The 57,671-nt window shown below is 58.3% G+C and carries 49 protein-coding genes (2 of these 49 cut by a window edge); 18 read left to right on the top strand and 31 right to left on the bottom strand.

The features are described 5' to 3' along the window. Nucleotides 1-197, bottom strand: partial view of a hypothetical protein gene (locus A1355_RS07245; protein WP_231883592.1) — the 5' portion only. The gene continues 40 nt to the left of window position 1, outside the view; the window shows 197 of its 237 coding nt (coding positions 1-197); its start codon is at nt 195-197; its stop codon lies beyond the left edge, outside the window. Between the two features lie 427 nt (nt 198-624). On the opposite strand from A1355_RS07245, the gene rdgC reads away from it, so the two are divergent. Then, nucleotides 625-1,536 (top strand): recombination-associated protein RdgC, encoded by a 912-nt coding sequence (gene rdgC / locus A1355_RS07240; RefSeq protein WP_064026460.1) that lies wholly within the window; start codon nt 625-627, stop codon nt 1,534-1,536. Beyond that, a complete protein-coding gene (locus A1355_RS07235; RefSeq protein ID WP_064026458.1) occupies nt 1,533-2,495 on the top strand; it encodes a L,D-transpeptidase family protein in 963 nt (320 codons plus the stop codon). Before rdgC ends, A1355_RS07235 begins: the two co-directional genes overlap by 4 nt. 81 nt (nt 2,496-2,576) lie before the next feature. Here the strand turns inward: A1355_RS07235 and A1355_RS24435 are convergent, their stop codons facing one another. Continuing rightward, on the bottom strand, nt 2,577-2,855 hold the full coding sequence (locus A1355_RS24435; protein ID WP_082885413.1) for an Lpp/OprI family alanine-zipper lipoprotein: 279 nt from the start codon (nt 2,853-2,855) through the stop codon (nt 2,577-2,579). A gap of 85 nt (nt 2,856-2,940) precedes the next feature. Continuing rightward, on the bottom strand, nt 2,941-3,492 hold the full coding sequence (locus A1355_RS07230; RefSeq protein WP_064026526.1) for a L,D-transpeptidase family protein: 552 nt from the start codon (nt 3,490-3,492) through the stop codon (nt 2,941-2,943). Between the two features lie 72 nt (nt 3,493-3,564). Between A1355_RS07230 and A1355_RS07225 the strand changes: the two genes are divergently transcribed. After that, nucleotides 3,565-5,199 carry an alpha-D-glucose phosphate-specific phosphoglucomutase gene (locus tag A1355_RS07225; RefSeq protein ID WP_064026456.1) on the top strand — a complete coding sequence of 545 codons (1,635 nt, stop codon included), beginning with the start codon at nt 3,565-3,567 and terminating at the stop codon, nt 5,197-5,199. A 381-nt stretch (nt 5,200-5,580) separates the two neighbouring features. Further along, entirely contained in the window at nt 5,581-10,413 is a 4,833-nt protein-coding gene (locus tag A1355_RS07215; protein ID WP_231883591.1) for an MG2 domain-containing protein, read from the top strand. A gap of 133 nt (nt 10,414-10,546) precedes the next feature. On the opposite strand, the gene A1355_RS07210 is transcribed toward A1355_RS07215, so the two are convergent. The 5 genes from A1355_RS07210 to aceE form a co-directional block, all read right to left on the bottom strand. Next, nucleotides 10,547-11,134 (bottom strand): hypothetical protein, encoded by a 588-nt coding sequence (locus A1355_RS07210; protein ID WP_064026452.1) that lies wholly within the window; start codon nt 11,132-11,134, stop codon nt 10,547-10,549. A gap of 144 nt (nt 11,135-11,278) precedes the next feature. Next, complete coding sequence (locus A1355_RS07205; protein ID WP_064026449.1) at nt 11,279-12,025, bottom strand: hypothetical protein; 747 nt, start codon at nt 12,023-12,025, stop codon at nt 11,279-11,281. Further along, entirely contained in the window at nt 12,022-13,272 is a 1,251-nt protein-coding gene (locus tag A1355_RS24430; RefSeq protein WP_082885410.1) for an AAA family ATPase, read from the bottom strand. Before A1355_RS24430 ends, A1355_RS07205 begins: the two co-directional genes overlap by 4 nt. Nucleotides 13,273-13,336: 64 nt before the next feature. Then, nucleotides 13,337-14,638, bottom strand: a complete 1,302-nt coding sequence (gene aceF / locus A1355_RS07195) for a dihydrolipoyllysine-residue acetyltransferase (RefSeq protein ID WP_064026445.1) — start codon at nt 14,636-14,638, stop codon at nt 13,337-13,339. 25 nt (nt 14,639-14,663) lie between these two features. Then, nucleotides 14,664-17,336 (bottom strand): pyruvate dehydrogenase (acetyl-transferring), homodimeric type, encoded by a 2,673-nt coding sequence (gene aceE, locus A1355_RS07190; RefSeq protein ID WP_064026522.1) that lies wholly within the window; start codon nt 17,334-17,336, stop codon nt 14,664-14,666. Between the two features lie 262 nt (nt 17,337-17,598). Here aceE and A1355_RS25650 point away from each other — a divergent pair, with 262 nt between their 5' ends. Next, nucleotides 17,599-18,240, top strand: coding sequence for a hypothetical protein (locus A1355_RS25650; protein ID WP_064026442.1), 642 nt, complete (start codon nt 17,599-17,601; stop codon nt 18,238-18,240). A 65-nt stretch (nt 18,241-18,305) separates the two neighbouring features. Here A1355_RS25650 and A1355_RS07180 read toward each other — a convergent pair whose 3' ends face one another. Then, entirely contained in the window at nt 18,306-20,756 is a 2,451-nt protein-coding gene (locus A1355_RS07180) for a retention module-containing protein (RefSeq protein WP_064026440.1), read from the bottom strand. An 86-nt stretch (nt 20,757-20,842) separates the two neighbouring features. Beyond that, nucleotides 20,843-22,456: a protein adenylyltransferase SelO gene (locus A1355_RS07175; protein WP_064026438.1), complete on the bottom strand. Its 1,614-nt coding sequence runs from the start codon at nt 22,454-22,456 to the stop codon at nt 20,843-20,845. A gap of 105 nt (nt 22,457-22,561) precedes the next feature. On the opposite strand from A1355_RS07175, the gene bamE reads away from it, so the two are divergent. Next, the gene (gene bamE, locus A1355_RS07170; RefSeq protein ID WP_064026436.1) at nt 22,562-22,906 is read left to right on the top strand and encodes an outer membrane protein assembly factor BamE domain-containing protein; all 345 of its coding nucleotides are present in this window, start codon (nt 22,562-22,564) and stop codon (nt 22,904-22,906) included. An 8-nt stretch (nt 22,907-22,914) separates the two neighbouring features. Further along, a complete protein-coding gene (locus A1355_RS07165) occupies nt 22,915-23,871 on the top strand; it encodes a peptidoglycan DD-metalloendopeptidase family protein (RefSeq protein ID WP_082885409.1) in 957 nt (318 codons plus the stop codon). Here the strand turns inward: A1355_RS07165 and A1355_RS07160 are convergent. Continuing rightward, nucleotides 23,832-26,087, bottom strand: coding sequence for a PAS domain S-box protein (locus A1355_RS07160; RefSeq protein ID WP_064026434.1), 2,256 nt, complete (start codon nt 26,085-26,087; stop codon nt 23,832-23,834). The genes A1355_RS07165 and A1355_RS07160 overlap by 40 nt on opposite strands. 130 nt (nt 26,088-26,217) lie before the next feature. Further along, nucleotides 26,218-27,411, bottom strand: coding sequence for an MFS transporter (locus A1355_RS07155; RefSeq protein ID WP_064026515.1), 1,194 nt, complete (start codon nt 27,409-27,411; stop codon nt 26,218-26,220). A gap of 111 nt (nt 27,412-27,522) precedes the next feature. Between A1355_RS07155 and A1355_RS07150 the strand changes: the two genes are divergently transcribed. Then, nucleotides 27,523-28,305, top strand: coding sequence for a dienelactone hydrolase family protein (locus A1355_RS07150; protein ID WP_064026432.1), 783 nt, complete (start codon nt 27,523-27,525; stop codon nt 28,303-28,305). Nucleotides 28,306-28,359: 54 nt separating this feature from the next. On the opposite strand, the gene crp is transcribed toward A1355_RS07150, so the two are convergent. Further along, entirely contained in the window at nt 28,360-29,013 is a 654-nt protein-coding gene (gene crp / locus A1355_RS07145) for a cAMP-activated global transcriptional regulator CRP (RefSeq protein WP_064026430.1), read from the bottom strand. 129 nt (nt 29,014-29,142) lie between these two features. Here crp and A1355_RS07140 point away from each other — a divergent pair, with 129 nt between their 5' ends. The 4 genes from A1355_RS07140 (at nt 29,143) to A1355_RS07125 (ending at nt 33,055) form a co-directional block, all read left to right on the top strand. Next, nucleotides 29,143-29,562 (top strand): OsmC family protein, encoded by a 420-nt coding sequence (locus tag A1355_RS07140; protein ID WP_064026428.1) that lies wholly within the window; start codon nt 29,143-29,145, stop codon nt 29,560-29,562. Continuing rightward, a complete protein-coding gene (gene speD, locus A1355_RS07135) occupies nt 29,540-30,346 on the top strand; it encodes an adenosylmethionine decarboxylase (RefSeq protein ID WP_217631711.1) in 807 nt (268 codons plus the stop codon). The genes A1355_RS07140 and speD overlap by 23 nt, the downstream gene beginning before the upstream one ends. Before the next feature lie 283 nt (nt 30,347-30,629). Continuing rightward, complete coding sequence (locus A1355_RS07130; protein ID WP_064026424.1) at nt 30,630-31,196, top strand: hypothetical protein; 567 nt, start codon at nt 30,630-30,632, stop codon at nt 31,194-31,196. Between the two features lie 14 nt (nt 31,197-31,210). After that, nucleotides 31,211-33,055, top strand: a complete 1,845-nt coding sequence (locus tag A1355_RS07125; RefSeq protein WP_064026422.1) for a bifunctional metallophosphatase/5'-nucleotidase — start codon at nt 31,211-31,213, stop codon at nt 33,053-33,055. A 39-nt stretch (nt 33,056-33,094) separates the two neighbouring features. Here the strand turns inward: A1355_RS07125 and A1355_RS07120 are convergent, their stop codons facing one another. The 14 genes from A1355_RS07120 to A1355_RS07065 form a co-directional block, all read right to left on the bottom strand. Next, the gene (locus tag A1355_RS07120; RefSeq protein ID WP_064026420.1) at nt 33,095-33,421 is read right to left on the bottom strand and encodes a P-II family nitrogen regulator; all 327 of its coding nucleotides are present in this window, start codon (nt 33,419-33,421) and stop codon (nt 33,095-33,097) included. Between the two features lie 8 nt (nt 33,422-33,429). Continuing rightward, a complete protein-coding gene (locus A1355_RS07115) occupies nt 33,430-36,498 on the bottom strand; it encodes an efflux RND transporter permease subunit (RefSeq protein ID WP_064026418.1) in 3,069 nt (1,022 codons plus the stop codon). Between the two features lie 12 nt (nt 36,499-36,510). Next, on the bottom strand, nt 36,511-37,668 hold the full coding sequence (locus tag A1355_RS07110) for an efflux RND transporter periplasmic adaptor subunit (RefSeq protein WP_064026417.1): 1,158 nt from the start codon (nt 37,666-37,668) through the stop codon (nt 36,511-36,513). Further along, nucleotides 37,668-39,002, bottom strand: coding sequence for a TolC family protein (locus A1355_RS07105; protein ID WP_064026416.1), 1,335 nt, complete (start codon nt 39,000-39,002; stop codon nt 37,668-37,670). The genes A1355_RS07110 and A1355_RS07105 overlap by 1 nt, the downstream gene beginning before the upstream one ends. A gap of 217 nt (nt 39,003-39,219) precedes the next feature. Beyond that, nucleotides 39,220-40,659, bottom strand: coding sequence for a carbohydrate porin (locus A1355_RS07100; protein ID WP_231883590.1), 1,440 nt, complete (start codon nt 40,657-40,659; stop codon nt 39,220-39,222). 142 nt (nt 40,660-40,801) lie between these two features. Then, entirely contained in the window at nt 40,802-41,602 is an 801-nt protein-coding gene (gene trpC / locus A1355_RS07095) for an indole-3-glycerol phosphate synthase TrpC (RefSeq protein WP_064026415.1), read from the bottom strand. A 420-nt stretch (nt 41,603-42,022) separates the two neighbouring features. After that, nucleotides 42,023-42,553, bottom strand: coding sequence for an REP-associated tyrosine transposase (locus A1355_RS07090; RefSeq protein ID WP_064026414.1), 531 nt, complete (start codon nt 42,551-42,553; stop codon nt 42,023-42,025). Between the two features lie 121 nt (nt 42,554-42,674). Beyond that, nucleotides 42,675-42,833 carry a hypothetical protein gene (locus A1355_RS25085; protein WP_157197781.1) on the bottom strand — a complete coding sequence of 53 codons (159 nt, stop codon included), beginning with the start codon at nt 42,831-42,833 and terminating at the stop codon, nt 42,675-42,677. Beyond that, nucleotides 42,820-43,386 carry a DUF429 domain-containing protein gene (locus A1355_RS24425; protein WP_082885408.1) on the bottom strand — a complete coding sequence of 189 codons (567 nt, stop codon included), beginning with the start codon at nt 43,384-43,386 and terminating at the stop codon, nt 42,820-42,822. Before A1355_RS24425 ends, A1355_RS25085 begins: the two co-directional genes overlap by 14 nt. Before the next feature lie 104 nt (nt 43,387-43,490). Further along, nucleotides 43,491-45,077 (bottom strand): glutamine-hydrolyzing GMP synthase, encoded by a 1,587-nt coding sequence (gene guaA / locus A1355_RS07085; protein ID WP_064026413.1) that lies wholly within the window; start codon nt 45,075-45,077, stop codon nt 43,491-43,493. An 81-nt stretch (nt 45,078-45,158) separates the two neighbouring features. Next, nucleotides 45,159-46,127, bottom strand: coding sequence for a class I SAM-dependent methyltransferase (locus A1355_RS07080; RefSeq protein WP_064026412.1), 969 nt, complete (start codon nt 46,125-46,127; stop codon nt 45,159-45,161). Between the two features lie 67 nt (nt 46,128-46,194). Then, entirely contained in the window at nt 46,195-47,661 is a 1,467-nt protein-coding gene (guaB, locus tag A1355_RS07075; protein WP_064026411.1) for an IMP dehydrogenase, read from the bottom strand. Nucleotides 47,662-47,755: 94 nt separating this feature from the next. Further along, nucleotides 47,756-48,226: a hypothetical protein gene (locus A1355_RS07070; protein WP_064026409.1), complete on the bottom strand. Its 471-nt coding sequence runs from the start codon at nt 48,224-48,226 to the stop codon at nt 47,756-47,758. Further along, entirely contained in the window at nt 48,226-48,825 is a 600-nt protein-coding gene (locus tag A1355_RS07065; protein WP_064026407.1) for a CPBP family intramembrane glutamic endopeptidase, read from the bottom strand. The genes A1355_RS07070 and A1355_RS07065 overlap by 1 nt, the downstream gene beginning before the upstream one ends. Before the next feature lie 86 nt (nt 48,826-48,911). Between A1355_RS07065 and A1355_RS07060 the strand changes: the two genes are divergently transcribed. From A1355_RS07060 to dinB, 4 genes are all read left to right on the top strand, one after another. Beyond that, entirely contained in the window at nt 48,912-49,184 is a 273-nt protein-coding gene (locus tag A1355_RS07060; protein ID WP_064026405.1) for a YcgL domain-containing protein, read from the top strand. Nucleotides 49,185-49,287: 103 nt separating this feature from the next. Next, entirely contained in the window at nt 49,288-50,307 is a 1,020-nt protein-coding gene (locus A1355_RS07055; RefSeq protein WP_064026403.1) for a DUF2333 family protein, read from the top strand. Between the two features lie 7 nt (nt 50,308-50,314). Continuing rightward, the gene (locus tag A1355_RS07050; protein ID WP_064026401.1) at nt 50,315-50,617 is read left to right on the top strand and encodes a DUF4389 domain-containing protein; all 303 of its coding nucleotides are present in this window, start codon (nt 50,315-50,317) and stop codon (nt 50,615-50,617) included. Nucleotides 50,618-50,623: 6 nt separating this feature from the next. Beyond that, nucleotides 50,624-51,700, top strand: coding sequence for a DNA polymerase IV (dinB, locus tag A1355_RS07045; protein WP_064026399.1), 1,077 nt, complete (start codon nt 50,624-50,626; stop codon nt 51,698-51,700). A gap of 13 nt (nt 51,701-51,713) precedes the next feature. On the opposite strand, the gene A1355_RS07040 is transcribed toward dinB, so the two are convergent. The 4 genes from A1355_RS07040 to A1355_RS07025 form a co-directional block, all read right to left on the bottom strand. Next, on the bottom strand, nt 51,714-54,047 hold the full coding sequence (locus tag A1355_RS07040) for a xanthine dehydrogenase family protein molybdopterin-binding subunit (protein WP_064026397.1): 2,334 nt from the start codon (nt 54,045-54,047) through the stop codon (nt 51,714-51,716). Continuing rightward, entirely contained in the window at nt 54,044-54,511 is a 468-nt protein-coding gene (locus tag A1355_RS07035) for a (2Fe-2S)-binding protein (protein ID WP_064026395.1), read from the bottom strand. The genes A1355_RS07040 and A1355_RS07035 overlap by 4 nt, the downstream gene beginning before the upstream one ends. Before the next feature lie 90 nt (nt 54,512-54,601). Continuing rightward, entirely contained in the window at nt 54,602-55,405 is an 804-nt protein-coding gene (locus A1355_RS07030) for an XdhC family protein (RefSeq protein ID WP_064026393.1), read from the bottom strand. Next, nucleotides 55,384-55,977: a nucleotidyltransferase family protein gene (locus A1355_RS07025; RefSeq protein ID WP_064026390.1), complete on the bottom strand. Its 594-nt coding sequence runs from the start codon at nt 55,975-55,977 to the stop codon at nt 55,384-55,386. Before A1355_RS07025 ends, A1355_RS07030 begins: the two co-directional genes overlap by 22 nt. 491 nt (nt 55,978-56,468) lie before the next feature. On the opposite strand from A1355_RS07025, the gene A1355_RS07020 reads away from it, so the two are divergent. Both A1355_RS07020 and A1355_RS07015 read left to right on the top strand, forming a co-directional pair. Next, nucleotides 56,469-56,999, top strand: coding sequence for a C40 family peptidase (locus A1355_RS07020; RefSeq protein WP_064026388.1), 531 nt, complete (start codon nt 56,469-56,471; stop codon nt 56,997-56,999). 119 nt (nt 57,000-57,118) lie between these two features. After that, nucleotides 57,119-57,671, top strand: partial view of a DUF1624 domain-containing protein gene (locus A1355_RS07015; RefSeq protein WP_064026386.1) — the 5' portion only. It continues 599 nt past the right edge of the window; the window shows 553 of its 1,152 coding nt (coding positions 1-553); it begins with the start codon at nt 57,119-57,121; the stop codon falls past the right edge of the window.

The following is a 57,671-nucleotide window of genomic DNA, read 5'->3' as shown; positions in this document are numbered from 1 at the left end:
ATGACGAGCGGCACGATCAAGCCGCCCCAGTCGGATGGTGCTTGCCGGCTGCGGGCCAACGCGGCTTTGATGCCGGGTTGCATCCAGAATAAAATCAAAAGCGCCAAGGCGCCAATTAGCAGATTTTCCCAAGTGGAAAGCATGGTGTCGTCCCAGTTGCGGCCGACAGACGGCGGCCGGAGTGCCGTGTTCGGCATATCTTAACAAACCTGATGGAAAGCCACGGTCAGGTTTTGTCCGGCGCTTTAGGATAGTCAGGGAGTTGTCGCCGATAAATGATTGCCCCGGCAGGGAAAAGTCCGGATAGTCACAGAAGCTGTGGATAAGTCTGTGAGTTGAGCGGCGATTTCCGGTCGAATTCCCCGGTTTTCCTGAAGCGAGCTTAAATTGTACAGAAATTGGCCAATAAAAATACATTATTTATCAATGGTTTGTCTTTACTCTTTTGAATTCAACGAGTTATTTTGTCAAGCTTTTTTACAGTCTCGTCTTTAATGGCTAAATGTGAATAACTGATAATGAAGCGATCCGTCCGACTTGGACGATTCGGCGGTTTCCCCAATTGGCCAGTTCTAAGGATTCAACAAATTTGCGATAATGGCCGGTTTTTGACAGAGTCTTTTCATGTGGTTTAAGAATCTTGCCGTCTATCGGTTTTCCGAGCCGTTCGAGTTGTCCGCCGACGCCGTGCAACAAAAACTGGCTGAGTCTCCTTTCAAGCCATGTGGTAGCCACGACACCTTCAGTTTCGGCTGGACTTCGCCGTTGGGGCGGGCGTCCGACGACCTCGCGCATGTCAACAATGGCTTTTTGATGGTTTGCGCCAAGAAAGAGGAAAAGGTGGTTCCCGGTTCGGTCGTTAACGAGATGCTACAGGATCGGATTACTGAAATCGAAGAGCGCGAAGCTCGCAAACTGCCGGCCAAGGAACGCAGTCGGCTGAAGGACGAATTAATTTTTGATTTATTGCCGAGAGCCTTTTCCTTTTCCAAAAAGACCTATGCCTACATCGACAGTCGAGGTGGTTGGCTGGTTGTTGACGCTGCCTCGGCGAAGAAAGCCGAGGACTTATTGAGCCTGTTACGCAAATGCCTGGGCTCGTTGCCGGTGACGCCGATTGCCGGCAACGGCATGGCCTCCAGCGTGATGACCCGGTGGCTGCTATCAAACCAAGCCCCTGGTGACATTGTCATCGAAGACGAATGCGAATTGCGATCACCCGAGGAAGAGGGCGCAATTATTCGCTGCAAGCGCCACGACCTGGGTTTGCCGGAGATCAAAAATCATTTGGATACCGGAAAACAAGTCATTAAATTAGCGATGAATTGGACGGATAGGCTATCGTTTGTGCTCGACGAGAATTTGGCGATTAAGCGCCTGAAATTCCTGGATTTAGTGCAGGAACAAGCCGCGAGTATCGAGGCGTTCGACGAAGTCGAGCAATTCGATGCCGATTTTTCGATTATGACAGCGGAACTTGCCCAGTTCCTGCCGCGTCTGCTCGAATTATTTAACGTTGAAGGTAAGGTTCAATGAAAACCCGATTATTGATAAGCCTGTTGATAGGTGTGGTCGCGGCCGTCCCGTCGGCCTCGGCCTTGACCTTGCCGCCGCCGGACCGGCCAGGCGATAGCCTGATCGGCAATCCGCCGCACGAGGTCAAATATGTTGCGGCCAAACAAGAAGACACGTTGATCGATATCGCCGTCAATTTCAGGCTGGGGCAGGATCAAATTGTGTTGGCCAACCCTTATGTCGACCGCTGGTTGCCGGGCGCCGGCGCTCAGGTGCGTATTCCCAGCAGTTTTTTACTGCCTAACGCGCCCCGCGAAGGGATTGTGATCAATTTGCCGGAAATGCGAATTTACTACTTTCCGGACGCTACCAAGGTAGTGACGTATGCGATCGGCATAGGCAGGGAGGACGACTGGAAAACGCCGCTTGGCAAAACCCGGATTCTCGGTAAAACCGAGCGGCCATCGTGGACGCCGCCTAAGTCCATCATTGCCGAACATTTGGCCGATGGCGACGTTCTGGAGCCGTATTACCCGCCCGGTCCCGACAACCCGTTGGGGTTGTACGCGTTTCGCCTGGGCATTCCCGGTTATTTGATCCATAGCACCAACAAAACCAATGGCGTCGGCATGCGCGTCAGCCATGGCTGCATCAGGATGTATCCCGCCGATATCGAGCAGTTCTTCCCGATGGTGAAAACCGGTACCACGGTCAATATTGTCAATCAGCCGATCAAGGTTGGCTGGTATCACGATACCTTGTATCTGGAAACCTATCCGCAAATGGAAGAGACGCCCGCGACTTTCGAGCAGCGCTTGCATGTGGCATTGGATTTAATCGAACAAGCCAATGGCGGCAAGATGCCGGTCATCAAGGGGGCGATTTTGAAAGCCGCTCTCGAAAAAGCCAGCGGCATTCCGATTGCGATTTACGAGAGACCCGTGCAAACGCCGGCTATCGTACAAAGTCAGGCGCACTGACCGCTAACTCGGGACAACAAAAAAAGCCCGTGAACCTTTCGGTTCACGGGCTTTTTTAATCGGCAACTCAAATAATAAAGCTTATTTGTGTTGTGATTTTTTGAACATGCGGTCCAATTTGCTGTTGGTATCTTGAGCATATTGAGCGGCACGGTTAGCAGCGGCTTCGGCAGCGGCAGCTTTAGCAGCAGCTTCGGCAGCGGCAGCTTTGGCGGAAGCGGCGTCAGCAGAGGCAGCGGAAACTTGTGGTTTCAGGCTGTCGATTTGACCTTGCAGGTTTTCGATATCTGAAGTGCTGGCGCAACCAGTAGCCAGAGCTGCAACGGCAACAACTGCTGATAATTTAATGGCTTTCATCATGGTGTTTTCCCCTTGATTGTGGTTTCAAAAAATAAAATGAAAAAACGGTGGCAATTGTCCAACATTTTTTTGGTTTTTACCAACATTATTTCACGGTGACAAGCGTCCCTTTTTCCACCCATTGACTCAACAAGTCTATTTGTTCGTTAGTCAATGCGATACATCCGTGTGTCCAGTTTGTGGTTTTATGAATGGCGAGATTGGCACTACCCAAGCCATGGATACCAATCTGACCTCCCAATTCGGTGTTTTGCGGCGGAATTTGGCCGGCAGTATGCGCCCGGGCGATGGCTTCGTAGGTGCCCAAATCGATTTTGCCTTGTTTCAAGGCTTCGTCGGCGTGGTCGACATCCGGATAGGTCAAGCCGAAAAACTTACGAAACGAGCTTTTCTGATTGATCCAGCCGATACGGTAGTTGCCGAGCGGTGTCACATCGTCGCCGCGATGGCTTTTCTTGCCCGCGCCGCTACGGCCGATGGCGATGTTTTCCAGCACGGCAAGCGTTTTTTCACCTTTCTTGACCTCCATGTTCAGCTTTTCGGTATCGACCAGCAGCCAGACGTCCGATGCCAGACTTACCGAGGACCCTAGACAGCCAATTAGGACAAAAACTTTCGATAATTTTTTCTTCAGCATGGCAATCTGTAAATAACCGGGGTTTTGGTGTAATTTAACCCTTTCGAAACGCGGTAAAACAAAGGGTAGCATATGACAATAACAATCACCAAAACCACTCCCTATGACGATCAAAAGCCCGGCACATCGGGGCTACGGAAAAAAGTAAGCGTTTTCCAACAACCGAATTATCTGCAAAACTTCGTCCAATCCATATTCAATAGCTTGGACGGCTTCCAAGGCGACACCCTGGTCATCGGCGGAGACGGTCGCTATTTCAATCGACAAGCCATTCAGATCATCATCAAAATGGCGATCGCCAACGGTTTCGGTAAGCTCATTATAGGCCAAGGTGGCTTATTGTCCACCCCTGCCGCGTCGAATATTATCAGGAAATACAAAGCCTTCGGTGGCATAGTTCTATCGGCTAGTCACAATCCCGGCGGACCTGACGAAGATTTCGGCATCAAGTACAACGTCGGCAACGGCGGCCCGGCCCCGGAGAAGTTCACCGATGCACTCTACGCTAATACCAAAGTTATTGCCGAATATCGGAGCGCGGAGGTTGCGGACATCGATCTGGATACGCTTGGCGAGCAACAAATCGCCGGTGTGAAGGTTAGCATCATCGATCCGGTGGCCGATTACGCCGCGTTGATGGCCGACATTTTCGATTTCGAATTGATTAAACAAAGCATTGCCGCCGGTTTGATCACGCTAAAGTTCGATGCCATGCATGCCATCACCGGTCCCTACGCCAAAAAAATATTGGAAGAGGAGCTTGGCGCTACGCCGGGCTCGGTGTTCAATGCCGTACCGCTGGAAGATTTCGGCGGCGGTCACCCTGACCCGAATCTCGCGCATGCCCATGAGCTGGCCGAAATCATGTTCGGCGCGGACGCCCCGGTGTTCGGCGCGGCATCCGACGGTGATGGCGACCGCAACATGATCATGGGCGCCAATATTTTCGTCACGCCCAGCGACAGTTTGGCGATCATGGCCGCCAACGCCAAACTGATTCCGGCCTATGCCAAGGGTATCAGCGGCGTGGCTCGGTCGATGCCGACCAGCCAGGCTGTCGATCGAGTCGCCGATAAACTCAGCCTACCCTGCTACGAAACCCCAACCGGCTGGAAGTTTTTCGGCAATTTGCTCGACGCCGACAAAATCACGATCTGCGGCGAAGAAAGCTTCGGTTCGGGTTCCAATCACGTGCGCGAGAAGGATGGCTTGTGGGCGGTCTTGTTTTGGTTGAACCTGATCGCCCGCAAACGCCAACCGGTCGCCGATATCGTCCGCGAACATTGGCAAACGTATGGCCGCGACATCTATTGCCGGCACGACTATGAGGCTGTCGATAGCGATATCGCCAACGGCATACTCGATCACTTGCGCGGCCTGCTGAACGGCTTGCCCGGCAAAACTTGGGGCGATTACACGGTCAAATGTGCCGACGAATTCAGCTACACCGATCCGGTGGACGGCAGCGTCAGCAGCGCGCAAGGCATACGCATCGGCTTCGCCAACGGCTCGCGTATCGTGTTCCGTTTGTCGGGCACCGGTACGGTGGGCGCCACGTTGCGAATCTATCTGGAGCGTTACGAACGCGACGTCGCCAAACACGATCAGGATGCTCAAGAAGCCTTGGCCGATTTGATCGCGCTCGCCGAGCAGTTTTGCGAAGTCAAACGGCGTACCGGCCGTAACGCACCTGACGTGATCACCTGATTCGGCGTTTTCAGGCGCCCCGGAATTTGGGTCGGTGCCGAGCGGCGCGGTTTTCTCCTCGGGTCGAACGCGGCAAGCCGCGCTTCGGCCTGCTAACATTAACGGCCAAAAGCCGGCCGACGCAGTTGGCGGGTTAGGTATCGCCGTCGCGATTGGCGCCGGCGGCTTTGCTGTTAACGCAGCGTCGAATGCGGCGCATTCGAAGTTCGGGCGATAGAACGGGGAGGAAGGGACATGTTGGATATTTTCGGTCCAGGTAGACGGGCGGACTCGTCGATTCGAGCTTTCGCTCGATGGGTATTTTCAACTTGTCCGGCCGCGGTCCCCGATAATCCGCGCGTCGCAGCGCTCTCAATCGGGCTATGCTGGACCCTCGCCGGGTTGCTGACGCTGGCTTGCGCCGGACCAGCCTGGGCCGGGAGTCCCTTTTACCTGACCGCCGAGCGCAGCTTTTCCAATACCGAGTCGCCGGCCGTACGCCTCGATTACACCGTCACCGACCAGCCCATGTTGCTTCGGGTATTGAAGGCCGACAACCTGGAAAATTTTTTGGATGGTCAATTCAATGTCAGTCGCAGTTACGAACAACCCGTTAACGAACTCAATCCGGGCCACTATTTCGCCAAGGGTCTGAATAACGCCCAATCGCCGTTGAAGCTGTTGCGCGGCCTGTTGGATGTGGAGTTCCGCAAGGCGTTGAAAGAAAGCAACTTTAGCGGCTCGGTATTGACCGTCACCGAAAAACCGCTGGTCTCGGTGCCGCAACAGATTTTGGTCGCGGCGCCTAAAGGTTTTAGCGTCGTCAGGGAAAGCTATCTGGATTTGCAACGCAACGGCCGGCAAACCCATGACTTGGGCTGGTGGTTTAACGAAGACGCCTGGAGTGAAAACCGTTACAAGGTTAGGCAAGTCGCGCTCGAGCCCTTGCCGGACGGCCTTTATTTATTGCAGGCCGTGCAAGGCAAAACCGAGGCGCAATGCTTGATTCAGGTCAGCAGTCTGGCGGTACAGGTCAAGCAATCCAGCGAGCAATTGCTGGTGCGGACGATGAACCGCGATCTGCAACCGGTGGCCGGCGCCAAGGTCAGCGTTCGCGACGGCCGTGGGCGTTGGCGGGCGATCCCGGGTGCTTCCGATGCCGTCGGCGAATTGCGTTTCGACAACCCCGACGGAATTCTAGACGGCAAATTGCTGGTCAGGGTCGATGCGCCGGCCGGCAAGCCGGGCGAAGCACCGCGCACCGCGCTGACCGCGACGGACTTTCTACCGACTCAGGCCAAGGACGACGCGGTGTTTGTCATGACCGACCGGCCGATCTTCAAGCCCGGCGAAACCTTTTTCTACAAGGGTATCGTCCGCAACATGCAGGATGGACGGTTGCAAATACCGGCGTTTCAATCCAGGCAAACCGACGTTTCGTTGCTGCGCGCCGACGGCAACGCCACCGGTTTGCAAGGCCAAACCCTGTTGACCGATTTCGGTTCGTTTTCCGGCAGCTTCGATTTGGACCCCGCACAGACGCCCGGCTTGTACCGCTTGCTGGCCCAGATCGACCAAAAAGCCTACGGCGGCGAATTCAGGGTGCGCGATTACATCAAGCCGACTTTTTATCTGGAATGGCTGGATCGCAGTTCCAGCGTGCAACCCGGTCAACCTTTCAACTTGAAATTCCGCGCCAAGCGCTATAGCGGCGGCGTACCGCAAAACGTCAAGTTCGAGGTGTTTCTGTACCGTAAGAAATTCGAGGTGCCGCAATTCGTCAGCGAGGCCGGCGCCGGTTTGACGGCCGGCAACGATTATTTTGGTCAGATCAAATCCGCGGCACCGCTGAGCCAGCCGCAGCGATTGTTCAGTTCGATCGAAGCGCGTCAAGCCGTCGATGCCAGCAACCCGTGGGAAACCGCCGCCAAACTGGCCGAAAACGGCGACGGCAGCTTCGAATTCACGGTGCCGGTCGAGGCTCAAGCCGATGCCAAACAGCCCAAACCCGAACAGGAATGGATTTATACCCTGATGGTGCGCGCCCAGGATACGGCCGGCGGCAGTGCGATTTTGACCGACAACCTGTACGCGACCCTGTCGGAAGCCCAGCCGGCGTTACGCTTCAATAAAACCGTCGCGGCGGTTGGCGACAACGATCTGCAACTGTTGCTGCAAACCAGCTATCCGGACGGCAAACCCGCCGCCGGGGTCGGTGGCGTGGTCGATGTATTGCTAGAACAACCCGGTTCGGCCAAGCGCGGTCTGGTCAAACTGGAATTCCAAACCGACGAACGCGGCCAGCAAGTATTGACGATCCCGGCCCTGCAACAATACGGTCGCTTGTCGGCGGTCGCCCGCTTGGAAACCTTGGCCGGCAGAGTGATGAACCATGCCGCGGAGTCGCAAGCGGCAACCTTGATTGTCGCCGGCAGCGGTGGCGAAGCGGTGGCGGACAATCCGGAACTGGAGTTGTACACGCCGACCACTATTCTCAGCCCCGGCGAGCAAGCCAGGATCTTCGCGCTGCTGCCCAAGGCCTGGGGAAATAACGAGCGCGGGGCAATCTGGGAAACCGTGGCGGGTGCCAAGTTGTTCGATAGCCGTAGCGCTCAGGTGCAAGGCCGCAGTCGATGGTTCGACGTGACCGCCAAACCCGAATTTGGCACCGGCTTTTACCATACCGTGACCGTGCCGGTGGCTGGCGGCAAATTTAAGGAACAGACGCTGGGTTTCAGAATCGTGCCGTGGGACAAGCGTTTGCAAATCGCCATCGAACCGGCCCAAGCCGAAGCCGAGCCGCTGAAGCCGACCCAAATCAAACTTCAAGTCAAGCGCGCCGATGGCACGCCGGCCGCCGACACCGAATTGGCGGTGTCCATCGTCGATCACGCCGTTTACGCGGTGCAAGCTGAATTTCGGCCCGGCATTTTCGACTTTTTCTACCCGCTGCAACGCAGCAATTTATCCACTTTTTACTCCGATGACCTGCAAGGCTACGGTTACGCCGATTTGTTACGCAAACCCAATTTCGCGCTGAGTGCCTTGAAAAGTCAAAGCAAGCTGGCGAAGAAAGCGATGCGCGATACCGCCGGCTGGTTTCCGCATGTCGTTACCGATGCCAACGGGGTTGCCGCTATCGATGTCGATATGCCCGCCAACGTCACCGAATGGCTGGTCACCGCGGTCGCCAGCGACAAGGACGGCAGGCTCGGCGAAACGACCGGCCAATTTCGCACCAAGACCGACATCGCCGTCGATACCGTCGGCCCGCAATTTTTGCGCGGCGGCGACGAAGTCGAATTGGCCGTGAAGTTGATCAACCACTTGGCCGATCCGGTTAAGCTGACCGGCGATCTGAGTCTTTCGGAATCGCTGCAGCGACAAAGCGGTGAGCTTGCCTGGGCTGCCGAATTGGCCGGCAAGGCCGAACAACTGTGGCCGCTGCGTTTACGGGCGGCCGTCGAATCCGGCAACGCGTCCCTGAGGGTGGGCTTGACCGCGCCGGCGCCGGTCAAGGTCGGTGGTACCGAGACCTTCGATCTGCCTATTCAGCCGGCCGCGCTACCGCAAGTCTATGCAGCCGAACGCCGCGATGGCGGTTTGCATTTCGATATTCCGGAACCAGCCCAAGCCAAGCAACTGACGGTGCGGGTCAATTCCGGCTTGCTCGGCGCGGCCTTGCAAGCAGCGGCCATGCTGGCGCAATACCCTTACGGCTGTACCGAACAATTGGCGCATAGCACGGTGCCGAATCTGGTGCTGCTGGACTTGATCGAGCGGGCCGGTTTGAAAGCCGAGCAACTCGGACCGCTCGAAAAGCCCTTGCAGCGTGCCAAGCAAAATGCCGCGCTGGGTATCCGCAAATTGATACAAAACCAAAAAGCCGACGGCGGTTTCGGATTGTGGCCCAACGACAGCGCCGCGAGCGTACCGGTCACCTTGATTGCGATGCAGGCCTTGAAATACGCCGAGGAGTTAAAGATCGACGGCGCCGCCTCCGCCTACGGGAAAGGCGTGGTCTGGCTGGAGCAACAGGCCGCCAGCAACCAAGCTTCGGACGGTTTTACGTTGGCCGGCTACACCGCCGCCACTTATATTTACCAAGGCCCATGGCAACAGCAGGCCGATTTCGTCTCCCGAGTGTATGCCGACGATCGGGCCGGCATCGCCGACTTGACCGCCGCGCTACGTTTGGTCACCGCCTATCGAACCATTAGCTGGCACAGTTTCAATCAAGCCTTGCAGGACAAATCCGATCTGCAAAAACGCTTGGTTACCCGCTTGCAACAAGCCTTGGACGCGATTGATCCGGGTGCTTATCAGTCCGAGCGCGGCGAGTTGTATGGCCGATTGGGTTTTGGCTTCGGATTGCCCAGCGTGGTTTCCGAAGGACTAGGTGTTTTGTTTACGGCCGGTGAACTACCTCAGGCTCTGGAAACCAAACTCAAACGCCTGCTGCTGCAAACTCAGCAACACGGCTATTGGACTTCGACTTACGACACGGCCCAAGTGATCTTCAACACCCGCGAACTACTCAGCAAGGAAGCCGCCGCCGCGCAAAACGCCAAGGCAAGGTCCTTGAAAGCCAGCGCGGCCGGCCGCGTGCTGGGTAATTTGAATCGAATACCCGGCGGTTATCTGGGGCGTTTCGACTCATTGCCGGCGGCCGGCGAACTGACCGACATCCGCATCGCCGAGTTAAACGACACCGACGTGGCCTCGGCCAGCTTGCAAGTCGATGTGCCGTATCCGGCGGTTAGCGCTCGCGCGGCCGGTCTGACCGTCGAGCGGGCTTTTCGCCGCATCACGTCGAGCGGCAACGAATCGATCGACTTGAACCAGCCGCTAAGCCTCGGCGATGTGGTGATCAGCGAACTCCGAATCAAGCGGAACGACGAGCCGGGTCGTTTGCCAACCGGCAGCGAATTCGTCGTCGTCGAAGATGGAATTCCGGCGTTGGCGGAAGGTCAGGAGAACGATCAAACCTACTTAGCCGACGCCAAATTGCAAGCCAGCGACGACAGCTATTGGGCCAACGTCAAGGAAACCCAGCGCTACCCGGACCGCATCGTTCGCGTCGCCAAGCTACAACCCGGTGGGGATTTAACCTTATACCAAGTTTGGAAAGTCGGCCGTCCCGGTAATGCTGCGATACCGCCGGCCAGCGGCTTCGACATGTATAACGAGGCGGTTAGCGGGAATAGTCCGGCCGGAAGAGTGATTGCGCGCTAGAAAAGAGGTGCCGGACTATCCGCCAAGCTCCGGCTCCGACCCGGAGCATCCGGCAAACCTGGTTTTTGACGGTGGCTTGTTGGCGGAAGACGCCGGAGGATTTGCCGCTATTTGGCGTTAGCTGGTGGCGAGCTTAGCAGTGGCAAACCGTCGCCGCCTGAAAACAAAAATCGAATAACAAGCGCCATTCCAGCGCTTGAATCCGTCGGCACAGCATTTCGATTTCCGCGTCACCCTTTCTGCCCAGCTCGCACAGGTCGACGAAACCGTAGGCGTCCCATTCGCGCTGTTTACCCAAAAAGCCCGCCATGCCGGGCAATTCCTGATCGGCAATCAACTGTTGAACTTGCCGGTTCAAGTCGGGAAAAATCGGGTGGCGGCCGGTGCGATCCAGCCAATATTTGCTGTTGCCGCTGTCCGGTTCGCGGCGGTGCATGATCGCATGCCAATAACTCCCGGAAGGCCCGGTTATTTTTTGGCTGATTCGATGGCTTTGTTCGAGATAGTCGTAATACAGCCAAAGCCCGGCAATACACAGCGCCGCATAATTGCTGTCCTTGACGACGCGCGGTGCAAACGCTGTTTCGATTTGCAGCGAGTTCAAGGTGTCGTAAACACTCGGGTCGGGCCGTCCCGGACCTAAAACCATCAAGCGCTGTTCGGCCAGCAATTGACCGAAAACCGGGCCGTAAAATTGGCTGTCGAAGGTGGAGGAAAGCATTGGTTGGCCTTTTGGGAAATTTGTAACTTGAGTATTCGAAGCGGTAGCGAGCCGTATCCGATGACTTTTTCATTTGGCCATGAAGTTGAATGGACAACGGTAATACACTGCTGGTCGTCCGCTCACCGTTAAACGAACAATGCGTCAATCAGGCAATGACGAGTTTATCATCGCCGAATACTCTGCTTCGGGAATTATCGCTTCGGCAATCTTTTGTTTTGCTTGGCTGGCTAACGATTGTAAAGCATTATTGTCGGGCTGATTTTCAGCAAGCCTGACTAACTTGACCAATATTTTGAATTTATCCAATTCGGTGCGGCGCCTTTCATTTTGAGCCTCTCGATCCAAACCAACAACGGTTATGGTTGTTTTGCCGTAAATATTGTCTTCAAGCGCATACGGAATCTCTTGTCGAAAGCCAATATATTGGCTTGGATCAGTTACGGACGGATTGATTAATAATGGCAGCTCAAGAGTAATATCGTCATGATGGCTAAGCGCGCGTTGTTGCGGTTCTAACAACGGGAACAGGTTTTTCTTAAATTGCTGATTGCACAAAGAACAACTCAGTAATAAATTTCCCCAATCGTATGCCAACCAATAATAGCCGGGCTCTTGTAAAGTATCTTGCTCGGTTTGTTTAAATCCGCCTTTCGGCCGATAATGTTCAACATCGCCATAGCTGATATGGCTGATTTTCGATTCGCAAAAACAGCATTTGTCGTGCTGCATTTGCTTCAAAGTCGATTTTACGGTTTCGTGTCCATAAATCTTGCTATCGAAATCGAATTCTCTTTGCTCTTCGTCGTAAGCTGCACATAAAGCGCGCCGTTTTGTTTGGCCTTGCTCCTGCAAGATTATCGGTTCTGGTGCGCGCTGGATGAAAATCATGCGCTTTGTTTCAACAGCTCCGCCGCGCGCCGAATAATGTCCATCGCCTCCATGTCTTGGCGAGTTTCCGCCGTGGGTAAGTCGCCGATCTGGGCTTCCAGTTCGTTTAATCGCTCTTGATCGGCCGAGGATAAATGCGGCTGACTCAAGATTTGCCGGCGTTGCGTCAACAGGTTTTCGTAATGCGGCGAGCGGGCGCTGGGTATATCAAACAAATCGCTGGTCAATAACTGGTCGATACGCCAGCCTTTAACATCTTGCGGATGTTGATGAATTTTCACCGAATCGCCTTCGCGCTTGAGTACCACGATATTGGCGTTTTCCGCAGCCTGCACGATTAAAGGGCTATGAGCGGTGACGATAAACTGAGTATTGACGAAGCGTTCGCTCAAATAAGCCATGATGGTTCGCTGCCATTTGGGATGCAGGTGCAGGTCGATTTCGTCGATTAATACCACCGCCGGTTCGGCGATGGGGTTGGCGCTATTGGGATAGTGTTTGAATAATTGTGCTGCTAAATCGACCATCCAAGCTGTCATGGTTTGATAGCCTAAACTCAACCGCGATAACAACAGCCAGCCGTCAGGCAGTTCAAATTCGACTCTGGGATTGGGCGATTTTTCGCTGGGTGTGGAGATGCGAATATCAGCGACATCCGGTAGTAAGGCAATCAACGTGTCTTTGATAATCGTCAGGCGTTTTTTATAGCTTTCCTGAATTTCGGATGGTGTTTTAGCAATGTAATCGGTTTGTAGTAGCCATTCTTCGGCATCTATTAAGCCTTCGGAGCTTTCAAATGACGCTTCTAATTCAATATCAAATACATCATCCTTTTTTCGTTTCCTTGTAGCGGTATAAAGATAGAACGCTTGCGGTATTTCAAATTCAGGCTGTTCAGAAATAGGGATTTCAATACCATCATTTAACCGCGAAAATTTTTGTTGAATATATTCTGATTCAGCTTGACTCAGGCCCTTCCCTTGAACACATATAACATCAATCCTTGACCTTTGAGAACTCGAATGTCTAGCTAAACTAGGATATTGAAAGAATATGGTTTTGAAGTTTGCTAGCGCTTCAAATAATGTTGTCTTCCCCGTCCCATTATCCCCCAAAATCACCGTCCACCGCGCCGGCGTGCCGTTGCCATCAGACAAATCCAGTGTTTGCTTTTTGGCAAAACAGCGCACGTTTTCTACCGATAACGACAGAAAATAAACGCCTTGATTGCTAGGGGGTGCGGTCATTGATAGAGGCTGATGAATTGATTGTTGGGTGACGGCTATCGCCTAACCCAACCTACACAATTGATTACAACAATAACCGCCTTATATCCGCCAAATTGGCCTTCAACGCTTCCATGAAGCGCGCACCCTCGGCGCCGTCGATGACGCGGTGGTCGTAGGTGATGTCCAGCGGTAGCATCAGTTTCGGTTCGAACTCCTTGCCGTTCCAGACCGGTTGCACCTTGGAACGAGTCACGCCCAGGATCGCGACTTCCGGGGCGTTGACGATGGGTGTGAACGCGGTGCCGCCGATGCCGCCCAGGCTGGAAATGGTCATGCAACCGCCCTGCATGTCGGCGGGTTTCAACTTGCCGAGTCTGGCCAGTTCGCTCATTTCGGCCAACTCGGTCGACAGTTGGAAAATGCCTTTCTTGTCGACGTCCCTTATCACCGGCACCACCAAACCGTTCGGGGTATCGACGGCGATGCCGATATGGAAATATTTCTTGAAGTACAGCTTGTCGCCTTCCGGGGACAAGGAACTGTTGAACGCCGGATACTTTTGCATCGCCGCGACCAGCGCCTTCATGATGAACACCAGGCCGGTCAGCTTGACGCCGTCCTTGCCTTGGCCGGCGTTGACGGATTTGCGGAATTCTTCCATCTCGTCGATAGAAACTTCATCATGGTAAGTCACCAGCGGCAAGTTGAGCCAGACGCGGGTTAGGTTTTGGCCGGTCAGGCGTTTGATTTTGCTCAACGGTTTTTCCTCGATTTCGCCGAACTGGCTGAAATCGACGGCCGGAATTGCTGGTATGCCGGCACCGCCGGTTGTCGCCGGCGCCGAGGTCATCACTTGCTTGACGAAGTTTTTCACGTCGTCTTGTAGGATACGTCCCTTGCGGCCGCTACCGGCGGGAATTTTGCTCAAATCGACGCCGAGTTCGCGGGCAAACAAGCGCACGCTGGGCGTGGCGTGAGGCTTGAAGCCTTCGTTGGCAACGACCGGAGCGGCAGGCGCTGGCGCCGGTTTAGCCGCTTCGGGTTTGGGCGCGTCGGCAACCGGAGCGGGAACGGCTTCGGCGGGTTCCGCTGCTGGGGTCGGCGCGGGCGCGGCCTCGGCAACCGCCGGCGCGGCAGCGGCTTCGCCGACTTCGACGGTGGCGATCAGGCTGCCTTCGGCGACTTTGTCGCCCGGCTTGATATGCACGGCCTTGATGATGCCGGCTGCGCTGGATGGCAGGTCCATGGTCGCCTTGTCGGTTTCCATGACCGCCAGGGTTTGCTCGATGGCGACGACGTCGCCGGGCTGGACCAATACCTCAACGATGTCGATTTCCGGCACGTTGCCGACGTCGGGGACTTTTACTTCGATTAAAGAACTCATGTGTCGCTTTCCGTTAAATCAGCCGTTAAATCAACCAGGGCGCGGTGACGTTGGGATTGATATTGTATTTGGCGATGGCCACCTCGACTTTCGCGGCGTCGAACTCGCCACCTTGGGCCAGCGCGTGCAGCGCGGCGACGGCCACGTGGTAGCGGTCCACCTCGAAGAAACTGCGCAAATTGGCGCGGGTGTCGGACCGGCCGAAGCCGTCGGTACCCAAGACCGTGTAAGGTTGTTTGACCCAAGGCCGAATTTGTTCGGCAAAGGCGCGCATATAGTCGGTCGCGGCGACGATAGGGCCTTTGGCGCCGCCCAGGCAATGTTCGATATGCGTGGTACGCGGCTTTTCTGTGGGATGCAGTCGATTCCAGCGCTCGCAGCTTTGGCCGTCGCGCGCCAGTTCGGTGAAACTGGGGCAACTCCACAAGTCGGCATCGACGCCCCAATCGTCGTGGAGTAATCCGGCGGCTTCGATGACCTCGATAAAGATCGTGCCGGAACCCAGCAGCTGCACGCGCGGCTTTTTGCTGTTCGGGCCTTTCTTGAACAAATACATGCCCTTCAGAATATCGGCTTCCGAACCTTCGACCAACGCGGGTTGATCGTAGTTTTCGTTCATCAAGGTGATGTAGTAGAAAATGTCTTCCTGTTCGACGTACATGCGGCGCAAGCCGTCGTGGACGATCACGGCCAGTTCGCAGGCGAAGGTCGGATCGTAGGAATAGCAGTTCGGCACGGTGGCCGCCATCAAATGGCTGTGGCCGTCTTCATGCTGCAAGCCTTCGCCGTTCAAGGTGGTGCGACCGGCGGTGCCGCCTAGCAGGAAGCCGCGGGTACGTTGGTCGGCGGCGGCCCAGATCAAATCGGCGACGCGTTGGAAACCGAACATCGAGTAGTAAATGAAGAACGGAATCATCGGCACGCCGTGGGTCGAATAGGCGGTACCGGCCGCGATCCAGTCGCACAGACCGCCGGCTTCGTTGATGCCTTCCTGCAACACTTGGCCGTGCTTGTCTTCCTTGTAGAACATCAGTTGTTCGGCGTCTTGCGGCGTGTAGAGCTGGCCGACCTGGGACCAGATGCCGAGCTGGCGGAACATGCCTTCCATGCCGAAGGTACGCGATTCGTCGGGGACGATGGGCACGACCCGCTTGCCGATTTGCTTGTCCTTGACCAGGATGTTGAGGATACGGACGAAGGCCATCGTGGTCGAAATCTCGTGACCTTCGCCGGTGCCTTCCAGCAGGGCTTTGAAGGCCGGCAGAGCCGGAATTTCCAGAGGATAGGATTTAGGGCGCCGCGCGGGCAAATAGCCGCCCAGATCGACGCGGCGTTGCCGCAAATATTTGAGTTCTTCGGAATCTTCCGCGAAGCGGATGTAGGGCAAATTGGGTAGTTCTTCGTCGCTAATCGGCAATTGGTAGCGGTCGCGGATGGCTTTGATCGACTCCAGACTCATTTTCTTTTGTTGATGGCTGGTGTTTTGCGCCTGACCGGAATCGCCCATGCCGTAACCTTTGATGGTTTTGGCCAGAATCACGGTCGGCTGGCCTTGGTGGTTGGCCGCCGCGTTGTAGGCCGCGAAGACCTTGATCGGGTCGTGACCGCCGCGATTCAGTTCCCAGATATCGCGGTCGGTGTAATCCTTGACCAGTTCCTTGAGTTCCGGCGTATTGAAGAACTTCTCCCGGACATAGGCGCCGTCCTTGGATTTGAAAGTCTGGTAGTCGCCGTCGACGCATTCCATCATGCGTTTGACCACCAAGCCGTCCTTGTCGCGCGCCAGGATGGCGTCCCAGCGCCGGCCCCAGATGACTTTAATGACGTTCCAGTTGGCGCCGCGGAAGTTGCCTTCCAGTTCCTGAATGATCTTGCCGTTGCCGCGTACCGGGCCATCCAGACGTTGCAGGTTGCAGTTGACGACGAAAATCAGGTTATCCAGTTTTTCGCGGCCGGCCATGCCGATCGCACCCAGGGTTTCCGGCTCGTCGGTCTCGCCGTCGCCGAGGAAGGCCCACACTTTGCGTCCGTCGGTATTGGTCATGCCGCGATCCTGCATGTAGCGCATGAAGCGGGCTTGGTAAATCGCCATGATCGGCCCCAGGCCCATCGACACGGTCGGAAATTGCCAGAATTCCGGCATCAGCCAAGGATGCGGATAGGACGACAAGCCGTTGCCGCCGACTTCCTGGCGGAAATTGTCCATTTGCGCCTCGCTCAAGCGCCCCAGCAAGAAGGCGTGGGCGTAGGTCCCTGGCGCCGAATGGCCTTGCGAGAAAATCAGGTCGCCGCCGTGTTTGTCCGAAGCGGCGTTCCAGAAATGGTTTTGGCCGACGTCGTACAGGGTGATCGCCGACGCGAAGCTGGCGATATGGCCGCCGACATTGGTGTATTTGTTGGCGCGCAACACCATCATCATCGCGTTCCAGCGCACGTAGGAGCGGACGGTGCGTTCGATATCGGTGTTGCCGGGATACTTCGGCTGCTTATCGACCGGGATCGTGTTGATGTAGGGGGTGTTGGCGGAGAAGGGTATATCCAGACCGGATTGCCTGGCGGTTTCAAGCAGGGTTTCGATCAGGTAACTGGCGCGGTCGCTGCCTTCCTTTTCGATGACCGCCTGTAACGCCTCCATCCATTCCTGAGTTTCTGCGGGATCGATATCGTGTTTGCCGGCAATGTCGGTATTGTTGGTCATTTCGGAACCTGGAATAACGTGGGATGAGCTTAAAAAGGATACCCGAAATGGTCGGCTCAAGCATGTTTTTTTGGGAGGCTTTCGGCCAATTTGTTGGCTTTGCGCCGCGATCGAAAAATCGTAATCGGCGGCGGCTTGCCGCTTGCGGACCGATACCGAACATTCCGTATCGTAAAGAGACGAGTTTCCCGTTCGTCCAGTGGCCTGCTCGGCGCGGATCGCGTAGAATTGGACCATCCTTTTTAGTCATGGGTAAGTCCTTATGCAGACCACGTTATCCAAACTCTTCGCCTTGCTGGGAATGGCCTTCGCCGCTTCTCACGCGAATGCCACCACGGTTGCCTACACCCCGCCCAACCAGGTTACCTACACTTCTGAAGTCTTCTCGCCGAGCAATACCGCCAGAACCTTCGACTTCGAAATTCCAGAAGCCGTCATCGCCACCTTCATTGATGGCGTGTTCACGATCAGCGCCACCGGCGATTACACGATCGACGCCGCCAACGAATCGGTCAACGCCGTCGTGCTCGACAGCTACGTCCCCGGCGACGATTACTATCTTTACGATTGGGATGCGCGGCCGCAAACCGGCTACGGCACGGCCACCGAATTGGGCGCCGAGGGCGGCGACATTTCCTGGGTACGTTGGACCAGAAGTTTCGATATTAGCGGCGACGACATCGTTAACTGGACTCAGGACGGTCGGGTCGTGATTCGATTGACCTTGTCCGATGGGGTCGATCTGGATTTGTTCAACAGCGGCTTGTCCGACCAATTTCCGCCATCCTTGCAAGCGACGCTGACCTATTCGGTGGCCGCGGTGCCGCTGCCGGCCGCGACTTGGCTGTTTACGACCGGCTTGCTCGGTGTGTTGGGCCTTGGCGGACGCCGGCATTTGATTTAGCGTTACGCTGTCAGCAATAAAAAAACCGGCGCGAGCCGGTTTTTTTATGTCTGGAGATTTCGATTTTACGGCGTGGACAGCGCGTGCAAGCTATCGGGGTGTTCCAATACGCTGGCCGGGGTTTGCAATTGTGTCGTCAGCAAGGCCCCGGTGTCGACGGTAAAGCTGCCGGTCACGCTGTCGCCGTCGCCATCGGTCGCGGTAAAACCGAATTTCAAATCGAGCTGCTGGGTGTTGGGCAAATTCAGGTATTTCAGACCGCCAACCTCGAAACCGCCGGAGATCACCTGAATCTTCAGCGTATCGTAACCGCCGTCCACGGTGATCGCCGGCGCGTAATCGCCGCCGGCTGTCGCGGTAAAACTCACAGTCTTACTACCGACCACGGCGCCGTCGCGATAGGCGGTCCAGCGAAACGCATCGGCGCCGCTATTGGTGTTGAATTCCTGCAACTGTACCGAATTCACCAATTGTTTGACGGATACATCGAAGTTATCGACCGTTCCGAACTGGTAGGTAATCGATTCGCCCTTGTCCAGGCTGGCGTTGCCTATCCCGATGTGACCGTTGGCGACATTAAGGTCGCTGCCCGTCACCAGCAGAGAATTGCCGACCGCCACTTGTCCGGCGGGCCCGGTGCTGGTGGTGCCGAAGCCGAGCGTCACGCTATCGGCCGGGGGCAGATCCAGTACTTGGTAGAGCGTTAGCGTGTAATCGCCGATTGCGGAGCCGTTTTGCGTCGGCGTCAACGTAAACACCATCCGGTCGCTGGCATCCAATCCCTGAGGGCCTTTGTCGATGAAGGCGTAGAGTTCGTCCAAGCCGTCCCCGTTGGTGTCGGCAACCGCGAAGCTGACCGCGTCGGCGTCCGACGTCAATTGCCAGGGCGCGCCGTTAGCGGAAATTGCGGGCAGGTTCAGCGTAACACTGCCCAAGCCGTCGAATCCCAAGTCGTAATCGATCAACTGCGTTAACGCTTCGCCGACGGAATCTTTCAGTTGACCGTTGGCATTGGTCACGGTGGGGCCGTCGTCGTAGACCGTTACGGTAAAGTCGGTATTCGCGCTACTGCCATCGGCGGCGGTCAAGCTTGCCGAGATGTCGAATGCCAGCGGGTTGCCGCTGCCGGTGTGGGTCAGCGGTTGCAGCAGTGTAAATTGATAGGTGCCGTTTTCGACCTTCACGGTGTAATGGCCGCCATCATCGGTCAATGTCTGCGTCGCCGGGTTCCAAGTGGCGCCGACGGCGGCCAACGTGACCGAAGCCGGCGCCGCGCCGTCTATCGTCAATGCTGCTGTCACGGATCGGTCGGCGTCGCTTTCGTCGACGGCCGAATCGAGCGCGGTGACCGCCGGGGCGTAATCGACGCTGACCGTGGCCGGCTCCGAACGCAAACCCAGATTATCGGCGATGGTGTATTGAATCGGGGTCGGATCGCCCACGAAGCCGGCGATCGGCGTAAACGTGATGGTGCCGGACCCGAGGTCGATGCTCCAGGTGCCCTGGCCCGCGACCACTAGCGCTTGGCCCGGCGCCGACGTGCCGACAATCTGAATACTGGTCGGATCGACGCTACCGTCCGGGTCGCTGTCGTTGCTCAATACGGTTAATGTCGCGGCGTTGCCGGGAACTAGGCCGGAGATGCCGTCGTCGCCGGCCGCCGGAGGTAGGTTGTAGTCGATACTGACCGTGGCTGGATCGGAACGTAGGCCGAGATTGTCCGCGACGGTATATTGGATCGGGCTCGGATCGCCGACGAAGTCGGCGGCGGGGGTAAACGTGATCGCACCGCTGACGGGGTCCACACTCCACACGCCCTCCCCGGCCACCGTTAGTGACTGTCCGGGCGCGGCGGTGCCGACGATTTGCACGCTGGTCGGGTCCAGGCTGCCGTCCGGGTCGCTATCGTTGCCGAGCACGTCCAAGGTGACCGGCGTGCCGGCCGGCAATCCGCTCGAGCCGTCGTCGACCGCGATCGGCGGTTGGTTGAGCCCGCCGTCCGCGGTTGCAGGCAGGCGGCGCGGATCGAGTAGCAGGACTTGCGGGGCGATGTCGTTGAACGCCACGACCGGGCCTATCGTATCGAAGCCGTTGTTGACCGGCGCGACGGGATTTAAATAATCGATGCTGACGATGCCGTGGCCTTCATTGCCGCCGCCGGGTCCGCCGCCGGCCGCCGGTGCGCCGGCCGCGGTGGGATCGGCAACCTTGGTCGGATCTTGGCCGGCCAACAACGCGGCCTGAATGTCTTCCACGCTAGGGCCGCTGGCTTGCGCCTGGCCGTTGGCGGTTATATCGCCACCGTCCGGCAACGCGTCGCCAAGCGCCATCCGGTCGTTACCGCCCATGTCCAGACTGCCGCCGCCATCCAATGCAACCACCAGGCTGGCGCCGTCGGCGGTCTCCAAGATGTCCGTCGCGTCGATGCGGTCGCCCACCTGCAGTATGCGCCGGCCGCCGTCGGCGGAAAGCGCGGTAACGGTGCCGGTGACAACAGTAACGGTTCCTACGGCCATGAGAGCTCCTTTGAATGCCTCAGCGAAAAATCAAGCGACAATGATAAGCCATGTCGGGTTACGCGCCAGTGTCACGACGCCGAAAATTACGAACTACACGAGAGCATCGAACAACCGGCGCGTTCCTTGGCCCAATCCGGCCGCTTCGCGGCGAACCGATCGCGCTCGGGTTGCTCGGCATACGGCGCGCGCAATAAATCCAGCAACTCCCAAACCAGGCTGAAATCGCCTTGTTCGGCCAGATCGATGGCTTGTTGGGCCAAATAATTGCGCAACACGTATTTGGGATTGACCCGATTCATGATTTCGCGGCGCTCGCTTTGCGGCAGGCCGTCGCTTAACAGCCTTTTCCGATAATCGCCGAACCAGCGCTCGGCCATTTCGACGACGGCTTCGCTCAAGGTCTCGTAACTGTTTCGTTGCAACAGCTCGATAAATTCGGCATTGGCTTGCTCGTCGGCCGATCCGGCGATATCGACATCGGCCAGTTGCCGGAAGAACAGCGTCATGTCGGTTTCGGCATTCTGCAACAACTTCAACACGCGATGGGTCAGGGCCTCGTCGCCGGCATCGGCATCGAATGCCGACAGGCCGAGTTTGGCGGCCAGCGTCGCCTGCCATTGCCGGTCGAAGGTGTCGGTAAAGCTTTGCAGGGCCTGCTGCAAACCCTCGGCGCGCTTAACCAGCGGATACAAGGCGTTGGCCAGTTGCACCAGATTCCAATAGGCGATTTTGGGTTGGTTGCCGTAACGGTAGCGGCGGCCTTGGGCATCGGTGGTGTTGGGCGTCCAGTCCGGATCGTAGTTTTCCAGCCAGCCGTAGGGGCCGTAATCGATGGTCAAGCCCAGAATCGACATGTTGTCGGTATTCATCACGCCGTGGACGAAGCCGACCCGTTGCCAATGCACCACCATATCGGCGGTTTTCCGGCAGACTTCGGCGAACCATTGCAGGTAAACGGCGGTACACGGTTCGCCCAATTCCGGAAAGTCGTTGCGTATCGTGTAGTCCACCAAGGCTTTCAGCGACTCCAGGTCGTCGCGGGCGGTGAATAATTGGAAGTTGCCGAAACGGACGAAGGACGGCGCGACCCGGCACACAATCGCGCCCGGTTCCAATTGCGGATTGCCGTCGTAAAACATGTCGCGCACCACGGTTTCGCCGGTCAACACGACGCTGAGCGCGCGGGTGGTCGGCACGCCGAGGTGGTGCATCGCCTCGCTGCATAAAAATTCCCGAATCGACGAGCGCAATACCGCCAGGCCGTCGGCGCTACGCGAATACGGCGTCAGGCCGGCGCCCTTCAATTGCAGGGTTTGCCGCGAGCCGTCCGGGCAGATCACTTCGCCGAGATTGATGGCGCGGCCGTCGCCCAGTTGTCCGGCCCAATGCCCGAACTGGTGACCGCCGTATCCCATCGCGAACGGCTCCATCCCGTCCGCCAGCCGGTTGCCGGCGAAGACTTGGCAAAAGTCGTCGGAGCGACAGACCTCCTCGGCAATGCCCAGTTCCTCGGCCAGGTCAGCGGCGTAGGCCACTAGTCGCGGGTTCTTGACCCTGCTGGGTGTGACTTTCGAATAACAGGCCGCATACACTTGGCGGCGAAAATTGTCGGGTTCCGGGTCGCCCGGCAACTCGCGGACGAATCGGTTGTCGAAGCGCAGGCTATCGAGGGGGAGGCTATCGGCTGAGGCTGGCATGGTAATCGACTCACGGGCTAAAAATTACGAATCGTTGCGCGAACCGGCTAAGATACGCGGCGTTCCGCTACTTATATCAATCAATTTCCCTATCAGGCAATGCTTATGAGAAATATCGCGAAAATATTCAGCTTGCGGGCTGTTTCCCTGGGTTCGGCCCTGATGCTTTCCAGCCTGTCGGCGCTGCCGTTGAGCGGTTGCGTCACGGTCGGTCAGGAATTCGCCGCGTCCAGAGTACCGGAAATCAAAGTCGGTCAAACCCGCAAACAGGACATCACCGAACTGTTCGGCACGCCCTGGCGTACCGGCATGGAAGACGGCCGGCCGACTTGGACCTACGGCATCTACAAATATTCGCTGTTCGGCGGCGACGACACTCAGGATTTGCTGATTCGCTTCGATAACCAGGGCGTCGTCAAATCCTACACGTTCAGCTCTACCCGGAAGTAGTTCGCGGCGTGTCGGCGCGCGGCGGCTTGGCGATGGTGCTGGTGCTGATTTGCGGCGGCGCCGACGCCAAAAAACTTTACAAATACCGCGATCCCCAGGGCCTCTGGCATTACAGCGACCAGGCGCCGCCGGACGCCGGTCCGGTCGAGATTCGGCAAATGAAGCCGGCCGTCGCTCAGAGAGTGTGGCTGGAAAAATCCGGCGACGACCGACGCGCGACCTTCGCGGTTCGCAACACCTATCCGGGACCGATTGAAGTCGAGATCGACTGGCGGGACGGCGAAAACGTCGAGGCCCAGCCAGCGCTGCCGAGCCGTTTCGTTGTCGGTCCCGGTCTGTCCGCGCCGCTGTTCGCGGTTGGCGCCGTTCCCGGCGCCGGCCGATGGCACTACGGTTTGCAATATCGCTATGTGCTCGGCCAGCCGCTGGCCGAAGCGCCGGGGGACCCTGATTACCGCCCGCCGTTGGCATTGGGAAGCCGCTTTCAAATCACCCAAGGCTTCGGCGGGGAATACAGCCATACCGACGACCAGAATCGCTACGCGGTGGACATCATGATGCCGGTCGATACTCCGGTGCATGCGGCGCGCGCCGGCGTCGTGCTGGATGTCGAAAACGATTTCGACGGCAACGGCACCGAACCCGCCTATGCCGGCAAAGCCAACACTATTCGCATCGGCCATGACGACGGCACGATGGCGGTCTATGCCCATCTTGCGTTGGAAAAAGCCCTCGTCAAGGCTGGCGAGCGGGTCGCGGCCGGACAATTGATCGGGTTTTCGGGAAATACCGGCCTTACCACCGGTCCCCACCTGCACTTCGCGGTGCAGGTCAATCGCGGCATGGCGTTGGTGTCGGTGCCGTTCCGTTTTGTCGACGCGCAAGGTCGGCGCTTTACGCCGGAATTGGGCCGGTGGCTGGGCGATCAGCCGTCTCCGGCCGGCGTCGCGGCCGAGTCGCCGTAGAACCGATAACAGCCCTTGCCGGCGCATTTGGCTTGGTACATCGCTTGGTCGGCGTGCTTCATTAAAGTTTTGACGTCGGCTCCGTGATTGGGATAAATCGCGATGCCCAAGCTGGTCGAAATATTCACCGCGTATTGCTCGAGCGAAAACGGTCGGTTCAAGGCTTCCAAAATCTTTTCGGAAATCGCCACCACATCGCGCTCGCCGTCGATTTGTGGCAGCAGAACCACGAATTCGTCGCCCCCCAGCCGGGATACCGTATCGGATTCGCGGCGGACGCAGGCCCGTAGCCGGCAGGCCACGTCTTGCAACAGCAAATCGCCGATGTCGTGACCGTAACTGTCGTTGACCGGTTTGAACTGGTCCAGGTCCAGATATATCAAGGCGAGCCGGGTTTGCTCGCGTCTGGCTTGCGCCAGCGCCTGACGCAAGCGGTCGCTGAGCAGGATGCGATTGGGCAGATCGGTTAGCGGGTCGTGGTGGGCCAAATGGTGGACGTGGTCTTCGATGGCCTTGCGCTCGCTGATGTCGGTCATCGCCGCGACAAAATGGGTGATGGCGCCGTCCGCGCCTCGCACCGCGGTCATGGTTTGCCAGACTGGAAATACCGTGCCGTTCTTGTGCCGATTCCACAGTTCGCCCTGCCAGACGCCGTTACGGCGCAAGCCGCTCCATACTTCGTCGTAAAAGCGGCCGTCGTGAATATCCGAATGCAACAGGTTAAGGTTGCGGCCGACCGCGTCGGCCGGGGTGTAGCCGGTCATTTCGCTAAACGACAGATTGATTTTCAGGATCACCGCGTCGGCATCGGTGATGGCCATGCCTTCTTGGGACTCGAATGCGGTGGCGGCGATGCGTAACTGGGTTTCGGCTTGTTTGCGTTCGCTAATATTTTGCGCGAATGCAAACATCAGCGAACGATCGCCGTAACGGATGTAATGTCCGGTCACTTCGACCGGCACCAGCGTACCGTCCTTGCGGCGGTGCCGGCTCTCCAGCACGACGATTTCCTCGGCTTGTAGACGTTGCCACAACATCGGCCAGTCCGCCTCGCTCAAATCGAGGTTGAACTGCCAGGGGAACATGCCCAACAATTCGGCGCGGCTGTAACCCAGCGTTTCGCAGGCGTAATCGTTGATATAGGTGATACGGCCGTTTTCGTCCAGCCAGTAGAACGCGGTCTTGCTTTTATCGACCATGGCTCGGGTAAACCACAGCTCGGATTCGATTTGCTTGAATTCGGTGATGTCGTCGTAAACGCCCAGCACGCCGATGGTTTCGCCGCGTCGGTTACGTAACGGCGCTTTCGATGTGCGCAGCACACATTCGCCGTGATCGGACGTGATTTGTGGTTCTTCGTAAGCCAGTTTCGCTTGACCGGACTCAATGACCCAACGGTCGTCGCGCCGGTAGAGCTCCGCTTGCCGGTACCACGCCAATTGAGTGTCGACCTTGCCGATCACGGTCGCCACGTCCGGCGCGCCGCTGTCCTCGGCGAACAAAGCATTGCAGCCCAGATAACGGGAAGCTCGGTCCTTCCAGAATACGCGCAACGGGATGGTTTCGATCACCAGTTGCAACAAGTTGCGCGACTCGGCCAGCGCATTCATCGCCTCGACCCGCTCCGACACGTCGTACAGCACTACCAAGTGGAGGTGGTCGCAGAGCGGCCCCAACGGCGTTACGGTGACGACCACGTTTTTGGTTATGCCGTTCTTGCAAAAAACCTTGAGTTCCAGCGGTTCGAAGCGGGGCGGCTCGCAATTCAGCCGGCGCTGCCATTCGTCGGTTACCCAATAGCGATAGTCGCTGTCCGGATAGGCTTTGCGGCGCCAGGTTTCGACATCGGGAAGATCGGCCGCCAGGTAGCCGAACGCGTTGCTGAAGGCCGGATTCAGGCGTAATATCCGGCGATCGGCGTCGAACAAGGCGATCGGTATCGGCAGGGCGTCGATGATCGTGTTCAGTTGCAAAATGTTGCGGTCTAGCGAAGCCATTTTCTCGAGGAGCAACACCGTGATGCCCGACACCAGCGACGCGACGATCAGCGAGGCGACCAAGCCGGTCAGCAAATAATCCCAGGTGATTACGCCGCGCAACAACCAGCTCATCGCGGCGACGATGGTTTCGGTCAGCAGCAGCGCCAGTACCACGGCCAGCAGCCAGACCTGCCATTTGCGAGAGTGTTGCAGAGCGGGGATGGGAGCGAAATTCACGGACGGCCTCGAACTGGCGATACGACGGTCGAACGCCGTCGCTTGTAAGTGTTAACTTACACTTTACGTCCGGCTTTGGAAAGAGGGCGATCGCTTGCCCGCCGTGTCGAGCGGAATACTCCCGGCCTTTTCAATGACGCGTGCGACGATCGAGTCGCAGCATCAGCCAGGCGGCGGCGGAGAAGATCGCGCCGGCCACGAAAGTCAGCGCCGCGCCGTGGCTATCCCACAGCCAGCCGGCCAAGACACTGGCCGCCAGCATTGCCAGGCCTGAGATCAGATTGAAAAAGCCGAAACCGGTGCCGCGTAAATCGGCCGGCGCGGTGTCCGCTACCAGTTTGGCGAGCAGACCTTGGGTCATCCCCATGTGAACGCCCCATAAACCGACGCCGGCCAGCGTCGCCCGCCAATCGGCGCTGCTGGCCAACACCAGGTCCGCGCCGATCAGCACCAGCAAGCCCCAGCTCAGTAAGCGCGCCGGCGAAATCCGGTCCGACAATTTTCCAAACGGATAGGCGGTTGCCGAGTACACGATATTCATCGCCACCATCACCAGCGGTACCAGCGCTAAGGCTATGCCCCCCTGTTGCGCCCTGAGTACCAGGAAAGCCTCGCTGAAGCGCGCCAATGTGAACACCGCGCCGATGGTCACGACCCGCCAATAGGTCTTGCCCAAGCGGCGCAGATTGGCGCGGCGGATTGGATTGCCGTGCCTGGCCTTGACCAGATGCTTGGGTTCCTTGACGCCGAGCAGCAGCATCAGTACCGCCAAGCCGCCCGGAATGACCGCCACCCAAAACACCGCCCGAAAGTCATTGTCCCACCACAGCATCAAGGCCACCGCCAACAATGGGCCCAGAAACGCGCCGATATTATCCAGTGACTGCCGCAAGCCGAAGGCCGCGCCGCGAATTCCGGCCGGCGCCAGATCGGCCACCAGCGCATCGCGTGGCGCGCCGCGTATGCCTTTGCCGACTCTGTCCAACAAGCGGGCGGTCAGCACCATGCCGCTACTGGCGGCAATGGCGAACAGCGGCTTGGTCAGCGCGCCCAGACTGTAACCGATCAACGCCAGACTTTTGCGCTTACCCAGGTAATCGCTGGCGACGCCGGAAAAGACCTTGACGATCAGCGCGGTGGCTTCGGCTGCGCCTTCGATCAAGCCGACGCTCAACGTGCTGGCGCCCAGCGTGCCGACCATGAACAACGGTAGCAGGCTGTGAATCATTTCCGAGGAAATGTCCATCAACAGACTGACGAAGCCCAGCGCCCACACGCCGCCAGGGATTTGCCGCCAAACGGCGATGGGTTTCGATGGGTTCATTTTGTTGATCGGTTGGGGCACTGGGGCGCCGGCGGCGCCGATTTCGGTGGCATTTCACCACAGATTGCGATAAAAAGCCGGTCCGATCATTTTTGCAACTAGGAGGACATCATGAAACCCATTTGGCTAGTGTTAAGCCTGTTAATCGCGAGCGGCGCGCAAGCCGCGTTGCGCGAGCAGACCGTCGAATACAGCGCCGGCGATACTCGGCTGCGCGGCTATCTGGCCTGGGACGACGCCAAGGGCCTCAAGCAGCCGGGCGTGCTGGTCGTCCACGAATGGTGGGGCTTGAACGACTACGCCCGCCAGCGCGCCAAAATGCTGGCCGAGCTGGGCTATACCGCGTTGGCGGTGGATATGTACGGGGACGGGAAGTCCAGCGAACACGCCGCCGAAGCGTCGGCCTTCATGAAATCGGTGCTGGAACGGGCCGACATCGCCAAGCAACGTTTTCTGGCGGCCTTGCAATTCTTGCGTGAGCAACCCAACGTCGATGTCGGCAAGATTGCCGCGATCGGCTACTGTTTCGGCGGATCGACTGTGTTGAACATGGCGCGGCAAGGCGTCGAATTGGCGGCCGTGGTCAGCTTTCACGGCAATCTGGTGACCGATACTCCGGCCAAACCCGGCAGTGTCAAGGCTAAGGTGTTGGTGTTGAACGGCGCGGCCGACGGCTTCGTGACGCCGCAAAGCATCGCGGACTTCGAAAAGGAAATGGCGCTGGCCAAGGCGGATTATCGCGTCGTCAATTATCCGGGCGTCAAACACGGTTTTACCAATCCGGATGCCGACCGTCTCGGCAAGGCCAACCAGTTGGACGTGGCTTACGACGCGGAAGCCGACCGGCTATCCTGGACGGCGATGCAAGAACTGTTCGATTCGCTATTTAAATGATCTAGGCGGCCGTTCCGGTGGAGCGGCCGCGCCGATGGTGGACGTAGGATGGACTTAGCGGGTGCCGAACACGACGATGGTTTTGCCGTGGGCGGTGATCAAGCCTTTATCTTCCAGCTCCTTCAATACCCGGCCGGCCATTTCCCTGGAGCAGCCGACGATACGACCGATTTCCTGACGGGTGATGTGCAATTGCATGCCGTCCGGGTGGGTGATCGCGTCCGGCTCCTTGCACAGATCCAGTAAGGTCCGGGCGATACGTCCCTCGACGTCCATGAAGGCCAAGTCGCGGTATTTGCGGCTGGTAATCAGCAAACGGGTGGAGAGTTGCTCGCCGAGCACGGTCAGAATTTCGACGGCCTGATCGCGCAAATCGGCGTTCAGCAATTGCTTGAAACGCTCGTAACCGATCTCCGCCATCTGGCACTTGGTGCGGGTTTTCACCAACACGCTACGGGTTTCGGCATTTTTGAACACGCCGATTTCGCCTACGAAATCGTGCTTGTTCAAATAAGCCAGAATCAGTTCCCGGCCTTCTTCGTCTTCGACGCTGACGCTGACCGAGCCGTCGACCACAAACAACAACTTGTCGCCGACGTCGCCGGGGCGGACGATCGTGATTTTGGCCGGATAGGTCCGGACATGGCAGAAGCGCAAAAAGGCTTCGAGAGCGGATGGCGAGATCTTGTTTTGTTTAACGAAGCTCATAATTTGTAATAATTCTGTGAACTGATTTGGCTACCTTATCAAGGTGCAGGAGTTTCGGAAAAAAATCAAGACATTTGACGGGTTCGTTGTAAAATCCGCGTCAATTTTGGTTTCGACTTGGGTTAGAGGATGCAAGCAACGATTAAATGGGTCGACGGCAGATTGTTCGTCGGCGAGTCCGGCAGCGGACACACGGTGGTGATGGACGGTCCGCCCGACCACGGCGGTCGGAATTTGGGCGTGCGTCCGATGGAAATGCTGCTGATGGGCGTGGGCGGCTGCTCGTCGTTCGACGTGGTCGACATCCTGCAGAAAGGCCGCCACGACATCGTGCATTGCAGTGCCGAATTGACCGCCGAACGCGCCGACGCCGTGCCGGCGGTGTTTACCAAAATCCACCTGCATTTCAAGGTGACCGGGAAAAATCTGCCGGCATCGGCGGTGGAGCGGGCGGTGAAACTGTCCGCCGAAAAATATTGTTCGGCATCCATCATGCTGGGCAAGGCCGGCGTGGAAATCAGTCACGATTTCGAAGTTATCGAGGGTTAAGCGGTTGAGCAAATTACAATTACACGGGTTTAACAACCTGACCAAATCGTTGAGCTTCAACATTTACGACGTTTGCTACGCGCCCAAGGAGCAAGAAAAAGCGTACATCGAATACATCGACGAAGCTTACAACGCCAAACGCCTGACCCAAATTTTGAAGGATGTGGCCAACATCATCGGCGCGCAGATTTTGAACATCGCTCATCAGGATTACGACCCGCAAGGCGCCAGCGTAACGATGTTGATTTCCGAGGGCGCGGTGATCCCGGCCGGCATGAATTCCGAGTCGCCGGGCCCGTTGCCCGACACGATTTTGGCGCATTTGGACAAGAGCCACATCACCGTGCACACCTATCCGGAAAGTCATCCGGATACCGATATTTGCACGTTTCGGGCCGACATCGACGTATCCACCTGCGGACAAATTTCGCCGTTGAAAGCCTTGAATTATCTAATACATAGCTTCGAGTCCGACATCGTCATCATGGATTACCGGGTGCGCGGTTTCACCCGCGACGTGACCGGCCAGAAGATCTATATCGACCACAAGATCAACTCGATTCAAAACTACATCGCCGAAAGCACCAAGGAGCTGTATCAAATGATCGACGTCAACGTCTATCAGGAGAACATCTTCCATACTAAGATGATGCTGAAGGAAACCGAACTGGAAAATTACCTGTTCGAAAAGGAAAGTAATTTCAGCGACGAGGAGCAGGAAGAAATCCAGGAAATGCTCCAGGAAGAAATGGCCGAAATCTTCTACGGCCGCAATTTTTCGTAAGCCATTACTGACTTGATAGCATCGATGCCGTCGATTCCGGCGGCATCGCTCGATAGCCTTCCGCATAGCCGGTTGCCGGTTTTCAAGGCTCGATCACCGGTTTCCCCGCCCATCTACCCACTCCACGCATCATCCCCCTCGGCTAGGCGTTTGCGCGCTTGCCACGCAATTGTCGCGCTAGCGTCATCGGCTTTTCATATTCCCGGTTTGTAATGCCCAGCGGTGGCTGGGACGGAATCGTCCCTGCCCCTTCAACGGCATCTTTCAAATGGGGTACAGACTTATGTTCAAACCAAGATTTTTCGCGGCCGTGGCGCTGGCATTCGCGCTACCGGCTCAGGCCCAAACGGTCGCTTTAGCCGTCGACGGCAGTTGGAGCGAGTTCGTTGTCGATGATTTTTCCGCCGAATCCGGCATCGATCCGCTCAGCTGGATTGCCGACGACGGCTCGGCCATCGCATTCGATTTCACGTTGAGCGCTCCGGCGATTCTGAAAGTCGTGGACGCCGGCTTTTCCGGCGATAGTTTCCAGGTTTTCGATAACGGTATCAGCTTGGCCTTTACTAGTGCCGGCATCAATAATTATCGGGATGGCGCTACGCCGAGCGTGATCGATTTCGATACGGCCTGGAGTCAAACCAATTTCAGCCGGGGCTTGTTTCAGCTCGGCGCCGGCAGCCACCATATCACCGGCCTGTTGGCGGTGTCCGCGCTGGATGCGGAGGGGTTGCCCTTCAACGCCACCCTGGGCGGCGTCGCTCTGACGGCGGTTCCGTTGCCCGCCGGAGCATGGCTGATGCTGTCCGGTAGCGGCTTGTTGGCTGCCGCGGCACGGCGCCGTTCGGCTTGATTGGGAGAATCGCCATGAGAAACAAACAATTGATCGCCGGTATCGGCATCGCGTTAGCGACGCTGGGTTGCGCGCAAGCCGCCACCAGCACCGTTAAGATCGTCGCATTCAACGACTTCCACGGCAATCTGCAATCGCCGGGCAATTTCGGCGTGCAGGCCGGCGGCTCCGGCACCGCGATCGTCAGCAAGCCGGCCGGCGGCGTCGACATGCTGGCTGCTTACGTCGATGCGTTGAAAGCGGAGAATCCGAATAGCGTCGTCGTGTCGGCTGGCGACCTGATCGGTGCCAGCCCATTGATCTCGGCCTTTTTTCACGACGAAGGTACGATAGAAACGATGAACCGCCTGGGCTTGGAGTTCAACGCGGTCGGCAACCACGAGTTCGACGAAGGCAAGGACGAGTTGCTGCGGATGCAGGCCGGCGGCTGCCATCCGACCGACAGCAACACCTGCAAGGGCGCGGAAGTCGGCACGCCGGTACCGTTCGAAGGCGCAAAATTCAAGTTTCTGGCCGCCAACGTGGTTAACACCGCGAACGGCAAGACCGTGTTTCCGGCTTACGCCATCAAAAGCTTCAATACCGTCGGCGGCAAACTCAAGGTCGGCTTCATCGGTTTGACCTTGAAGGAAACTCCGACCATCGTCACGCCGGCCGGCGTCGCCGGTTTGGCGTTCAAGGACGAAGCCGCCACCGTCAACAGCTTGGTACCGAAATTGCGCGCGCAGGGCGTCGAAGCCATCGTCGTGCTGCTGCATCAAGGCGGCTCGCAAGGCAGCGCGGCGCCGAATTTCATCAACGACTGTTCGGCGGCCTTGCAAGACCCGACCACGTCGCCGGTCAAAGGCATCGTCGCCCAACTGAACAACGCGGTGGACATGGTGATTTCCGGCCACACCCACACCGGTTTCATCTGCCAGTTGCCCAACAAGGCCGGCCGGGCTATACCGGTGACCCAGGCCAGCTCGTTCGGCCGGGTGCTGACCGACATCGACCTGACTATCAACCACGCCACCGGCGATGTCGTTGCGGTCGACGCGCGCAACATCACTGTGGACAGGACGGACGCCAATTATGCGGCCGACGCCGAAATTAAAGGCATCGTCGATGGTTATGCCGCGTTGGTGGCACCGCTGGCGGCCCGTACGATAGGCACGATCACCGGCCCGGCTACCAACTCGGCGAACAGCGCCGGCGAAATGGCGGCCGGCGATTTGATCGCCGATGCGCAATGGCAAGCCACCTCGGCGGCGGCATTCGGCGGCGCCCAGTTTGCGCTGATGAACCCCGGCGGCGTGCGTAATCCGGGCTTCACTGCCGCCGGCTATCCGCACGACGTCAGCTACGGCGAAGCGTTTACGGTGCAGCCGTTCGGCAATAGTTTGGTGACGCTGACCTTGACCGCCGCGCAATTAAAAGATGTGCTGGAGCAGCAATTCATCGGCGGCGGTTGTTTGTTGTCCGACGGCGTGACCAAGAACAATCAAAGCTCGCAACGCATCCTGCAAATCTCCAACGGCTTGCATCAGGAATGGAGCGAGTCCGCGCCGGCTTGCGCGAAGGTGCGCAATGTATCGCTGAGCGTTTACGACGCCGGCGGCAACCCGACCGCTACCGACCTGATTGTCAGCGACGGCGCGGTGATCAACCCCAGCCAAACCTACCGGGTCACGGTCAACAACTTCATGGCGACCGGCGGCGACAACTATAGCGTGTTCACCCAGGGCGGCGACATGCTAGGCGGCGCGCAGGACATCGACGCGCTGATCTCCTACCTGGGCCGCTATCTGCCACCGCATCCGGCCTACGATCCAAGCGCCGCGACGCTACACGCGCCGCGCACCGTCAAACTGCCTTAAAACGCTGGGGTCGGTCGGACTAGACGCCGACCGGCCCTTTTACGCCAAATCCTCGCCGCGCTCGCCGGAGCTGATTCGTCCGCCCTTGTGGACATCGAGCATATACACCTTGCCGTCGCCGTGGTGGCCGCTGTGGGCCACGCGCATCACCGTGGTAAAAATCCGTTCCGCCAGTGCGTCCGGCGCGAAAATCTCGATACGCTTCTTGGGCAAGAACGGTTTGTAGTCCTGAATATGTTCGGTCCGTTCCCGGCCGAAGCCTTCGCAATCCATCACCGACATGCCGGGAAAGCCGGGAATCTCCAACAACGCCAACGTCAAGGGATTGAGTTTATGCGGTTGGATGTAGGCGCGTATCTCTTTCATGGGCAGTCCTAGGGCTCGTCGGCTTCGGAAAAATAACGGTACAGGGCCGGTAGTAAGGTCAATGTCAGAACGGTGGCGGTCGCCAAACCGCCGATAATCACCACCGCGAACGGTTTGGCGGTTTCCGAGCCGACGCTGGTGGACAAAGCCGCCGGCAGCAAACCCAGCATCGCCATCAGCGCGGTCATGACCACCGGCCGCAAGCGACTGACCGAGCCGTTGACGATCGCATCGTGCAGCGACTGACCCTCGCGGCGCAATTTGTTCAACTGCGATACCAGAATCACGCCGTTTTGTACCGCGATGCCGAATAAGGCGATAAAGCCGACCGCCGCCGACACGCTTAAATTGATGCCGGTCGCCAGCAGGATCAATAAACCGCCGATCATCGCGAACGGTACGTTCATCACGATCAACAATGCGTTTCTGACCGACATAAAGGCCCAGAACAGCAAGACGAAGATCAATCCCAGACTGATCGGAACAATGATGGCCAGGCGTTTCATCGCCCGTTGCTGGTTTTCGAACTGGCCGCTCCAGACGATATGATAGCCGGGCGGCAAGGCCACTTGCGCCGCGACTTTTTGCTGAGCCTCCGCGACGAAGCTGCCCTGGTCGCGGTCGATCAGGTTACATTTGATTGCGATCCGCCGCATGTTGTCCTCGCGGCTGATGCGCGACGCGCCCTGATTGACCTTGATCGTCGCCAGTTGCGCCAACGGAATTTTTAAGCCGTCCGGCGAGCTGACCAGCAAATTCTCCAGGCTGGCGATCGAATTGCGGGCGTTCTCCTGATAGCGTAGCGTGATGTCGAAACGCCGTTCGCCTTCCAGAAACTGGGAAGCCGCCTTGCCGCCCATGCCGATTTCCATCACCCGTTCCACATCGGTGACGTTGATGCCGTAACGGGAAATCTTGGCGCGGTCGATCTCGACGATGGCTTGCGCCAAGCCGGCTTGCTGCTCGGCGGCCACGTCGGTGGCGCCGCGGATCGAGGCCAGGATTTGGGTAATTTGATCGGCTTGGTCTTGCAAGGTTTTCAAATCACTGCCGAACACCTTGATAGCGATTTCGCCCTTGACGCCGGAAATCGCCTCCTCGACGTTATCCTGAATTACCTGGGAGAAGTTGGTCATCAGGCCGGGATAAACCGCCAAGGCCTTATCCATCGCCTGCACCAGTTCGTCCTTGGAATGGTAACGCCAAGTCGATTTCGGGTTTAGATCGATTAACGCTTCCAAGTTATTGAAGCCTTTCGGATCGGTACCGTCTTCGGGCCGGCCCAACTGGGTCAGCACCATTTTCGCTTCGCTAAAGGTTTCCAGCTTGGCGCGCACCCGCCGTTCGATGTCCTTGGCGGTGGTCAGCGACACCGGCGTCGGCAGAGTGATGGTCAGCCAGATGTTGCCCTCGTCCAGTTTGGGCATGAATTCGGTACCGATCAGCCGGACGGTCATGAAACTCAACACCAGCGCCGCGACCGCCGCCGTAAACACGATTTTGGCGTGGCGCAACACCCATTCCAGCAGGCGCCGGTAGTGGCGTTCCATCGCGTGTACCAACGGATTGTGGCGCTCGCCGATGTTCGGCCCGAGCAAATAGGTCAGCATTGCCGGCACGAAGGTCAGGCTGAACAGCATCGACGCCACCAATGCGAAGCTCAGCGTGTAGGCCATTGGCGAAAAGATTTTGGCTTCGACGCGCTGGAACGTGAAGATCGGCAAAAAGGCGATGATGATAATGGCCTTGGAAAACAGGATGGGCCGGCCCATCTCGGTGGCGGTGTTCAGCAACGACTGGCGCAGATGGCGCATGTCGGCCTTGCGCTGCAAATCCAGGGTAATTTGCACCATCACCGCTTCCACCAGCACTACCGCGCTGTCGACGATAATGCCGAAATCGATCGCGCCCAACGAAATCAGGTTGGCCGAGACGCCGCCGGCATCGACCAGAATAAACGCGAACAGTAAGGACAGCGGAATGATCAAGGTGACCAGCAAGGCCGCCAGGAAGCGGCGCAAAAACACCAGCAGGATCACCAGAATCAATGCCGCGCCTTCGATCATATTGTGTTCGACGGTATGCACGGTATGGCCGACCAGCTCGGTGCGGTCGTAAATCGGCGTGATTTTGACACCGGGCGGCAGGCCGAACTGGTTCAGTTCGGCGATCTTGTCCTTGACGCCATTGACCACTTCCACCGCGTCGCGGCCCTTGATCAACAGCACGATGCCTTCGACGATGTCGTCGCGCTGATTCATCGCCACGATGCCGGTGCGTGGTTGCGGGCCGACCGCGATTTCGGCGATGTCCTTGACCCGCACCGGCACGCCGTCGTGGCTGGCGACGACGATATCGCCGATTTCGTCGGCCGACTTCAACAAGCCGACACCCCGCACTACCAAGGCTTCGTCGCCGTCCTCGATATAGCCGCCGCCGGTGTTGGTGTTATTGGCGGCGATCGCCGCATACACTTGGTTCAGATCGAGTTGGTAATTCTTCAGTCGATCGGGTTTGACCAGCACCTTGTATTCCTTGACGCCGCCGCCGTAGGAAATCACGTCGGCCACACCCTGCACGGTGCGCAACTTAGGTTCGATCACCCAGTCCTGCAACGCGCGCTGCTCGGTCAACGGCAGATGTTTGGCGTCGATCACGTAGCGGTAAATCTCGCCGACGCCGGTCGACAGAGGCCCCAACTGCGGTTTGACCTCGTCCGGAATGTCGGCATTGTGCAGGCGCTCCAGTACTTGCTGGCGCGAAAAGTAATCCTCGGCGTCGTCGTCGAAGGTTAACGTCACCACCGACAAGCCGAAGATCGACACCGAGCGCATGTTCAGCAGATGCGGCAGACCGTTCATTTCCCGTTCGATCGGCAGCGTGACCAACTTTTCGACCTCTTCCGGCGCCTGGCCGGGATACTGGGTAACGACTTGGACGAACACGTTCTGCACGTCGGGAAAGGCCTGAACCGGCAGTTTTTCGAAGGCAATGATGCCGGATACGGCGACGGCCAGCGTCATGCCGATCGCCATCAAGCGTTGCTGCAAACAAAAAGCGATGATGCGCGCGATCATGAGCTATCCCGGTCAATTGGCCTGAGTGTCGGCATCTTCCTCGGCGCGCAGCACCAGGGCGCCTTCGGTGACTAGGCGCTCGCCGGGCTGTAAGCCTTCCAGAACGACGCCTTGGTCTTTCAGGCGCAGGCCGATTTTGATCGGCTTTTGCTTGAAACGATTTTCCCCGGTCGCGACGAATACGTAATCGGATTCGGCCTCGGTAAATACCGCCGTCAGCGGAATCACGATCGCCTGTTGAGATGGGTCGCTTTCCAGAGTCACGCTGGCGTACATGCCCGGCAGCAGGCGGCCGTCCGGATTGGCTAGCTCGCAACGGACTTGCACGCTGCGGCTGTTTTCATCCAGTAGTTGGCCGATATAGCGCACCACGGCCGGAAAACGTTCGCCCGGATAGGCGGGCACTTCGACGCTGACTTGCTGACCGACCTTGATCTTGCTCAGATGGATCTCGAACACCTCCAGCACCGCGCTCAGCCGGCTCAAGTCGGACACCACGAACAATGGACGGTCGGTGTCCGGGCCGACTTCCTGACCGGGATTGACGTTACGCTCGACGACGCTGCCGGCCAACGGCGATTTCAACGCAAACCGGCCGTTGGCTTGGCGACCGGCCAGATGCAGATTTTTCAAGCGGGTTTCGGTGCGTTGCAGTTCGCTGCGCGCCCGCTGCAAATCGTCCTCGGCTTGCTCGAAGTCCTTGCGGGCGACGACCTTGCCTTCGTAGAGCTCGCGCTGGCGCTGATAGGCCCGGTTGGCCAGCGTCGATTCGGCCTGAGCCTTGGCGAAATCGGCTTCGGCGTCGGCGACATCGGGGCTGTGCAATTCCAACAGCGTCGACCCGGCGGCGACTTGGCTGCCCAAGGCCAGAGCTTGGCCGACTACCCGGCCGGCGACCGGCGAGCTAATCCGCGAGGTCAGGTTTTCGTCGTAGGCGATCTTGCCGGCCAGAGGCTCCATCGTCGGCGGCCGGCTGTAGGCCACTTCGCGAATCTTGACGTAGGTTTTTTTCGGCGAATCGGCTTGCAACACCACCTCGCCCGGCGTTTTGGCGGCTGGGGGCGGCGGGGTTTTATCGGCGGCTTCGTTGCACGCGGCCAGCGCCAGCAAGCCCGCCAGCAGCGCGGTCCGAATCGGGACGTTAAAATGGCGTTTAAACACGGTGGTCATCAGGGCTTGGGAATGGAATTTGAATCGGCGGCCGGATGGCCGAGCGGGGTTTCGTCGCCGACGGCTTTGGCCAAGTCGTAATAGGCGTTGGCACGACCGACGACGGCCGCGAAGTAGTCGCGCATCGCGGTTTTGTAACTGCGTTGCGCCTCGATAAAATCCAACACTCCGGTCGCGCCTTTTTTGAAAGCCAGTTCGGCGCTGTCTCGCACGGTTTGGGCATCGGTCAGCAAGCCGTTTTCGTAGCGTTGGGCGATTTTATCGGCGCTGCGCCAGGTGGCCAGCGCATTGGCCACGTCGCTACGAATCGCCAGTTCGGTTTGTTCGACCGCCAATTGCGCTTGATTCAAACCGACCGTCGCCTTGTCGGCTTCGCCCTGGTACTGATAAAACACCGGTACCGGCACGCTGACGCCGACGAAAAACGAGTTGAGCGCGTTGTTGCTGGGGTCGCGGGCGTAACCGGCGTTAACCGTGACGTCCGGGTATTTCAAGCGGCGGGCCAATTCCAGCTCCTTTTGCGCTTGCTCGGCGCGGCGCCGGTCGGCCTGCAAATCCGGCCGCTGACGCAAGGCTTGGTCGAGCAATGCGGTTTCATCGCCGTGCTGGCCGATGTCGTTGAGCGCCGGCCAGACTTCGGTGGCCTCGAATTGCCAGTCCGGCTCCGGCCAACGCAGAACTTGCGCCAGCGAGGTTTGGGCCTGACGCACCGCCGCTTCGGCCGCGTCCAGATCCGCTTCGGCGCGGGTGGCTTCCATTTTGACCCGTAAAAAATCCGCTTCGGCGATGTCTCCGCTGTTTAGGCGCAGCTTGTTGGCCACCGCGATGTCCCGATAATGGGAGACGGCTTCCTGGGCTAGCCAGCGGTTTTTTTGGGCCAGCAACAGATCGAAGTAGGCGTCCAGCACCATATTGCTAAAGATACGCACTGCATCGCGCAGATCGGCTTCCGCGGCTTGCGTCGCGAAGCCGCTGCTTTCGATGCGCAAACCGCGTTTGCCGGCCATCTCAATCAACTGGCTGAACGAAAAGTATTCGGCGGGCCCGCAAGAGACCGACGGATTGTGATTGCAGCCGCGCGCCGCCGAGCCCATGTTGGGATTGTCGCCGATCTCGGACAACTGGAAATTGAAATCCGGATTGGGGATGGCGCCGGCGATGACTTCCTGGGCGCGGGCCTGATCGATGTTGTATTGGGCGGCGATCAAATCCAGATTGCGCTGAAAGAACAGCGCCAAGGCCTGTTCGGCGGTCAGCGCGCGAGTTTGCGCCCACGCCGACTGCCCGCCGAGCAGCGCCAGGAGGCAACAGAGTTGCTGGAATCGTTTTCGCATCAATTTCGCCGTGATTGATTAAACCTCCGGCCGCGCCGGAGCAGATTCAGTTTAGCAAGAGCTTTGCCATTACCGAGTCGGGGTTACGGTCCGCGCCGACACCCGCCGTTCGCGGGCCGCGCATGATAGCAGACTATTATCGATACGCTATCTTTTTCCGGAAAAGCCTTTTTTGGGTAAAATCCCCCAACCTGCGGTTGATTTCAACCGCGCGACGTCAGAATTCGAAATGGGCGCGCAGTCCGTAAACGTCGACCGGACCTCGATCGGCATTGTAGGCCGGATTGGCGATGTGCTGGTAGTCGGCGGTCAGCCACACCGAGGGCCAGGGATGGAATTTATAGTAAACGTCTACCAACTGTTCCGGCCGGTAGCGGATGGTGCCGTCGCCGATAAAGCCGTCCACGCCGCCCAGGCGCAAATAGTCGACGTGGCTGGCCGACAACCAACTGCTGGCGAAGCCGACCCCGACCGTGTCGCGGGCTCGGCCCCAATATTCGCCGTCGACGGCCGCGCCCAACGACAACGAGCGGTCGGCCGAGGTATAGGAGTACACCTCGGTTTGCCCGTCCGAAACCATGCCGCGTAGAAATATCCCGATCGCGCCAGTCAAGCGCTGTTCGATATTGATGCCGATGCCGGTTTTGACGTTGGGTCGGCGCACCCAACACAGATCCGGCGCGCCGGCGTTGGTCGAGTCGTAATGAAAGCCGCCGCAAGCCGCGGCGTTTTTGCTTGGGTCGTCCTTCAGCGCCGCGATGGCCGCGTCCCAGCGACCCATGATTTCCCGATTGCGGTAGGCCAACAGCCGCACCGCGCCTTCTTGGCCGTACAGCGTGTGGCGGTGTTCGATTTCCAGTTGATCGCCGTAATGGTTGAACACGTTGAAATCCAACGGCAGATCGTTGGGATTTTGCGGCGTGGCGAAGCGGCCCAGCCGCAAGGTCCACGCGCCGAGATAATATTCGCCGGCCAGACCGACCGAATAACCGCGCGCGTCGGCGGCAAAGTCGTAAGCCGCGTGGCTGAGAAACGCCATGTTCAAAAACTGCTGGCGCAGGTCGGCGGAAAAGCGGTTCTTGTCGAAAATGTCCAACACGCTGAGATTGCCGAAAGTGACCACCAAGCGGTGGCTGTCCAACGCGCCGGCCAGTTGCAAGGGCGCGGACTCGTTGCGGCCGTCGTCGCCACCGAAGCCAAAGGTTTGCTTAAGATAAAACCGCGACTTGTACCAGGTCGCGCTGACCGAGCCGGTTTTTTGCAATTCGAAGTTTTGGATGCCGCCGCCCAAGCCCTTCAAGTCGGACAGCGGTAGTTCGGAAATCATTTCCGGCGCCAGATAAATCTCGCCGCCCGGCCAGGCTTTCAAACCGAAATAAGCGGTAAAGGTGCCGGTAAAACTGCGCTCGGCATTCGGACTGAGCGAATGCGGCGTGCCGTTCAGATTGGTGTAAGCCGCCGCGAAGGCCGGTTTCCAGCTGGAGATATAGGTAGCCTGGGCGTAGGCGTTCCAACGCTCGTCGTCCAGGTCGTGCCAGCCCTGGTCGGCCAGGGCCTGCATTAACGAAAATTCGTCGCCCGCCAAGCAGGTCACGGGCGCCAGCAGCACCAGCAAGCACAATCGCCAACCACGGACCGCCCCCAGGATATTAGCCATCGCCCCGCCCCCATCGGTGAAAACCGGCGGCACTATACCAGTCTCCGTCGTGCGCGCGTGAAAGACGTAAACCCGTTTCGAGTAAAAAAGGGTTTGGTCGGTCTAAGCCGGCCCGGCAGCGGCGAATCCGAAGCTAACGGACTTAGAAAAACAACTCGCGCATCTTCTTACCCGGCGATTCGGCGCGCATGAAGGCTTCGCCGACCAGGAAGGTGTATATGCCGTTGTCCTGCATCAGTTTGACGTCGGCCGGAGTGTGGATGCCGCTTTCGGTGACGATCAATTTGTCGGCCGGAATCGTGTTTTTCAGGTCCAGCGTGGTTTGTAGGGACACTTCGAAGGTACGCAGATTGCGGTTGTTGATGCCTATCATATGGGTGTTCAGCGCCAAGGCCCGTTCCAGTTCCTCGGCATCGTGCACTTCCACCAACACGTCCATGCCCAAACCGGTCGCGGTGTCGGCCAGTTCCTTCAGCATCGCGTTGTCCAGCGCGGCGACGATCAACAAGATACAGTCGGCGCCCAGCGCCCGCGATTCGTGGATTTGATACGGATCGATCATGAAATCCTTGCGGATCGCCGGCAGCGGGCAACGTTCGCGGACCATTTGCAGATTGGCTTCCGAGCCCTGGAAAAATTCCTTGTCGGTCAACACCGACAAACAGGTCGCACCGTTGAAGGCATAATCGACCGCGATTTCCACCGGCTTGAAGTCCTCGCGGATCACGCCTTGGCTGGGCGAAGCCTTTTTGATTTCGGCGATGATCGCCGGTTTTTGCTGGTCGGCCTTGCTGCGCAAGGCTTGGTAAAAGCCGCGCGGAGCCTGCACGGTGCCGGCCAATTCTTGCAGCATAGCCAACGGCGTGTTGTTCTTGCGGCGCGCTACTTCTTCGGCTTTTTTGGCGAGGATGGTTTTGAGGATGTCGGGTGTATCTGTCGTCATGTGTTGTTCGGTTTAATAATGTGTCGCTATCGCGACGGGTTTATCTAAAGTCGGTTCGCGGACCGACAGCCGAGATACTTTTTCTACGAAAACCATCCTTGGTTTTCGCCCTTCGGGCCAGCCTATCGGCTGTTCAAATTCGCTCCAGGCGAATTTGTGCTTGTCCAAAGAAAAGTATCCAAAAGAAAAGACACCCCATGCCGCTTGGACCCTGCGCTCCGCAGGCTTTGAACGGGGTTTTCCGAAGGGGCTTCCGAGCCCCTACGTAAAACGCGCGGCGTCCCTGCCGCGCCCCTGCGGGCAAATCCGCTCAAAGCCTACGGTGCTCGGCGCGGCAACAGGGGAGAAAACCATCCCGGAATCTCAAGTTGTAAAATCTGGATTCGTAGGTCCGATTAGCGCAGCGTAATCGGACGCATGCTAATCATCTTCTTCTACTCCCAACTCCCAATCGCCACCCCAATTCCCCGGATAAATGCCGTTTTCAACATACCGATGGAAACTGGAATAAGGCCAATCAATAACTCGGGTAACTAATCCATGTTTAAGCGGATTAACGTGCACATAATCCACATGGCGCTCAAAGTCAGTTTCATCACGAATTAAATGCTCCCAAAAATGGCGTTGCCAAATACCACGTTCGTTGGCGACTTTCCGCACATTCGACCGATACTCCGTTTTAGGCAATGCCCGCGAAAACCCACTTTTGATCAACCGCCAACGCATGCTGAAATCCGCATCTCCCGGTGGCAACGTCCAAACAGCATGCATGTGATCCGGTAACACTACCCAGGCGTCGATATGAAACGGGTAACGTTTTCGCACCGCCCGAACGGTTTCACGTAACAAATCGATTTCCCGAACCAGTAAATCGGTGTTCTTACGTTCCAGCAAATTCACGGTAAAAAACCACGTGCCACCCGGAACAAACGCGCGTCGGTAATTAGGCATTGGTTATTGCCGGTTTTGAAATTAGCCTTAGTCGAGTTTTAAACATGCGTCCGATTACGCTTCGCTAATCGGACCTACGGACCTGTTTTCAAGCGTTTAAGCGCAGGAACAATGGATACCGTTATATTTTTGCAAAAACCATTTCCATTTGAAGCCCTCTAGAATCAATTTCTGGTTGGGCCGGTAAAGTACCTAGAGATTGATATAATCTAGCTGTTACAGCCCCAGCCAAAGCATCTATTACGTCATTTAATTCCGCATCCTTTTTACGAAATTTCAATTTTGATTTTTTCAATAATATGATTAGTGCAATCAAGGTGCTTTTTAAGTAAATCTATCCTTTCCATTTCCCCTTCTGGCGATTTCTTTCTATATCGCATCGGCGTATAGTTATTTAACGCCCAAAAGCAAACCTCTGGATGAATTTCTCTAATTTTTCCTCGCAAATCCAATGTCGCTAAATAGTCATCAACCTCTTTGATTTTTGGAGCAATTGCATAACTTTGTTGCGAAAGTTTTCGACCCGTAATCTCAAAGTTTATTTGACTGCATTCTCGGTAAGTCGGGCCATTTAGCGCGGGTCGGGAAGGCGCTGGAAACACACTGGAACGACGGCCTTCTAAATTCTTTCTTGCTTCTAAATCACATAACCGCTCGATTCGGCCAGCTTCCCTTAATCCAATAGGAATGTCGATCAATATTAATGTACTGTTTCTGGATAATGCGGATAATTCAGAAATATTGGCCATTATATCAATAGTCCAATTTAGATCGTCATCTAAGCCAACATAAAGCCACCCTGATTTACATCCATCAATGCCGATATATTTCATTGAATTAATTCCTTCCAATATATGTATATAACGATGGGAATGTATAGTTTCCACGCTTTGACGCAGCAGCTATGGGCATTGTGTTTTCCCGTTTACCCTAGAGCCTACTCCCACTCAATCGTCGCCGGCGGCTTGCCGGAGATGTCGTAAGTTACCCTGGAAATCCCCGGTACTTCGTTGATGATGCGCCTTGAGACCAAGTCCAGAAAGTCGTAGGGCAAGTGTGCCCAACGGGCGGTCATGAAGTCGATGGTTTCGACAGCGCGCAAGGCCACGACGTAGTCGTATTTGCGGCCGTCGCCCATCACGCCGACCGATTTGACCGGCAGGAACACCGCGAAGGCCTGGCTGACTTGGTTGTATAAATCATGGCGATACAGTTCTTCGATGAAGATGGCGTCGGCCTTGCGCAGTAAGTCGGCATAGGATTTTTTGACTTCGCCGAGGATGCGCACGCCCAAGCCGGGACCGGGGAAGGGGTGGCGGTAGATCATGTCGGCCGGCAGGCCCAGTTCCAGGCCGAGTTTGCGGACTTCGTCCTTGAACAATTCGCGCAGGGGCTCCACCAGTTTCAGCTTCATGTTTTCCGGCAGGCCGCCGACGTTGTGGTGGGATTTGATCAGATGCGCCTTGCCGCTCTTGGCGCCGGCCGATTCGATGACGTCCGGGTAGATCGTGCCTTGGGCCAGCCACCGAGCATCGGTCAGTTTGCCGGCTTCCTCGTCGAAAATCTCGACGAACAATCCGCCGATGATTTTGCGTTTTTGCTCCGGGTCGTTGACGCCGGACAGTGCGCTCATGTAGCGGGCCTCGGCATCGACGCGGATGACCTTGATGCCCATGTGTTCGGCGAACATTGCCATGACCTGATCGCCTTCGTGCAGGCGCAACAGGCCGGTATCCACGAAGACGCAGGTCAGTTGCGAGGCTATGGCGCGGTGCAATAAGGCCGCGACCACCGATGAATCGACGCCGCCGGACAAGCCGAGAATCACTTGGTCGCTACCGACTTTTTCCCGCACCGCGCTGATGCTGTCTTCGATGATGTTGCTGGCGTTCCACAGCGCCGCGCAGCCGCAGATGTCCAATACGAAGCGGCTCAGGATGCGGCCGCCCTGCTTGGTGTGGGTGACTTCCGGGTGGAATTGCAGCGCGTAGAAATTGCGCGCCTCGTCGGCGATGCCGGCAATCGGCGCGCCGTCGGAGCTGGCGATCAGTTTGAAGCCGTTCGGCAATTCGACCACGCGGTCGCCGTGGCTCATCCATACGTCGAGTAGGCCGTAGCCTTCCGGTGAGACGTGGTCTTCGATTTCCGTCAACAGTTTGGAGTGGCCGCGAGCGCGAATTTGGGCGTAGCCGAATTCGCGGTGGTCGGAGGACTCGACCTTGCCGCCCAACTGTTCGGCCATGGTTTGCATGCCGTAGCAGATGCCCAGTACCGGCACGCCCAGGTCGAACACGGCCTGCGGCGCGCGCGGGGTGTCGCTGCTGGTCACGGTTTCCGGACCGCCGGACAGGATGATGCCCTTGGCGCCGAAGTTTTTGACTTCGTCGTCGCGACTGTCGCAGGAATAAATCTCGCAATACACGCCGATCTCGCGGATGCGGCGGGCGATCAGCTGCGTGTATTGCGAACCGAAGTCGAGGATCAGGATTTTGTCGGCGTGGATGTTGGATGCGGGAGTCGTCACGGGAACACCTTGAAGTAACGGAAGCGGCTTGGGCTTTAATCTAGCCCAAGCCGTCGGAAATAACAGAAAATCGGTCGCTGCCTAGAGTACGCGATACTCGCGGTACAGCCGATCCAGCAGGGCTTTGCTATCGGCGACCGGCTGGTTCAGTCCGCGCTCGGCGATGCTGCGTTGCAGTTTTTTCAAAAACCGCAGATAGGGCGCGGCCCGCATGAAGTGGCGCAGGTTGGTGTGGCCGCGCACGATCGCGCCTATCCGGTCGGCGTTGCCGCTCAGCGCTGCCGAGTCGGCTCGGACTTCGGCGGGTTTGAAGAACATCGTCAAGTTACCGCCGTCTTCCGATAAGCGGTATTCGCTTGCGGTCAGGCCGACTTTTTCGCCCATCCGTTGCAGGGTGTTGGCGTTGAAATTGAACAGATGGGCTTCGTGAAAGCTGCTGGCCGGCGATTGGCAGACGGCCTCGACGTTGGGTACTTCGACAACCAGGATACCGTCGGGTTTGAGCAGGCCGCGCAGGCGGCCGAGCACCGCGCTGGGGTCTTCGGTGTGTTCCAGCACGTGCCAAATCGTGACCAGGTCGAAACTGGCGTCGTCCAGTGCGGCGTCCTGGATAAAGCCGATTTGCAGATTCAAGCCGTATTGGGCGGCGGAATATTCGCCGTAGCCCTTGTTCGGTTCGATACCTTGCAGCTCGTGGCCCAGCGATTGAATCAGGTAGGCGAATTCGCCGCCGCCGGTGCCGACGTCCAACACCCGCCGGCGTTGCTGCAACAGATGCTTGATCTTGGCGTGGCGTTCCAACGCCACCCGGCCGGCGCGCAGAATGTGCTTGGCCTTGGGCGCGTAGGTTTGCTTATAGGCCAGACGGTAGTCGTCGGCGTAAAACTGGCGGGGGTCGTGCGGAAACGGGTCGCTCCATACCAGGCCGCAATCCTTGCAGATTACGGTGCGTAACGCCGCGCCGCTACGGGAACGGTTGGACAGTGCCTCGACATGGTGGCCGCCGCACAGGTTGCAGGGCATGGAGGATTCGAGTTGGTTTGCTTGCATGCTGATTTCCGGAAACCCGCCGTCGCCGGTCGGCGACGGCCAGGGAGCGGACCGGGATCGGTCCGGATTAGTTCATGTGGTAGTTGGGCGCTTCCTTGGTGATCGTCACGTCGTGGACGTGGCTTTCCCGCATGCCGGCGCTGGTGACTCGAACGAACTGAGCATTGTTGTGCATTTCTTCTATCGTGCTGTTACCGGTATAGCCCATCGCCGAACGCACGCCGCCCAACAATTGATGGACGATGGCCAGTACCGAGCCTTTGTAAGGCACCCGGCCTTCGATGCCTTCCGGCACCAATTTTTCGACCTGCTCGGTATCTTCCTGGAAATAGCGGTCGCTGGAGCCTTGTTGCTGCGACATCGCACCCAGCGAGCCCATGCCCCGGTAAGATTTGTACGAGCGGCCCTGGAACAATTCGACTTCGCCGGGGGCTTCCTCGGTGCCGGCGAACAAGCCGCCCAGCATCACCGCGTGAGCGCCGGCCGCCAATGCCTTGGCGACGTCGCCGGAATAACGAATGCCGCCGTCGGCGATCAGCGGCACGCCGCTGGCTTTCAAGGCGTCGGCGACATTGCTGACCGCGGTGATCTGCGGCACGCCGACGCCGGCGACGATACGGGTGGTGCAGATCGAGCCGGGACCGATGCCGACCTTGACGCCGTCGGCACCGGCTTCGACCAGCGCCTTGGCCGCCGCAGCCGTGGCGATGTTGCCGCCGATGACCTGCACCTGCGGAAAGTTTTGTTTGACCCAGCGCACCTTGTCCAGCACGCCTTGCGAGTGGCCGTGGGCGGTGTCGACGATAATCACGTCCACGCCGGCCTCGACCAGCGCGCCGACCCGTTCGCCGGTGTCGGCGCCGGTCCCGACCGCCGCGCCGACGATCAGCCTTTCCTGCTCGTCCTTGCAAGCTTGCGGATTGTCCTTGGCTTTTTGAATGTCCTTGACGGTAATCATGCCGCGTAAATGAAAGGCGTCGTTGACCACCAGGACTTTTTCGATGCGGTGGGTATGCAGTTTTTCGATGACTTCCCGGTGGCTGAAGCTTTCGCGCACGGTGACCAGCTTGTCTTTCGGCGTCATGATCTGGCTGATCGCCACGTCGAGGCGGGTTTCGAAACGCAAATCTCGGCTGGTAACGATGCCGACCAATTCTTCACCGTCGACGACCGGCACTCCGGAAATATTCTTGGCGCGGGTCAGTTCCAGCACTTCGTGGACCGTGACGTTGGGCGAAACCGTGATCGGGTCCTTGATGACGCCGCTTTCGTATTTTTTGACCCGCCGTACTTCGCCGGCCTGCTGCTCGACCGTCATGTTCTTGTGGATGATGCCGATGCCGCCTTCCTGGGCGATCGCGATCGCCAAGCGGGCTTCGGTAACGGTGTCCATCGCCGCCGAAACCAGCGGGATGTTCAGGGTGATTTTGCGGGTCAGCCGGGTTTTCAGCTCGACTTCGCGGGGTAATACGGAAGAATGGGCCGGCACCAATAAAACGTCATCGAAGGTGAGCGCTTCCTGAATAATTTGCATAATCACACCTGGGGCTAATCTTTAATAAGCCCGCCATTGTACAACCTAAGCGCGCATCCTAAAAATCGGAAATAGTCAACGGGATTTGCCGGCATCAAGGGGTTTTCCGGGTCAGCTCGGCGACAATGCGCTGATATTCCTCGGCTTTCGGTCGATGCAGATACACGCCCAGCGCCGCCATCAGGCTGAAAATATAGAGGGTGTTGTAACCGTCCCCGATCAGAAACATCCCGAAACCGAACAGCCCGACCCATTCGATCAGCCCCTGGGTGACCGCAATCGTGACCAGATAGCGGGCCGCCGCCGGTTTGGGGCCTGGCATGGTCTGGTTCAGACGCAGCAGGACGTGGCGCAGCAGATTGGTGAACGGAAACAGCACGATGGCAATGCCGTACAGCACGCTACGGATCAGCTCGCGCCGGTCGGCCGGCCAGCCGAGCTGAAACTCGTTCGGCCAGAAGTGGCAAAACGCGTTGTAGGCTAGCAGCAGCGCCAGCATCGCGACGCAGATCAGTTTGTGGGCCGTCAGCTTATCGTGGTTGTCTCGACCAGGCGACTCGGGCATTACTGGCTCCTTAACTGGCGGTGGCGGTAATCGCGCAGGATAACAACAAACGCGACGAAGTCGTAAGCGGCGTGGGCCACCATCGGCATCAGCAGGTTGCGCTCGCCGCCGTAATCCAGCAAAACGCCGAGATAGAGACCGATCAGCAAGGCCAACACCGCGTACAATGGGGTTACCGCGTGTGCCAGCGCGAACACCGTGTTGCTCAGCCAGAGCGCGGGCAGCGCGCCCCAACGGTTCTCCAGCCACGGCTGCAAAAAGCCGCGAAACAACGCTTCCTCGCCGAAGCCGGCTAGACCGGCCAGAATCAGCAGATCGGACCAGTGCCGTCCGACCAGTCGGGCGCCCAACGTCTCCAGCAGCAATTCGCGAATGTCGCGCAACGCCGGATATTCCAGCGCTTGCAGCGCGAAAAACACGATCAACAGCGGCAGCGTGGCCAACAAGCCGTTCGCCAATGCCGGTTCCGACCAAGCCAAGCCCGCGAACGGATCGACGTCGGTCAACCAGCCGAACAGAACCGCCAGCGGCGCCAAGCCGGCCTCGAATAGGCAGGCCAGCCGGAAAAAACGGTCTTGCGGCGGAATCGAATCGGACATTAGCGGTGGCTGCGAGAAGGGGTTGACCGAAAATTCTAAACAAAAACCGTTAAAATTGGCAGTCCAAACCAATCCGAGAGCCGCGCATGCAATGCTTTATTTATAAAAGCCTTAAAAAAGACGAACTCTATTTATATCTGGACAAGAAAGACGATTTCTCGGCTTTACCGGCCGATTTGTTCGCCAGCTTGGGTCGCTTGCAATTCGTGATGGAGCTGGAGTTGACGCCGGAACGCAAACTGGCCAGGGAGAAGGTCGAAAAAGTCATCGCCAGCCTGCGGGCGAAAGGCTTTTTCGTGCAACTCCCGCCCACTCGGCTGGCCGATCCGCTATCGCTTGCCAACGCCAAGCTACACTGAAATCGGCGAATGCCAACCGGTTAATCCGTGCTAACATGGTCGCATTTTTATCGGGGGGCGGCTTTCTCCTGTTTCTCAAAAGACTCACCGGGAATTGTTACAAATGTCAGATAATCCATTAGCTTACGAAGACTCCAAGTCGAGAGGCATTCTGTGGGGATTCGGATCCTTGGTCAGCGTGGTGGTCATCGTGATGCTGGTTTTGGGGGAATGGTGGAGCCAGGAGCCGGAACAATTCAGCGTCGAAGATGAAGCGATCGAACGCATGAACGTGACCCACACCGATCAAATGCCGATCGGCTACGTCTACGCCAACACGCTGGCGCACATTGCCGACGTGATTTTATTCAAGGCCGGCGGGTACTTATCCAACGACGTGGCGCCGCCCGGCTTGTTCTGCGATAACATCCAAAGTTTCGAGTACGGCGCGCTGGTCATGCTGCGCGATGGCACCACCGCCTTGCGCAACCACTTCGCCCGCGACCAGTCGCAATCGGCCGAAGACCCGGATTTGGCGAAAGCGGAGCCTTATTTTTACTACGAACGCAATTCCTGGGCGCTGCCGTCCACCGAATCCGAATACGTTAAAGGCGTCGAGGCATTGCATGGTTACATGGCGCGTTTGCAAAATCCGACTTCGGAATCCAAACCGGCCCAGTTTCATGCCCGCGCGGATAACCTGTGGCAATACACCGAGGTCGTCATCAAACGCTTGGGCGGATTGTCCACCCGTTTGGCGGCCAGTACCGACCGCTTCTCCGGCGCCGCGCACGGCGACCCCTCCAACCCGGTCGATATGAACATGCCGACCATCGGTCAAACGCCTTGGCTGGAAATCGATAACGTGTTCTACGAAGCGCGCGGCGCCAGCTGGGCCTTGTTACACATTCTGCGGGCAATCAAGCACGATTTTTCCGACATTTTGCTCGACAAGCGGGCGATGAATACGCTGGACATCATGATCCAGTCGCTGGAAAAAGCCTTGACGCCGACCTTGAGTCCGGTGGTATTGAACGGCGATGGCTTCGGCCTGTTCGCCAACTATTCGCTGGCGCTGGCCAACTACATCGCCCGAGCCAATGCGGCGGCCTTGGACTTGCGCGACGTGATGAACCGGGGTTAAGGCGGCGATGCAGGACCAAATCAACGAAAACCTGAAAAAAATCGAAACCTGGAAGCGGATCATCTTCATGGTGATCTACGCGGCCATCGACAGCCTGGTGAAGTTGTTGCTGTGGCTGGTAATTCTGTTGCAGGTCGGCTCGGTGCTGCTGACTGGCGCATGCAATCCCAACATCCTGAATTTCGGCCGCTCGCTGTCGATTTACCATTACCACATCTTGCTGTTCCTGACCTTCAATACCGACAAGCTGCCGTTTCCGTTCGCGGACTGGAACGACACCGCCAATCTGGAATTGCCCCACAAACCCTAGTCCGCCATGACCGAGGTACCGCGCAAAATCATCCATATCGACATGGATGCGTTTTACGCGGCGGTCGAGCAACGCGACCACCCGCAATACCGCAACAAGCCGGTCATCGTCGGCGGCCAGCCCGATTCGCGCGGCGTTGTCGCCACCTGCAGCTACGAAGCCCGCGTATTCGGCGTACATTCGGCAATGCCGTCGTCGCAGGCCTACCGGCTCTGTCCGCAAGCGATTTTCGTTAGACCGCGTTTCGACGTGTACCGGGCTGTTTCGGCAGCCATCCGCGCCATCTTCGCCCGCTATTGCGATTGCATCGAGCCCTTGTCGCTGGATGAAGCCTATCTGGACGTCAGCTCGGCCGAATCGGCGATGCGATTGGCCGGGCAAATCAAACAAGCCATTTGCCGGGAAACCGGACTAATCGCTTCGGCCGGCGTGTCCTATAACAAGTTTTTGGCGAAAATCGCCTCGGATTTGGGCAAACCGGACGGTTTGCACTTGATCACCCCCGAGCAAGGCCCCGCCTTCGTCGAAACCCTAGCCGTCGGCAAATTTCACGGTATCGGTCCGGCCACCGAACGCAAGATGCAGGCGCTTGGGATACTGACCGGCCTGGATTTAAAAAAAGCCCCGCTGGCCTTGTTGCAGCATCATTTCGGCAAAGCCGCCCAGCATTATCACGACATCGCCCGAGGCGTCGATCACCGGCCGGTGCGGGCCGACAGACAGCGCAAATCGGTCGGCGTCGAAACCACCTTCGAACGGGACGTCGCCGACGCGGCGACTCAGTCGCGTTTGCTACAGGCTTTATTCAGCCAAGCCCTGTTACGGTTGACCGAAAAGCAGATGACGGCTTACACGCTGACGGTCAAAATCAAGTACCGCAACTTCGTGCAAGTGACCCGCGCCCGGACGCTGGATCGACCGATCGCCGACGACGCGGATACGCGCCTGTTGCTAGCCGAGTTGTTGCACAGCGCCGGCACCGGTAGCGAGCCGGTGCGATTACTGGGGGTCACCTTATCCGGCCTGGACCCGGAGCGCTCCGCCGGGCAGTACCGCCAGCTCGATTTATTCGAACACCTCTAGGACGATCCAACGCTCAAACGCTTTCCAACTGATCCTTGATCGGCAAATGACGGATACGTCGGCCGGTCGCCGCGAAAATGGCGTTGCATAGTGCCGGCGCGATCGGCGGCACGCCGGGTTCGCCGACGCCGCCCAACGGCACATCGAAATCGCCGGCCGGCAGCAAATGCACCCGAATCTCGCGCGGTGCATCGTCGATACGGGCAATCTGGTAGGCATGGAAATTATCCTGTTGCACAGCGCCGTTTTTGAAACTGATCTCGCCTTGAGTAGCCAAGCTGACACCCATATTGCAAGCGCCTTCGATTTGCGAGCGTATCCGTTCCGGGTTGACCTGCGGGCCGCAGTCGACGGCGATGTCGATGCGGGGAATGCTCAGTTTGCCGTCCGCGCCGACCGCAACCTCGGCGACCACCGCCACATAGGTGACGAAGCTGTAATGCGCCGCCAGCCCCAGGCCTTGACCCTTGGGCAAGGCTCGGCCCCAGCCGGCTTCGCGGGTCGCGGTTTCGATGACCCGACGCAAGCGGCCGGTATCGATAGGATAGCGTTCCGGCGATTCGCCGTGGTTCCAGTGGTCGCCGAGACCGCGCGGATCGATTTTGCGAGGCGGTCCTATCAAGGCCAGCAAAAAATCGCGGTGATCCTGGCCGGCCGCCGCCGCCAACTCGGCGACGAAGGATTGCACCGCGAACGCGTGCGGAATGTTCGAAACCGAACGGAACCAACCGATTCGGGTATGGGCCTCGGCCTCGGCGGTTTCGATGCGTAGATGCTCGATCGCGAACGGCACGTTGATCACGCCCATGCCCAATTCCACCGGCATCGGCAATTTGCTGCCGGCGACAAAGGTCGAGGAAATGCTCGGCGAGGCGGTGCGATGCAACCAGGACAGGGGTTTGCCTTCCGCGCTTAGTCCGGCTTCCAGGCGATCGAGCGTCACGGTGTGATAATAGGAATGGTGCAAATCGTCTTCGCGGGTCCAGGTGACTTTGACCGGTTTGCCGGCCATCGCTTGCGACAGCAAGGCCGCTTCGATTACATAGTCCGGCATCGATTTGCGGCCGAAGCCGCCGCCGAGCAAGGTGACGTGAACCGTTACCTTGTCCTCGGGTAGTTTCAGCCATTTGGCGACCTTTTCCCGGCTCAATTGCGGCGCTTGCGTGCAAGCCCACACTTCGCAACGGCCGTTGCCGATGCGGGCGGTCGCCGCCGGCGGCTCCATCGGTGCCTGGGCCAGATGCGGGACGTAATATTCGGCTTCGACGCGTTTGGCGGCGGAATTCAGCGCGGCCCCGACATCGCCTTGCTGACGGACCACCTTGGCGGGTTGGCGCGCCGCCGCCTCCAGCTCGGCTTGGTAGGCCGAGGAGTCGTACCCGGCGTGCGGGCCGGCGTCCCATTCGATTTTCAACGCCGCGCGTCCCTGAATCGCCGCCCAGGTGTTGGTCGCGATCACCGCGACGCCGCCCAGCGGATTGAATTCGGCCGGCGGCGGACTGCCGGGCAATTCGACGATCTTGATCACGCCCTTCACGGTTAGCGCGGCACCGGCATCGTAGCTCTTAAGCTTGCCGCCGAAGACCGGCGGCCGGGCAATCACGGCATACAACATGCCTTTCAGTCGAGTATCGATGCCGTATTGAGCCTTGCCGGAAACGATGTCGGCGCCGTCGTAAATATCCGACTGGCCCTTGCCGATGTAGCGAAATTCGGTCGGCGCTTTCAATCGCAGGGTATCTCGTTCAGGCACCGGCAGTTTCGCCGCCGCCTTGGCCAGTTCGCCGTAGCCGACGGTCTTGCCGCTGGGTAGATGTTTGACCTGATGCAGCTCGGCGCGTACCTCTTCGAGAGGCACCCGCCATTTGGCCGCCGCCGCTGTTTCCAGCATGCGCCGGGCCGCCGCGCCGACCCGGCGCATCGGCAGGAAAAAATGCCGAGTGCTGCGCGAGCCGTCGGTATCCTGATTGCCGAAGCGGACCTCGTCGCCGGGCGCTTGCTCAACCCTCACCCGTGCCCAATCGGCTTCCAGTTCGTCGGCGACCACCATCGGCAAACTGGTACGCACGCCCTGACCCATTTCCGAGCGGTGGCAAACGATGGTGACCATGCCGTCGGCGGCGATTGCAACGAACACCAGCGGATCGTCTATCCAGCCGTGCGGCATCGCGTCGGCGCCGTACTTTGCCGGGGTTTGCGGCGATGCGGTTTCGTCGGCTTTCAACATGGCCGGAAAGCCCGCGGCCAGTACGAAGCCGGTCAGCGCGCTGGTTTTCAGGAACTCGCGGCGGCTGACGTTGACGATGCTTAGCGCGTCGCCGGGACGATCGGAAAACGGCCGGTTCATACGGGCTCCTCGTTCAGACTCGCGGCTTGTTTGATCGCCGCGCGGATGCGTTGGTAAGTACCGCAGCGGCATAAATTCACGCTCATCGCCTTGTCGATGTCTTCATCGCTGGGCCGAGGGTGTTGTTTGAGCAGCGCGGTGGCCGACATGATTTGTCCGGACTGACAATAGCCGCATTGCGGTACATTCAAGGCCAGCCAGGCGTCCTGCACCTTGCGGCCGACCGGGTCGTTGCCGACGGCTTCTATCGTGACGATTTTCTTGCCGGCCGCCGCCGAGATCGGCGTCACGCAGGCGCGGGTGGGGGTGCCGTCCAGATGCACCATGCAGGCTCCGCACACCGCCATGCCGCAGCCGAACTTGGTGCCGGTCATGCCGAGCCGGTCGCGCAAGGCCCACAGTAGCGGCGTGTCGTCGGGCAGATCGATTTTATGGCGTTTGCCGTTGATATCGAGCGTGGTCATGGTCTATCGCTCCGTTAGGTGTCGCGAAAAATGCCGTGTGGCGAGTGGGCGCATCGTACACGGCGGTTGTCGGCCGGTAAAGCGGCCGAATTAACCGGGCGGACTTGCCGGGAGGCCGCTCAACGGTACGCAACCCGCGCCCCGCCGAACCGCGACCATTTCGGCAACGATCGCTAGCGCGATTTCCTCGGGCGTTTTCGCGCCTAAATCCAGTCCGGCGGGCGCCCGGATACGCTTCAGGGAGGTTTCGTCCCAACCTTCGCCGGCCAAGCGCGAAATCACCAATTGCGCGCGTTTACGGCTGGACACCAATGCGATGTAGCCGGCTTCGGAATTTAGGGCCTGGGTCAACGCGTCGTAATCGCCCTTGTGGTGGGTGGCGACGACGACAAAATCGCCGGCAAACGGTTGCAATTGTTGATAGCGCTGATCGTCGGTAATCAGCCGGCAGGCGCCGGGGAAGCGTGTCGGCAAGGCCTGATGATCGTCAACGATGGCGTCGAAACCCAGGCGACCGGCGAATTCGCACAAGGCCTCGACGATGCGGCCGTGGCCCAACAGCCAGGCGCGCGGTTTCGGCACCACCGGCTCGACGTAGACCCGCATACTGCCGCCGCACGGCATGCCGGCGCCGAATACTTCGTCGGTCAGATCGACATCGATCACGCAGGGTTCGCCGCTGGCCAGGGCTTTTAGCGCGGTATCGACCGCCATCGCCTGCGCGCAACCCCCGCCTATCCAGCCGGCCAGGACCTCGCCGGTTTCGCCGATCAGTGCCTTGGCGCCGGGTTTGGCCGACGACGAACCGAGAATTTCGATCACGGTGGCCAGGGCGTGCGGACGGCGGGCGTCGCGCAATTCAAGTTGCAAACTTAACAGATCGGGTTTTTGCATTGTCGGGGGAGTAAGTCTTCGGGCCTGTCGATGTCGCGGAAAATACCGGGGTCGTCGCAATCGAGCAGCATGAGTTGATGAAGATGGGCTTGGATGACCGATTTTGCACCTTGATCGCCTTGCAATGCAATCAATTCAGGCGCCAATGCCTCGGCGAAACCGACCGGATGGCCGCGCTGGCCGTTGAACACCGGGGCAGCCACTAAGGCGCCGCCGCGCAAGGCCTCGGCGACTTTGATCACCGTACTCGGCAATATCCAGGGCATGTCGGCCAGCGCCACCAACCAGCCGCCGGCCGGCGAGGCCACCTGCACGCCGCGGGCCAAGCTGTGTCCCATGCCCAGGTCGGCATCGCGGCAAACCGCGACTTCGGCGCCGGCGGCTTGCAAACGCTCGGCCAAGGCCTGATTGTCCGGCCGAACCACCGCGACGACCCGATCGCAACCCTCCGCCAGATTCCGGTAGGCGCGTAGCGCAATAGGTTCTCCATCCGGCAGGCATTGACTCAATTTGTCGGCGCCGTAACGACGACTAGCGCCGGCGGCCAACAGAATTCCGACTATTTTCGGCATCGGCTAAAACATGCGGTTGAGTGTGGCGACATCGGGACGGGTGAAAAGCCTGGATTCGAGTTAAGCGTTACCGAACTGGGGAAACGGCGCGCCGGTGAGTCCGATTGCGAAGCGCGACTGATTTCCATGCCCGGCACTCGGCGATTTTTGCCACGCCCGGACCGCCGGCGAACCTTAGCATCGTCGCAACGGCGGCGCAATCGCCCGTTGGATTCTTCACGCTGGCGCTTAATTCGTGTTTGTCGGACTCTCGGTAGTGCGGGTCAATTTGGCGGGGGGCGCTTTCGCGTTATTACGGGGGGCAACTCATAGGCCACGGGTGGACCGACGTTTACCTTCGCGGCTAAAGTCGTTCCGGCGCTCGTCTGTGCATTTTTCGGCGCAAAACGTCGGTTTCCGTCGGTTGGGACTCTGCGCTGACATACAAAGCCTGGGCGGACAACGGGCAGGCCGACTATAATTGGCACAACTTCGTCTTGAAAACCGCACCGATGCTCAAGCTCCGTTTTTCGCCAGCGATATTGCCGATAGCGCTATTGGTCGCGTTGCTGGCCGGTTGCGCCGGCGACGACAAGAAGGCGCTGAATATCGCCCCGCAAGCAATACCGGCCGACGCGCCCAAGGTGGTCGCCGAGGCCTTGCAATTGCAGGGGCGGCCTTACGTTTACGGTGGAGCTTCGCCCAGCCAGGGCTTCGATTGCAGCGGCTTGGTGTATTACGTCTATAACCGCCAAGGCTTGCGTCTGCCGCGCGATACCTTTTCGTTGGCCACCCAGTTGCCGGCCGTCCATCCGGAGCAGCGCCGGCCGGGCGATCTGTTGTTTTTCAATACCGACAAGCCCTACTCCCACGTCGGCATTTACGTCGGCGACGACCGCTTCGTGCATGCCCCCAGTAGTCGGACCGGTCGGGTCATGGTGTCCGATTTGAATCAACCGTACTGGCGGGAACGCTTCATCGGCGTGCGCCGGCCGCCCAGCCAGCCCGCGCTATCGATGAACGAAGCTTGTTTCGGCGGCTAGTATTGGCGGCCGCGCCCGTTTCTCGCGAAAATACGAACAGGTTGGGAGCCGTTCGCCGCCGGTTGAGCCCAAATCCGGCCACGCACCGTTAAGCGCACTCGTTAAACAAGCACAAGGCTATGAATCAACGCATTCCTGCTCTCGATAATCTGCGCGGTTTGGTGATGGTACTGATGACGCTGGACCATACCCGCGACTTTTTCAGCAACGCCCATTTCGATCCGACCGACCTGGACAAAACCTCCCCGGCCCTGTTCATGACGCGCTGGATCACCCATTTTTGCGCGGCGGTGTTCGTGTTCCTGGCCGGCACCAGCGCTTATCTGTGGGCGACCAAACGCGGTCCGGACGCACCGCTCGGCGAATTTCTGGTCAAACGCGGCCTGCTGTTAGTCGTGTTGGTGGCGACCGTCGAAGCCTTTGCCTGGAACTTCCGGGCCGACTTGCGCCAGCTCGACGCCGGTGTTTTATGGGCGATCGGCTGGTCGATGATCGCGTTGGCCGGCCTGGTCAAACTACCGCTGGCTTGGGTGGCGGCGTTCGGCGGCACCATGGTGGCGACCCATAATTTGTTCGACGGGATTAAACCGGAACACTTGGGCGGGTTCGGCCCGTGGTGGGCGGTGTTACACACCGGCGACGACATCGATTTCGACGCCGGTTGGAAACTGA

The sequence above is a fragment of the Methylomonas koyamae genome (assembly GCF_001644025.1).
Taxonomy (GTDB): domain Bacteria; phylum Pseudomonadota; class Gammaproteobacteria; order Methylococcales; family Methylomonadaceae; genus Methylomonas; species Methylomonas koyamae_A.
Note: the sequence above shows the minus strand (reverse complement) of the source record. Positions and strands in the feature narration are given on the sequence as shown.

Coding starts and splice junctions, on each gene's coding strand:
- rdgC (WP_064026460.1), top strand. CDS start 625: ATGTGGTTTAAGAATCTTGCCGTCTATCGGTTTTCCGAGCCGTTCGAG.
- A1355_RS07235 (WP_064026458.1), top strand. CDS start 1,533: ATGAAAACCCGATTATTGATAAGCCTGTTGATAGGTGTGGTCGCGGCC.
- A1355_RS24435 (WP_082885413.1), bottom strand. CDS start 2,855: ATGATGAAAGCCATTAAATTATCAGCAGTTGTTGCCGTTGCAGCTCTG.
- A1355_RS07230 (WP_064026526.1), bottom strand. CDS start 3,492: ATGCTGAAGAAAAAATTATCGAAAGTTTTTGTCCTAATTGGCTGTCTA.
- A1355_RS07225 (WP_064026456.1), top strand. CDS start 3,565: ATGACAATAACAATCACCAAAACCACTCCCTATGACGATCAAAAGCCC.
- A1355_RS07210 (WP_064026452.1), bottom strand. CDS start 11,134: ATGCTTTCCTCCACCTTCGACAGCCAATTTTACGGCCCGGTTTTCGGT.
- A1355_RS07205 (WP_064026449.1), bottom strand. CDS start 12,025: ATGATTTTCATCCAGCGCGCACCAGAACCGATAATCTTGCAGGAGCAA.
- A1355_RS24430 (WP_082885410.1), bottom strand. CDS start 13,272: ATGACCGCACCCCCTAGCAATCAAGGCGTTTATTTTCTGTCGTTATCG.
- aceF (WP_064026445.1), bottom strand. CDS start 14,638: ATGAGTTCTTTAATCGAAGTAAAAGTCCCCGACGTCGGCAACGTGCCG.
- aceE (WP_064026522.1), bottom strand. CDS start 17,336: ATGACCAACAATACCGACATTGCCGGCAAACACGATATCGATCCCGCA.
- A1355_RS25650 (WP_064026442.1), top strand. CDS start 17,599: ATGCAGACCACGTTATCCAAACTCTTCGCCTTGCTGGGAATGGCCTTC.
- A1355_RS07180 (WP_064026440.1), bottom strand. CDS start 20,756: ATGGCCGTAGGAACCGTTACTGTTGTCACCGGCACCGTTACCGCGCTT.
- A1355_RS07175 (WP_064026438.1), bottom strand. CDS start 22,456: ATGCCAGCCTCAGCCGATAGCCTCCCCCTCGATAGCCTGCGCTTCGAC.
- bamE (WP_064026436.1), top strand. CDS start 22,562: ATGAGAAATATCGCGAAAATATTCAGCTTGCGGGCTGTTTCCCTGGGT.
- A1355_RS07155 (WP_064026515.1), bottom strand. CDS start 27,411: ATGAACCCATCGAAACCCATCGCCGTTTGGCGGCAAATCCCTGGCGGC.
- A1355_RS07150 (WP_064026432.1), top strand. CDS start 27,523: ATGAAACCCATTTGGCTAGTGTTAAGCCTGTTAATCGCGAGCGGCGCG.
- crp (WP_064026430.1), bottom strand. CDS start 29,013: ATGAGCTTCGTTAAACAAAACAAGATCTCGCCATCCGCTCTCGAAGCC.
- A1355_RS07140 (WP_064026428.1), top strand. CDS start 29,143: ATGCAAGCAACGATTAAATGGGTCGACGGCAGATTGTTCGTCGGCGAG.
- A1355_RS07130 (WP_064026424.1), top strand. CDS start 30,630: ATGTTCAAACCAAGATTTTTCGCGGCCGTGGCGCTGGCATTCGCGCTA.
- A1355_RS07125 (WP_064026422.1), top strand. CDS start 31,211: ATGAGAAACAAACAATTGATCGCCGGTATCGGCATCGCGTTAGCGACG.
- A1355_RS07120 (WP_064026420.1), bottom strand. CDS start 33,421: ATGAAAGAGATACGCGCCTACATCCAACCGCATAAACTCAATCCCTTG.
- A1355_RS07115 (WP_064026418.1), bottom strand. CDS start 36,498: ATGATCGCGCGCATCATCGCTTTTTGTTTGCAGCAACGCTTGATGGCG.
- A1355_RS07110 (WP_064026417.1), bottom strand. CDS start 37,668: ATGACCACCGTGTTTAAACGCCATTTTAACGTCCCGATTCGGACCGCG.
- A1355_RS07105 (WP_064026416.1), bottom strand. CDS start 39,002: ATGCGAAAACGATTCCAGCAACTCTGTTGCCTCCTGGCGCTGCTCGGC.
- A1355_RS07100 (WP_231883590.1), bottom strand. CDS start 40,659: ATGGCTAATATCCTGGGGGCGGTCCGTGGTTGGCGATTGTGCTTGCTG.
- trpC (WP_064026415.1), bottom strand. CDS start 41,602: ATGACGACAGATACACCCGACATCCTCAAAACCATCCTCGCCAAAAAA.
- A1355_RS07090 (WP_064026414.1), bottom strand. CDS start 42,553: ATGCCTAATTACCGACGCGCGTTTGTTCCGGGTGGCACGTGGTTTTTT.
- A1355_RS24425 (WP_082885408.1), bottom strand. CDS start 43,386: ATGAAATATATCGGCATTGATGGATGTAAATCAGGGTGGCTTTATGTT.
- A1355_RS07080 (WP_064026412.1), bottom strand. CDS start 46,127: ATGCAAGCAAACCAACTCGAATCCTCCATGCCCTGCAACCTGTGCGGC.
- guaB (WP_064026411.1), bottom strand. CDS start 47,661: ATGCAAATTATTCAGGAAGCGCTCACCTTCGATGACGTTTTATTGGTG.
- A1355_RS07070 (WP_064026409.1), bottom strand. CDS start 48,226: ATGCCCGAGTCGCCTGGTCGAGACAACCACGATAAGCTGACGGCCCAC.
- A1355_RS07065 (WP_064026407.1), bottom strand. CDS start 48,825: ATGTCCGATTCGATTCCGCCGCAAGACCGTTTTTTCCGGCTGGCCTGC.
- A1355_RS07060 (WP_064026405.1), top strand. CDS start 48,912: ATGCAATGCTTTATTTATAAAAGCCTTAAAAAAGACGAACTCTATTTA.
- A1355_RS07055 (WP_064026403.1), top strand. CDS start 49,288: ATGTCAGATAATCCATTAGCTTACGAAGACTCCAAGTCGAGAGGCATT.
- A1355_RS07050 (WP_064026401.1), top strand. CDS start 50,315: ATGCAGGACCAAATCAACGAAAACCTGAAAAAAATCGAAACCTGGAAG.
- dinB (WP_064026399.1), top strand. CDS start 50,624: ATGACCGAGGTACCGCGCAAAATCATCCATATCGACATGGATGCGTTT.
- A1355_RS07040 (WP_064026397.1), bottom strand. CDS start 54,047: ATGAACCGGCCGTTTTCCGATCGTCCCGGCGACGCGCTAAGCATCGTC.
- A1355_RS07035 (WP_064026395.1), bottom strand. CDS start 54,511: ATGACCACGCTCGATATCAACGGCAAACGCCATAAAATCGATCTGCCC.
- A1355_RS07030 (WP_064026393.1), bottom strand. CDS start 55,405: ATGCAAAAACCCGATCTGTTAAGTTTGCAACTTGAATTGCGCGACGCC.
- A1355_RS07025 (WP_064026390.1), bottom strand. CDS start 55,977: ATGCCGAAAATAGTCGGAATTCTGTTGGCCGCCGGCGCTAGTCGTCGT.
- A1355_RS07020 (WP_064026388.1), top strand. CDS start 56,469: ATGCTCAAGCTCCGTTTTTCGCCAGCGATATTGCCGATAGCGCTATTG.